The sequence below is a fragment of the Enterobacter genomosp. S genome (assembly GCF_001631805.1).
Classification (GTDB): Bacteria; Pseudomonadota; Gammaproteobacteria; order Enterobacterales; family Enterobacteriaceae; genus Enterobacter; species Enterobacter quasihormaechei.
The window spans coordinates 1-57,671 of record NZ_LVVA01000007.1; the positions used below are offsets into that span (position 1 = coordinate 1).

Annotated in this window: 52 protein-coding genes and 3 pseudogenes (1 of these 55 running past the window's edge); 34 read left to right on the plus strand and 21 right to left on the minus strand. The window is 53.8% G+C overall.

What is annotated here, in order from left to right; genetic code table 11:
- The first annotated feature begins 34 nt into the window (after window positions 1-34).
- The 17 genes and pseudogenes from A3466_RS23865 (at window position 35) to dbpA (ending at window position 18,084) form a co-directional block, all read left to right on the plus strand.
- Window positions 35-445, plus strand: coding sequence for a DUF2931 family protein (locus A3466_RS23865; RefSeq protein ID WP_432416602.1), 411 nt, complete (start codon window positions 35-37; stop codon window positions 443-445).
- 15 nt (window positions 446-460) lie between these two features.
- Window positions 461-652, plus strand: a complete 192-nt coding sequence (locus tag A3466_RS23870; protein WP_414627571.1) for a DUF2931 family protein — start codon at window positions 461-463, stop codon at window positions 650-652.
- 236 nt (window positions 653-888) lie between these two features.
- A complete protein-coding gene (locus A3466_RS22180; RefSeq protein ID WP_074160958.1) occupies window positions 889-1,155 on the plus strand; it encodes a PAAR domain-containing protein in 267 nt (88 codons plus the stop codon).
- A 3-nt stretch (window positions 1,156-1,158) separates the two neighbouring features.
- Window positions 1,159-2,316, plus strand: coding sequence for a hypothetical protein (locus tag A3466_RS06410; protein WP_063449889.1), 1,158 nt, complete (start codon window positions 1,159-1,161; stop codon window positions 2,314-2,316).
- Window positions 2,300-5,689 (plus strand): ImcF-related family protein, encoded by a 3,390-nt coding sequence (locus A3466_RS06415; protein WP_063449890.1) that lies wholly within the window; start codon window positions 2,300-2,302, stop codon window positions 5,687-5,689. The genes A3466_RS06410 and A3466_RS06415 overlap by 17 nt, the downstream gene beginning before the upstream one ends.
- Window positions 5,689-7,263, plus strand: a complete 1,575-nt coding sequence (gene tssA, locus A3466_RS06420) for a type VI secretion system protein TssA (protein WP_063449891.1) — start codon at window positions 5,689-5,691, stop codon at window positions 7,261-7,263. The genes A3466_RS06415 and tssA overlap by 1 nt, the downstream gene beginning before the upstream one ends.
- 41 nt (window positions 7,264-7,304) lie before the next feature.
- A complete protein-coding gene (locus tag A3466_RS06425) occupies window positions 7,305-8,045 on the plus strand; it encodes a hypothetical protein (protein WP_063449892.1) in 741 nt (246 codons plus the stop codon).
- Window positions 8,046-8,058: 13 nt separating this feature from the next.
- Window positions 8,059-9,822 (plus strand): type VI secretion system baseplate subunit TssF, encoded by a 1,764-nt coding sequence (gene tssF, locus A3466_RS06430; protein WP_063449893.1) that lies wholly within the window; start codon window positions 8,059-8,061, stop codon window positions 9,820-9,822.
- Window positions 9,822-10,877: a type VI secretion system baseplate subunit TssG gene (gene tssG, locus A3466_RS06435; protein ID WP_063449894.1), complete on the plus strand. Its 1,056-nt coding sequence runs from the start codon at window positions 9,822-9,824 to the stop codon at window positions 10,875-10,877. The genes tssF and tssG overlap by 1 nt, the downstream gene beginning before the upstream one ends.
- Complete coding sequence (tssJ, locus tag A3466_RS06440) at window positions 10,858-11,394, plus strand: type VI secretion system lipoprotein TssJ (RefSeq protein ID WP_120286583.1); 537 nt, start codon at window positions 10,858-10,860, stop codon at window positions 11,392-11,394. The genes tssG and tssJ overlap by 20 nt, the downstream gene beginning before the upstream one ends.
- A gap of 1 nt (window position 11,395) precedes the next feature.
- On the plus strand, window positions 11,396-11,839 hold the full coding sequence (gene tssE / locus A3466_RS06445) for a type VI secretion system baseplate subunit TssE (RefSeq protein ID WP_063449896.1): 444 nt from the start codon (window positions 11,396-11,398) through the stop codon (window positions 11,837-11,839).
- 21 nt (window positions 11,840-11,860) lie between these two features.
- Window positions 11,861-13,192: pseudogene (locus tag A3466_RS06450) on the plus strand (VasL domain-containing protein).
- A gap of 25 nt (window positions 13,193-13,217) precedes the next feature.
- Window positions 13,218-13,706 (plus strand): hypothetical protein, encoded by a 489-nt coding sequence (locus A3466_RS06455; RefSeq protein WP_063449897.1) that lies wholly within the window; start codon window positions 13,218-13,220, stop codon window positions 13,704-13,706.
- 314 nt (window positions 13,707-14,020) lie between these two features.
- The gene (locus A3466_RS06460) at window positions 14,021-15,151 is read left to right on the plus strand and encodes a methyl-accepting chemotaxis protein (RefSeq protein ID WP_120286582.1); all 1,131 of its coding nucleotides are present in this window, start codon (window positions 14,021-14,023) and stop codon (window positions 15,149-15,151) included.
- A 90-nt stretch (window positions 15,152-15,241) separates the two neighbouring features.
- A complete protein-coding gene (zntB, locus tag A3466_RS06465; protein WP_063449899.1) occupies window positions 15,242-16,225 on the plus strand; it encodes a zinc transporter ZntB in 984 nt (327 codons plus the stop codon).
- A 281-nt stretch (window positions 16,226-16,506) separates the two neighbouring features.
- On the plus strand, window positions 16,507-16,653 hold the full coding sequence (locus tag A3466_RS23425; protein WP_369750614.1) for a hypothetical protein: 147 nt from the start codon (window positions 16,507-16,509) through the stop codon (window positions 16,651-16,653).
- A 57-nt stretch (window positions 16,654-16,710) separates the two neighbouring features.
- On the plus strand, window positions 16,711-18,084 hold the full coding sequence (dbpA, locus tag A3466_RS06470; protein WP_063449900.1) for an ATP-dependent RNA helicase DbpA: 1,374 nt from the start codon (window positions 16,711-16,713) through the stop codon (window positions 18,082-18,084).
- 42 nt (window positions 18,085-18,126) lie between these two features.
- Here dbpA and ttcA read toward each other — a convergent pair whose 3' ends face one another.
- A complete protein-coding gene (gene ttcA, locus A3466_RS06475; RefSeq protein WP_063449901.1) occupies window positions 18,127-19,062 on the minus strand; it encodes a tRNA 2-thiocytidine(32) synthetase TtcA in 936 nt (311 codons plus the stop codon).
- 49 nt (window positions 19,063-19,111) lie between these two features.
- Window positions 19,112-19,357: pseudogene (locus A3466_RS06480) on the minus strand (tyrosine-type recombinase/integrase); the annotation flags it as partial.
- Between the two features lie 33 nt (window positions 19,358-19,390).
- Here A3466_RS06480 and A3466_RS23775 point away from each other — a divergent pair.
- The 3 genes from A3466_RS23775 (at window position 19,391) to A3466_RS06490 (ending at window position 20,220) form a co-directional block, all read left to right on the plus strand.
- Window positions 19,391-19,522: a hypothetical protein gene (locus A3466_RS23775; protein ID WP_258004042.1), complete on the plus strand. Its 132-nt coding sequence runs from the start codon at window positions 19,391-19,393 to the stop codon at window positions 19,520-19,522.
- A 74-nt stretch (window positions 19,523-19,596) separates the two neighbouring features.
- On the plus strand, window positions 19,597-19,794 hold the full coding sequence (locus A3466_RS06485) for a hypothetical protein (RefSeq protein WP_003856931.1): 198 nt from the start codon (window positions 19,597-19,599) through the stop codon (window positions 19,792-19,794).
- A 3-nt stretch (window positions 19,795-19,797) separates the two neighbouring features.
- Window positions 19,798-20,220 carry a GFA family protein gene (locus tag A3466_RS06490; protein WP_063449903.1) on the plus strand — a complete coding sequence of 141 codons (423 nt, stop codon included), beginning with the start codon at window positions 19,798-19,800 and terminating at the stop codon, window positions 20,218-20,220.
- A 34-nt stretch (window positions 20,221-20,254) separates the two neighbouring features.
- Here A3466_RS06490 and ompC read toward each other — a convergent pair whose 3' ends face one another.
- Window positions 20,255-21,364: a porin OmpC gene (ompC, locus tag A3466_RS06495; protein WP_063449904.1), complete on the minus strand. Its 1,110-nt coding sequence runs from the start codon at window positions 21,362-21,364 to the stop codon at window positions 20,255-20,257.
- 384 nt (window positions 21,365-21,748) lie between these two features.
- Window positions 21,749-25,273 (minus strand): pyruvate:ferredoxin (flavodoxin) oxidoreductase, encoded by a 3,525-nt coding sequence (gene nifJ, locus A3466_RS06500; protein WP_063449905.1) that lies wholly within the window; start codon window positions 25,271-25,273, stop codon window positions 21,749-21,751.
- A gap of 270 nt (window positions 25,274-25,543) precedes the next feature.
- On the opposite strand from nifJ, the gene A3466_RS06505 reads away from it, so the two are divergent.
- Window positions 25,544-25,810, plus strand: a complete 267-nt coding sequence (locus A3466_RS06505) for a putative hemolysin (RefSeq protein ID WP_003856935.1) — start codon at window positions 25,544-25,546, stop codon at window positions 25,808-25,810.
- 1 nt (window position 25,811) lies between these two features.
- Here A3466_RS06505 and hslJ read toward each other — a convergent pair whose 3' ends face one another.
- The 6 genes from hslJ to A3466_RS06535 all read right to left on the minus strand — a co-directional run bounded on the left by hslJ (window position 25,812) and on the right by A3466_RS06535 (window position 30,253).
- Window positions 25,812-26,249: a heat shock protein HslJ gene (gene hslJ / locus A3466_RS06510; protein WP_063449906.1), complete on the minus strand. Its 438-nt coding sequence runs from the start codon at window positions 26,247-26,249 to the stop codon at window positions 25,812-25,814.
- Between the two features lie 123 nt (window positions 26,250-26,372).
- Complete coding sequence (locus A3466_RS06515; RefSeq protein WP_017693358.1) at window positions 26,373-26,501, minus strand: DUF2474 domain-containing protein; 129 nt, start codon at window positions 26,499-26,501, stop codon at window positions 26,373-26,375.
- Window positions 26,501-27,511, minus strand: coding sequence for a cytochrome d ubiquinol oxidase subunit II (cydB, locus tag A3466_RS06520; protein WP_063449907.1), 1,011 nt, complete (start codon window positions 27,509-27,511; stop codon window positions 26,501-26,503). The genes A3466_RS06515 and cydB overlap by 1 nt, the downstream gene beginning before the upstream one ends.
- 5 nt (window positions 27,512-27,516) lie before the next feature.
- Window positions 27,517-28,911 carry a cytochrome ubiquinol oxidase subunit I gene (locus A3466_RS06525; RefSeq protein WP_063449908.1) on the minus strand — a complete coding sequence of 465 codons (1,395 nt, stop codon included), beginning with the start codon at window positions 28,909-28,911 and terminating at the stop codon, window positions 27,517-27,519.
- A 383-nt stretch (window positions 28,912-29,294) separates the two neighbouring features.
- Window positions 29,295-29,774 (minus strand): DUF2778 domain-containing protein, encoded by a 480-nt coding sequence (locus tag A3466_RS22190; protein WP_074160961.1) that lies wholly within the window; start codon window positions 29,772-29,774, stop codon window positions 29,295-29,297.
- On the minus strand, window positions 29,771-30,253 hold the full coding sequence (locus A3466_RS06535) for an Hcp family type VI secretion system effector (RefSeq protein WP_063449910.1): 483 nt from the start codon (window positions 30,251-30,253) through the stop codon (window positions 29,771-29,773). Before A3466_RS06535 ends, A3466_RS22190 begins: the two co-directional genes overlap by 4 nt.
- A 416-nt stretch (window positions 30,254-30,669) precedes the next feature.
- On the opposite strand from A3466_RS06535, the gene A3466_RS06540 reads away from it, so the two are divergent.
- From A3466_RS06540 to patD, 3 genes are all read left to right on the plus strand, one after another.
- Window positions 30,670-30,858 (plus strand): hypothetical protein, encoded by a 189-nt coding sequence (locus A3466_RS06540; protein WP_063449911.1) that lies wholly within the window; start codon window positions 30,670-30,672, stop codon window positions 30,856-30,858.
- An 82-nt stretch (window positions 30,859-30,940) separates the two neighbouring features.
- On the plus strand, window positions 30,941-32,365 hold the full coding sequence (locus A3466_RS06545; RefSeq protein ID WP_063449912.1) for a PLP-dependent aminotransferase family protein: 1,425 nt from the start codon (window positions 30,941-30,943) through the stop codon (window positions 32,363-32,365).
- A gap of 139 nt (window positions 32,366-32,504) precedes the next feature.
- Window positions 32,505-33,929: an aminobutyraldehyde dehydrogenase gene (patD, locus tag A3466_RS06550; protein WP_063449913.1), complete on the plus strand. Its 1,425-nt coding sequence runs from the start codon at window positions 32,505-32,507 to the stop codon at window positions 33,927-33,929.
- A gap of 34 nt (window positions 33,930-33,963) precedes the next feature.
- On the opposite strand, the gene A3466_RS06555 is transcribed toward patD, so the two are convergent.
- From A3466_RS06555 to A3466_RS06565, 3 genes are read right to left on the minus strand one after another with little or no spacing between them, the layout of a single operon-like run.
- Window positions 33,964-34,146, minus strand: a complete 183-nt coding sequence (locus tag A3466_RS06555) for a DUF1869 domain-containing protein (RefSeq protein WP_063449914.1) — start codon at window positions 34,144-34,146, stop codon at window positions 33,964-33,966.
- A gap of 3 nt (window positions 34,147-34,149) precedes the next feature.
- Complete coding sequence (locus A3466_RS06560) at window positions 34,150-34,503, minus strand: DUF1971 domain-containing protein (protein ID WP_003856958.1); 354 nt, start codon at window positions 34,501-34,503, stop codon at window positions 34,150-34,152.
- Window positions 34,504-34,530: 27 nt separating this feature from the next.
- The gene (locus tag A3466_RS06565) at window positions 34,531-34,857 is read right to left on the minus strand and encodes a DUF1971 domain-containing protein (protein ID WP_063449915.1); all 327 of its coding nucleotides are present in this window, start codon (window positions 34,855-34,857) and stop codon (window positions 34,531-34,533) included.
- Between the two features lie 243 nt (window positions 34,858-35,100).
- On the opposite strand from A3466_RS06565, the gene A3466_RS06570 reads away from it, so the two are divergent.
- A complete protein-coding gene (locus A3466_RS06570) occupies window positions 35,101-35,274 on the plus strand; it encodes a GhoT/OrtT family toxin (RefSeq protein WP_032670341.1) in 174 nt (57 codons plus the stop codon).
- 85 nt (window positions 35,275-35,359) lie between these two features.
- Window positions 35,360-36,107, plus strand: a pseudogene (locus A3466_RS06575) (alpha/beta fold hydrolase).
- Between the two features lie 33 nt (window positions 36,108-36,140).
- Here the strand turns inward: A3466_RS06575 and A3466_RS06580 are convergent.
- Genes A3466_RS06580 through A3466_RS06590 form a run of 3 tightly spaced genes read right to left on the minus strand, consistent with a single transcriptional unit; the run spans window position 36,141 to window position 42,608 of the window.
- Window positions 36,141-38,312 (minus strand): virulence factor SrfC family protein, encoded by a 2,172-nt coding sequence (locus A3466_RS06580; protein WP_063449916.1) that lies wholly within the window; start codon window positions 38,310-38,312, stop codon window positions 36,141-36,143.
- Window positions 38,309-41,290 carry a virulence factor SrfB gene (locus tag A3466_RS06585; RefSeq protein ID WP_063449917.1) on the minus strand — a complete coding sequence of 994 codons (2,982 nt, stop codon included), beginning with the start codon at window positions 41,288-41,290 and terminating at the stop codon, window positions 38,309-38,311. The genes A3466_RS06580 and A3466_RS06585 overlap by 4 nt, the downstream gene beginning before the upstream one ends.
- 4 nt (window positions 41,291-41,294) lie before the next feature.
- Complete coding sequence (locus A3466_RS06590; RefSeq protein WP_063449918.1) at window positions 41,295-42,608, minus strand: SrfA family protein; 1,314 nt, start codon at window positions 42,606-42,608, stop codon at window positions 41,295-41,297.
- A gap of 282 nt (window positions 42,609-42,890) precedes the next feature.
- Between A3466_RS06590 and A3466_RS06595 the strand changes: the two genes are divergently transcribed.
- Window positions 42,891-44,489 carry an ABC transporter substrate-binding protein gene (locus A3466_RS06595; RefSeq protein ID WP_063449919.1) on the plus strand — a complete coding sequence of 533 codons (1,599 nt, stop codon included), beginning with the start codon at window positions 42,891-42,893 and terminating at the stop codon, window positions 44,487-44,489.
- Window positions 44,490-44,588: 99 nt separating this feature from the next.
- Window positions 44,589-44,822, plus strand: coding sequence for a YdcY family protein (locus A3466_RS06600; protein WP_063449920.1), 234 nt, complete (start codon window positions 44,589-44,591; stop codon window positions 44,820-44,822).
- Between the two features lie 3 nt (window positions 44,823-44,825).
- Here the strand turns inward: A3466_RS06600 and A3466_RS06605 are convergent, their stop codons facing one another.
- Both A3466_RS06605 and A3466_RS06610 read right to left on the minus strand, forming a co-directional pair.
- Window positions 44,826-45,275 (minus strand): DMT family transporter, encoded by a 450-nt coding sequence (locus A3466_RS06605; protein WP_063449921.1) that lies wholly within the window; start codon window positions 45,273-45,275, stop codon window positions 44,826-44,828.
- Window positions 45,272-45,790: a GNAT family N-acetyltransferase gene (locus A3466_RS06610; protein ID WP_063449922.1), complete on the minus strand. Its 519-nt coding sequence runs from the start codon at window positions 45,788-45,790 to the stop codon at window positions 45,272-45,274. The genes A3466_RS06605 and A3466_RS06610 overlap by 4 nt, the downstream gene beginning before the upstream one ends.
- 148 nt (window positions 45,791-45,938) lie before the next feature.
- Between A3466_RS06610 and A3466_RS06615 the strand changes: the two genes are divergently transcribed.
- From A3466_RS06615 to A3466_RS06625, 3 genes are all read left to right on the plus strand, one after another.
- Window positions 45,939-46,514: a helix-turn-helix domain-containing protein gene (locus A3466_RS06615; RefSeq protein WP_063449923.1), complete on the plus strand. Its 576-nt coding sequence runs from the start codon at window positions 45,939-45,941 to the stop codon at window positions 46,512-46,514.
- 66 nt (window positions 46,515-46,580) lie between these two features.
- Window positions 46,581-47,615, plus strand: coding sequence for an NADP-dependent oxidoreductase (locus A3466_RS06620; RefSeq protein ID WP_063449924.1), 1,035 nt, complete (start codon window positions 46,581-46,583; stop codon window positions 47,613-47,615).
- 262 nt (window positions 47,616-47,877) lie between these two features.
- Window positions 47,878-48,546, plus strand: coding sequence for a GntR family transcriptional regulator (locus A3466_RS06625; RefSeq protein ID WP_063449925.1), 669 nt, complete (start codon window positions 47,878-47,880; stop codon window positions 48,544-48,546).
- A 131-nt stretch (window positions 48,547-48,677) separates the two neighbouring features.
- On the opposite strand, the gene pqqU is transcribed toward A3466_RS06625, so the two are convergent.
- Entirely contained in the window at window positions 48,678-50,795 is a 2,118-nt protein-coding gene (gene pqqU, locus A3466_RS06630) for a TonB-dependent receptor PqqU (protein WP_063449926.1), read from the minus strand.
- A 246-nt stretch (window positions 50,796-51,041) separates the two neighbouring features.
- Between pqqU and A3466_RS06635 the strand changes: the two genes are divergently transcribed.
- The 3 genes from A3466_RS06635 to A3466_RS06645 all read left to right on the plus strand — a co-directional run bounded on the left by A3466_RS06635 (window position 51,042) and on the right by A3466_RS06645 (window position 55,170).
- Window positions 51,042-52,103 carry a YncE family protein gene (locus tag A3466_RS06635; RefSeq protein WP_063449927.1) on the plus strand — a complete coding sequence of 354 codons (1,062 nt, stop codon included), beginning with the start codon at window positions 51,042-51,044 and terminating at the stop codon, window positions 52,101-52,103.
- A 666-nt stretch (window positions 52,104-52,769) separates the two neighbouring features.
- On the plus strand, window positions 52,770-54,458 hold the full coding sequence (locus A3466_RS06640) for a T6SS phospholipase effector Tle1-like catalytic domain-containing protein (protein ID WP_063449928.1): 1,689 nt from the start codon (window positions 52,770-52,772) through the stop codon (window positions 54,456-54,458).
- Between the two features lie 10 nt (window positions 54,459-54,468).
- Window positions 54,469-55,170: a DUF2931 family protein gene (locus A3466_RS06645; protein WP_063449950.1), complete on the plus strand. Its 702-nt coding sequence runs from the start codon at window positions 54,469-54,471 to the stop codon at window positions 55,168-55,170.
- Between the two features lie 131 nt (window positions 55,171-55,301).
- Here A3466_RS06645 and ansP read toward each other — a convergent pair whose 3' ends face one another.
- Window positions 55,302-56,798, minus strand: a complete 1,497-nt coding sequence (ansP, locus tag A3466_RS06650; protein ID WP_063449929.1) for an L-asparagine permease — start codon at window positions 56,796-56,798, stop codon at window positions 55,302-55,304.
- Between the two features lie 327 nt (window positions 56,799-57,125).
- On the minus strand, window positions 57,126-57,671 hold the 3' portion of the coding sequence (locus tag A3466_RS06655; protein WP_063449930.1) for a LysR family transcriptional regulator. Its footprint extends 345 nt past the window's final position; the window shows 546 of its 891 coding nt (coding positions 346-891); its start codon lies beyond the right edge, outside the window; it ends in the stop codon at window positions 57,126-57,128.

Consider the following 57,671-nt stretch of genomic DNA (forward strand, 5'->3'; position numbering starts at 1 on the left):
TTATTAAAGGTAAAACCTACCCCTACGGCAACTGGTGAAATCCAGCCGCAGGGACAGCATATTAACGCTACAGGATGTCCATCTGCTGATAATGTCAGTGGCGGGGTGTACCGCAGGACACACTTCGTCTGCTGACCCGGACAAAACTGAGTGGGGTTATAAAAAACTGCCCTACGACGAATGGAAATTTCTGTTTATTTATTCCAATGCACTGCCCGCCCTGGCTACCCGGGCTCTGATGGTGGACGGGGCCGGCTACAAGACTACATACCAGTATGTTGATACTACAAGACCCAGTCGGGTCAGCGTGGGACGCTGGAATGACCATCTTGGGGTAACGCAGTCGTATTATAACAAGGGTAACGCACTGCCGCTGATGCTTCGTTTTTGCAGGGACTCAGTCATTGATAAAAAAAGTTATGAAACACTGATATTGTTCAAATAAGGGACATGGGAGCAGATGACCACGCTTTACACCGACAGCTATCGCCCCGATGAGACCTATTACCGTGACACCATGGTGATTGGTCTGGCCCCCGGCGGCAAGGTTAGCGTCTGGCTGGATAATTTAGGTGATCCAGTAGTCCCGCAGATAGATGCCAAAATTACCACGGTATCAGGTGAGCAGATGTGCATGTGCAGGGGGCACTGACTTCCCTAATGGTTATAGATATACAAAGGGAACAAAAGCTTTTATTGAAGGTAAAAACTACCCCTATGGCAACTGGTAATAATCTGGCCGGATTGATAATGGGGAATAAAAAATAATAGTTTATTTTATTTTCACTGGGTTTTTATTTATACCCTTCTTCATTAATTCTATCTTCTATTTATTCTTTTTTTATTGTCGCATTAAAATTATGCGCGGTTATTATTTGTGAGGTTTTCATGTCTAGAGGTTTCGTTTTACTCAGTGATAAAACAACGCATGGTGGGAAAGTTATTTCTGCAACATCAACCATGATTGTCAATGGAAAAAAAGTCGCCCTGGTTGGTGATATGGTCAGTTGCCCAATCCCAGGGCATGGTACCAATCCTATCGTAGAAGGTTCGCCGGAATGGATATCTGACGGTAAACCTATCGTGATTGACGCATGCAAATGTTTGTGTGGATGCCAGGTGATCTCAAGCGCACCGGATTGTGTAATAGGATAATCAATGGGCTGGAAAAGAGCGATATCATTAACAACGGAGTTGTCCCCGAAACCGTCTTTAATGTGGTGGTTTCTGACCGGTGCGCTGATGGTAATCATCGGGGCGTTATTATTCATGCTCTACGCCTCGGGTATGGTAAAAGGACTGTCGGCACTCAATATCTGGCAGGTATCCCTCACGCCTTCAGGGATTTGGTTGCTTCTTTTATGTCTGAGAGGATGGTTGTGGGGTAAAGAAATTGATAAGCATCATTTTCAAAAAAAAGAAGCTGAGCTTGCTCAAAAACAATGGGAAGCTTGGGCTGAAAGATATCTGGCGATTATAACTAGTTGTATTTTATTACCCGATAAAATCACTGCGGGATGCCTTCATAATAAACTCGAGCAGTATTACGGTCTTACCAGAAGAATAAACTATTTAAGTGACAGTGATCATTTGGCCGATAAGTCCCTGCACATACTACTTAAAAGTACGATGGATGTGTTTCGCCAGTTGCCTGATGATTTTCCTGTAACAGTAACGCTCATCTCCGATCTGCCTACAGCTGGACTGAATGAGTCCTTTAGCTCCGTCTGGAGCTCCCTATTTCCTCAGCGCGCTGTACCTGAAAACATAACCATAACGCCTGCTCTCTCGATGGAAAGGGCCGAAAAGCGTCTGAAGCAACCGTCTCTGACGGTTGACCTCATCCTGGTGATGCAGTTGTTCGGCGGCGATGCGTATTCAGATGGGCTGGCCTCGTTGCTGCTGACCAGTGACGATGTGACACAAAAATACCGACTCCCACATAAGGCCCGCCTGTTGCGGCCAATGCCACTGGAACTGGACAGGTTTGAGGACGATTTCACGCAATTCCTCGTAACTCAGACAGTTGCCAGCCGTGCCGCCCGCGTTCTGGGTGACAGTTGCAGGTGGGAAGAGGTTGCCGCACCGCTGATGACTATCGGAAACGTACACGGAGCTCAGTGGGATCCTGCCGAGCGTATGCTGCTGGAAAAATGGTGCGGTATTCCGGGGCCGGCGGCCCCATGGTTGCTGACCGCTCTGGCGGCCGATCTGGTCACCCTTGGTAATAACTCTCTTTTGACGTTGTTCTCCTCCGGAGAGGAACGCTATATCAGTACCGTCACAACAGGAAGTGAAGATGAATACAACGGGTAATCTGTTTGGCCGTTTTGGGCGGACTGGTATTGTACTTGCCAGCGTGATGGCACTTTGGTGGCTGATAACCCGTTATGGCACACGCCTGGGCCTGGAAACACGCAATGAGAAAATTATCACGCTGGTTATTATTTTACTGATACTGGTTTTTTTTCGCTACCTGCCTGTGATAAAAAAATACTCACAAGAGCTCTCTCATCGCCATAAGTCCCGTCAGGAAAATGGTTTACCCAATGATGAATTCCGTCTGGTACAGACGCCCCCGGGCAACGTTGTCGTCGGGGACATCCGTCAGATTCTTCGCCATCAGTATGGTCGGCGCTGGGGACGCAAGATCCGCATTCTGCTGATCACCGGGAAAGCCAGTGAGGTGGAGCAGTTAACCCCGGGGCTGACGGTACAGCACTGGCAGGAAGATCAGGGAACACTACTTCTATGGGGTGGAGATCCGGCTCAGCCGGAGGACAAGGCCTGGCTCACCTCACTCCGCGGTCTACGCCACCGTCCCGCTGACGGGACGGTCTGGGTGACCAGCGATCTAAGAGAGTGTGAACCCACACCGCTAAACGGAGATATACTTGACAGCCTTACGCGTGCCATCAACGCACGCTATAAATGTCTTGGCTGGCAACTGCCGCTGTATATCTGGTCATTACAGACGATTTCAGATGACAGTTATCGCATCACCCAGCCGGTGGGCTGCCTCCTGCCAGCCAAATGTACCCCACAGGCGCTTGTCGAGCAGCTCGCCAGTCTGGTGCCACAGTTGACCGCACAGGGAATACAGCAGATGTGCGCTAAACCTCAGCATAATTTTCTGCTGAGCCTGGCCGATCTGCTCATCCGAAAACCAGAAACAGTGGCGGAGCCGTTGTCGGCACTGCTTAACCCATACCGCCCGCTGCCGCTGGCAGGCATTCTGTTCAGCCCGCCGTCCCAGGAGGCCGCCCGCAGCGTGAAGCACCACTGGGGAATGGACAACCGCTGGGATAGCATTCCCACGTCGGTACAGGCATTACCAACAGGACTTCGCCCGCGCAGGCCCGGCATCAGTTGGCAACAGATTGCGGTTGTTACAGCTTTTGCGCTGATGTCTCTTTGGGGCGCTTCCATGATTGGCTCCTTTTTCGCCAACCGCCATCTTGTAGCAACGGCGCAGGAGCAGATGCAACTGGCCGCGACAGAGAAACAGTCGCTGTCGGCGCGCCTGCTAGCGCTAGCAGAACTACAGAAGACGCTGTCCCTTCTGGAATATCGTTCACAGCATGGTGCCCCCTGGTTCGCCCGTCTCGGTCTCAGCCAGAACGATGATCTGCTGGAAGCGTTATTCCCGCGCTACGGTGAGCTGGCTCTCCCGCTGCTCCGTGATGCAGCGGCGAAGCATCTCCAGCAGCATCTCTACGCTTTTGTGCAATTATCGCCGGAAAGCCCGTTGCGTGAACGAATGGCAAAGATAGCTTACGACCAGTTAAAACTGTACTTGATGCTCGCCCGGCCGGAAAAAATGAACGCTGCCTGGTTTACGAGCACACTGATGCGTGATTGGCCCCGGCGTGCCGGTATTCCCAACGGTGTCTGGCAGGGGAGTGGTCCATCCTTACTGACGTTCTATGCAGCCAGCCTGACTTCGCACCCTCAGTGGCGCCTGCGTGCAGACGATACACTTGTGAGCCAGGCGCGATCCCTGTTAATTCGCCAGATGGGACGACGCAACAGCGAGTCAACCCTCTACCAGAAGATGCTTACTCAGGTGGCGCACCAGTACGCGGATATGCGCTTGGTTGATATGACCGGAGACACTGAGGTGTCGCGTCTGTTTACTACAGATGAGGTTGTCCCCGGTATGTTCACCCGTCAGGCATGGGAGCAGTCCGTTCAGTCTGCCATTGAAAGGGTAGTGAAAGAACGTCGTGATGAAATGGACTGGGTGCTGAGCGACAGCAAACAATCTGCGGTGCAGCAGACAACACCCGAAGCCCTGCAACAGCGCCTGACGGCTCGATACTTTGCTGACTTCGGCGGCGCCTGGCTGGATTTTCTCAACAGCCTGCGCTGGGAAAAAGCGGCCACATTGTCAGACGCCATTGACCAACTCACCCTGATGGCCGACGTGCGTCAGTCGCCCCTGGTGGCGCTGATGAATACCCTGAACGTGCAGGGACGTACCGGACAGATCGGAGAGGCAATGTCAGACTCGCTGGTAAAATCAGCGAAAAACCTGTTTAACCGTGGTGAACAGCCAGCTATTGACCAGCAGAAGGCTGTGTCCGGTCCGCTGGATGCTACCTTCGGCCCGGTACTGGCGTTGGTGAACGGCCGCGACGGCGGCACACAGGCAAGCCGGCTGAGCCTGCAAACATTCCTGACCCGAGTCACCCAGGTGCGTCTGCGGCTTCAGCAGGTCACGAATGCAACCGATCCGCAGGCTATGACCCAGGCGCTGGCACAGACGGTATTCCAGGGAAAGGCTGTGGATTTAACCGAAACCCGGGATTACGGCAGCCTGGTGGCGGCGGGGTTGGGACAGGAATGGAGTGGTTTTGGGCAGACGCTGTTTGTCCGTCCGATGGAGCAGGCATGGCAGCAGGTGCTGACACCAGCAGCAGAAAGCCTCAATGCGCAGTGGCGTAACGCGGTAGTGAATGACTGGAACAGCGCCTTTGGCGGACGCTATCCGTTTAAGGATGTCAGCAGCGAAGTGTCTCTGCCGTTGCTGGCAAAGTATTTAAATGCCGAATCCGGGCGAATTACGCAATTTTTACAATCACGACTGAACGGCGTCCTTCACCGCGAAGGCAGCCACTGGGTGCCGGACAGCATCAATGCCCAGGGGTTAAGCTTTAATCCCGCGTTTTTACAGGCGGTGGATACGCTGAGCCATATTTCCGATGTGGTATTTACGCGCGGGGAAGCGGGGCTCTCCTTTGAACTTCGCCCAGGCACAGCCGATGGCATCATGCAGACTTCGTTGGTGATTGATAGCCAGAAGCTGACCTATGTGAACCAGATGCCCGTCTGGAAACGGTTTACCTGGCCTGCGGATACGGAAGCGCCGGGTGCGGCACTGAGTTGGATAAGTACGCAGGCGGGCACCCGTCAATATGCCGACATGTCCGGTACCTGGGGATGGATACGCCTGCTTGATAAGGCTGCTATCAGTGCTTATTCCGGTACAGGCAGTAGCTGGAGTCTGCGTTGGCAGGCACAGGACGGCAGACCACTAAATTATACCCTACGCACCGAAGCGGGTGAAGGACCGCTGGCCCTGCTAAAACTGCGCAACTTTACCCTGCCGGAGGCGATATTCAGTGTAAGAGAACCTGTCGCTGAATCGTTGTTTGATGACACTGACACCGCAGAGGAGACGTACTAATGGCATCCATTCATACCTTAATCTCAGTTTGCCAGACGACTCCGGATGCGCTGGTACTTCATGCACAGCAACGACTTTCCCTGTGGCAAAACTGGCTGTTGCCCTTACAAGAAGATAATCCCACCGGCGATGACCCTGGCTACGATGATGACTTCCAGCAGATACGTGAGGAGGTCGGAAAACTCTCAGGTGCAGATACGGATCTAATCTGCCTGCTTGCTGAAAAACTGTTGACGGGCAGAGCCAAAGATATCCGTGTCGCCACGTACTATGCCTGGGCCCGTCTGCACCGGGATGGCGAAGCGGGGCTGGCGGACGGGCTGGAGCTTCTGGCGGGGTTGATACAGCGCTTCGGTGCAGGGTTGCACCCACAGCGAGAACGTAGCCGCCAAGCGGCGCTGGAGTGGCTCGGAAGCAGTCGTATGCTTGACAGTCTGTCGCGTTACCCGGAGGCCGGTAACGCGGAAATGCTGCGTATTGCTGGTGCCTTGCTGCTGACAGAGCAGGGGGAAGGGCATGCGCTACCGGCGGCGCTTTATACCGCGCTGGAAAACCATTTGCTAACCTCCGGCGGTCCGGACGCGGTGGTGCCGCAGAATGTCAGCGACACCAGTAAGTCCATGCCAGCCGGTGACGTTCCTGCGCTCGCCAGCATAGCGTCAGGCCAGGAGCTTCTGGCTCAGGCCCGTGTTCTGGCGGACTACCTAAGAAACCAGACGGATGGCTGGTTATCCGCCCATCGGTTGATAAAGAACCTGCGGCACGACACTCTGCACCAGTTACCACCGCTATCGGCAGACGGTAAAACTCGCATTGAGCCGCCGAAGCCGGATCAGCGGGCACAGCTGAAAAGGCTTTATCTTCAGCAGAGCTGGCGGGAGCTGATGGAAGAGGCGGACAGTATGTTATCACGCGGCGCTAACCACTTGTGGCTGGATGTACAGTGGTATCTGCATCAGGCGCTGGTGAGATTAGGGCGCGATGCAGAAGCAGCCATTATTCAGGCCGATCTGAAAGGACTGCTCTCCCGCCTGACGGGGCTGGAAACCCTGGCGTTTAACGACGGCACGCCGTTCGCCGACGAAGTTACCCTGAGCTGGATACAACAGCAGGTGCTGGACAGCGGCTTACGCTGGCAGGAAGAGCCATCCGTGACGGCGGCAGCAGCTTCCGGGGATGGCGATATTCTGGCACTGGAGCCGGAAGCAATAACCCTTGCCGACAGCGACGGGGCTGATTTTGCCCTTGCATGGTTACAGAGCCGTCCCGGTATTACTACAGAGCGACAGAAATGGCTATTGCGCCTGCTGATGGCACGTATTGCCGAGCAGACCGGGAGGAATGAACTGGCGCTACACCTGCTGAGCGGGCTGGACGGCAGTGCCGTCGTCATCACTCTAACGCAGTGGGAGCCGGAGCTGACTTTTGAAGTTAAGGCCCGTCGACTGAAACTACTGAGAATGAAAGCCGGGCGCAGCGAGGCAGATAAACCGCGCCTGAACTCAGAAATGGAACATCTACTGGCTGGGCTGATCGCGATTGATGCTGCCAGGTCGGCTGTGTTGTGTGGATGATAAAAAACTTAATAACATTTTTTCAGGAAAATATTGCAGTTATGCATTTGCTTAAAAAAATACTGTTCGCGGTAATACTAACTCATCTTTCAGGCTGTACAGCAACTGTTTGGTTAGAGCAAGATGTTATCGAAACAAAAAGAAATGAGCATGTTTTGATTTCAGACGAAGTTACGGGTGTATTTTATTACGAGAATCTGTCTGCGTCAGCTATTCAGGGAGAGACGCGCACAAGGGTGGATATACCTCATGATGGTGTTGCTTTCCATGGTGAGAAAAATATCTACATATTAACGAAAGGCGCGGATGAGTTGCTCGCTTTGGATAAATTATCTACCCAGGTGCCGCTAGTTACCGGCTTTGACAAATTTGATGGTTTGAGGCTTAAACTGGATGTGCCGGATAAAAATGATGTTGTAATGCATTTTTCCGATACGCTGTTATTACAGGTCAATAAAAGAGAGAGCAATCTTTCAGTGCAGGATATTGAGACCCTAAAAAAGACAGGGTTCAGGAGTGATGGTATTTGGTATGTTAAGCAGATACACCTTGAAGGGATAATTATTCCCAAAGATAAGAACGACAGGCTTTTTAATAATAGTGCGCAACTGGATAAAAAACATAATGTGGTATTTTATACGAATGAAGATGAAACCCACTTTCATCCCCTGCGGCTGGCAACTAAAGTTGTATTAACACCGTTCGCGGCCGTTGCTGATATTGTATTTTTCCCTATATCACTGCGCGTATTAGGTCTTATCACTCATCCTCCTGTACATTAATAGCCGGAAATTTATGGAAGATTTAACCCTGCGTTATTTTGACGCCGAAATGCGCTATCTTCGCGAGGCAGCAAAAGAGTTTGCGCAGACTCACCCAGACCGGGCGGCAATGCTCGATCTGAACAAAGCAGGAACCCCTGACCCATATGTTGAACGCCTGTTAGAAGGCTTTGCCTTTTCCGTCGGACGTTTACGCGAAAAAATAGATGATGACCTGCCGGAACTGACCGAAGGGCTGGTTAGCATGTTGTGGCCGCACTACATGCGCACCATCCCGTCCCTGTCCGTGGTGGCGTTTAGCCCTAACGTACCTTCGATGAAAATGGGTGAAATAATACTTGCCGGGCTGGAGGTTACGTCCCGTCCTGTAGGGCCAAAAAACACCGTTTGCCGCTACCGGACCACCCGCGACATAGCGTTAAATCCATTGATGTTGTCAGATGTGACGATGACGACAGAGCCAGACGGGCGTTCAGCCCTGCGGGTGCGTTTTGCCTGTAGTCCGCAGGCAGACTGGTCACAAGTGAACCTGCGGCGTCTGCCACTGTATCTCGGAGAGGACAGTGTCATGGGCCCCGCCTTGCATCTCTGGTTAACAAAGCATCAGGTGGCACTGTATCTGCGTCTGCCAGGACAGACAGACCGAATAACGCTCGACGCCTTTTTCTCTCCTGGCGGTTTTGGTGAAGAAGATAGGCTGTGGCCAAAGGGCGAGGGCGCCTTTAGCGGTTACCAGCTTCTGCTGGAGTATTTCACATTTCGTGAAAAATTTATGTTCGTCCATCTTAACGGACTGGAGAATATCACTATTCCCGCAGGAACGACGCACTTCGATATGGAAGTTGTGTTCAGTAAGGTCTGGCAGAGCGATTTACCTGTGACCAGCGAGGCCTTGCGCTTGCACTGCGTGCCGGTGATAAACCTCTTCACCCTGGAAGCCGATCCGCTGACCATCAGCGGGCTGGAAAGCGAATATCTGCTCCGTCCGAAGCGTCTTCAGGACGGACACACTGAAATTTACTCTGTCGACAGCGTGACCGGATCCGGACGTACCGGGAATGCGCGCTACGTACCTTTCACCAGTTTTCGCCATCAAGGCGGCATGATGCGCCGTCACGCGCCGGAACACTATTACCATACCCGTGTGAAGCGGGGGGTCACCGGAATGCACGACACCTGGCTAATTCTGGGAGGCAAGCAGTGGGAGGCTGACAGGGCGCTGGAGCGGGAAACCGTATCGCTGCGTATCACCGGCACAAATGGTCAGTTGCCGCGCCGGGCGCTACAGAGCACGCTGCTGGACCGCTGCGAACAGGTCACGGAAAATCCGCTCACTGTGCGCAATCTTTGTAAGCCGACGCTACCAGCGTATCCGCCTGCTGAAGATCGCTTTCACTGGCGCGTCATGAGCCATCTTGGTACCCGCTTTATCAATATGATGAGTAGTGCGGAAGTTCTTCGCGGGACGCTGTCACTTTATAACTGGCGTGAAGATGAACTGAATAATCGTCGACTCGATGCCATCGTGGATGTCAGACATCACCGAATTCAGCGCTTCGAAGAGGATTTTCTGATCCGCGGTATAGATATTGAAGTGATACTCGACAGCAGTGGTTTCACCGGCGAGGGGGATATCCATCTCTTTGGGGAGATGCTTAACCGCTTTTTCGCCCTGTATGCCGACATGAATCAGTTTAATCAGCTCACACTGATTGTTCAGCCAGAAGGGAAATGTATCCGGTGGAAAGAGAATCACAATCCGCGTCTGCCAGGATGATGGCGAAAGTACGGTGTCAGTTGCCGTATATGAATTTTTATCGTCTGTGTCAGTTACTGGAGCATAGCCACCCGGAGAAAGTTGTGCCCGGCAGTAACTGGCAGGTGCGTCACGATCCGGTTCGCTTTCGTCCGCATCCGGGTATGGGATTTCCGGCAGGAGAAATCCGTGGTGTAGAAGACCCGCCCCCAGAGCATCCGCATCTACCCATGACGGTGAGGATCACTTTCATGGGGCTATATGGTGTTGAATCTCCGTTGCCCACAGGCTACACCGATGATATTACGCAGCAACGGGACGGATACGAGGCCGTACAGGACTTCCTCGATATCTTCAATCACCGGTTGATCGCCCAGTATTATCGCATCTGGCGTAAATACTCCTATCCGGCCACCTTTCAGCCTGGAGGAACCGACACTACCTCACAGTACCTCCTCGGGCTGGCGGGGCTGGGAATACCTGGCTGTGCAGAAAACACGGCGACGCCTCTCTCGAGATTTCTTGCCCTGCTTCCGGTAATGCTATTGCCGGGTCGGACGGCGGAAGGCATGGAGGCGTTAGTGCAGTTACTGGCTCCTGATACCCGAGCAGTCGTATTCCACCTCGACCCCTGCCGTATTCCGATGAACAACCCGCTTGCAATGAGTGTGCGACAGCCGGTCAGCCTCAAACACAGGCCCGTTATGGGTACGCACGGTACGGATGTAAACAGCCAGGTGTTGTTGCAACTTATGACTGAGGATCCAGACGAGGTCAAGGGCTGGTTGCCTGGCGGCGAACTGCATAACGACTTGATGGCGCTGATGCATGTATATCTGGGTTCACATCTGGATGTACGGTTACAGTTGTGTGTAGCGAGACATCTGCTACCGGATGCGCAATTAACATGCGGCGAAATGCAGGCGGTACAACTCGGACGCACGGCGGTATTACGTCCACTAGGTTCACACAAAACAAGAAATGAAATTATCACCATTAACCTGGGCAAATATCAGCGCGTTCAGGCAAACATTCACCGAAGGGAGAGCGATGAAGATGGCGATTACCACTGGTAACACCAGGATGATGTTGCTGGCATTAACGCTCGCCACAACCTTAACTGGCTGTGGCCTGTCGCAAACCGTCAAAGACGGGACGGTTTCAGTAGCAAAGTCCATTTTTTATAAACAGGTTAAAACCCTGCATCTGGATATACAGGCGCGCTCAGGGGTGAATAACAATGCAAACGGAGCATCCCTCGCGACAGTCGTGCGTGTTTACCAGTTGAAAGATCGTAAGGCTTTCGACAGCACTGACTATCCTTCTCTGTTCGCTGATGACAGCCAGGCCATCAAAGCTGACCTTGTGGCTGAAAAAGATATTCGTCTGCGCCCGGGGGAATCCGTAACGCTGGATATGCCTCTGGATGAAATCGCAGAGTATGTAGCAGTGGCGGCAATGTTTATGGCGCCGGACCAGACGAATGATACCTGGCGCCTGGTCCTCGCTCGTGAAGATCTCGACCCGGATAGTCCTCGCATTATTGAAGCCAGCAATAATCGCCTTACACTGCAAGCCCGTAAGGAGGACTAAGATGCCCCGACCATCTCTGTATGAAACCCTTTTCGGCAACTTTTCCGGTGGGCTTGACCTGCACAGCGTCAGCAATGAGAACCAGCTCATTATGTCAGTACTCGACAATATGCAGCGTATTCTCAACTGTCGCGCCGGGACGCTGGCGCACCTCCCGGATTACGGCCTGCCGGATATGACTAAAATCCTCCAGGGCATGCCCGGGACCGCCCATCAGCTCATGACAACATTGTCAGCCGTGCTGCTAAAATACGAGCCGCGCCTGAGCAAAATTAACGTGGTAATGCAGGAACAGATACAGCCCGGCGAACTCCGCTATGCCATTGACGCGGAGTTAAAGGGCGTCGGTCTTGTTCGATACGGTACGGAATTTATGCCCGAGGCGAGGGTACTAATCCGCCACCTGAAACAGCAGCAGTACCTCGACACTCGCGCCGCAATCTAGCTTTCACATACAGAAATCACCATGACACCACAACCTGAACGCCACCTTAAAACCGGCGGAGACCCGCGCACGCTTGCGGATTACGCCGCCTTGCGCGATCAAATGAACAAGCTCATTCATCCGGCACGCCCGGACGTTAACTGGCAACACGCGGAAACGCTCTGCCTCTCACTGTTCGAGCACAACGGTGTAGAACTGCAAACTGCTGCCTGGTATACGCTCGCCCGTACGCATCTGGCTGGACTGTATGGCATGAATGAGGGGCTGGCGGTACTTGCTGCACTGGTCGCCCGCCAGTGGGGAAACCTCTGGCCACAGCCTGTTCATGCGCGAATCGAAATCCTGAGTGCCCTCAGCAAGCGTCTGCAACAGGTGGTACACACGCTAACGTTGACGTACGCGGACTTGCGGCAGCTGTATCAGGCTGAGGAGCATCTGAACGCGTTAGGGGACGTGTTGCAGCGCCTGGAACTCAGGCATGCTGCTCAGCTTGATGCTCTGCGCACGATGATGCAGAACGCAGCTGTGCGTCTGGAAAACAGCGAAAATACGGGCGTGAGTTTGCCCGGTGACGCGTTGGGTGCTAAGGAAATACAACTCGTCGAACCGACAGAGCGCAGTAAATGGGTATATGTGGTTCACCCCGAGCCGGTGCCGAACGTTCAGGTAGATAAAGAGCCTCTTGTGTCGGTGAAGCCCTGGAAGCCATTTGCTGCTGGTATGTTGTCCATGTTAGTCGCAGCCAGTGTCGTCGTAGGAGGATGGCAAATGTTGCATGCGCCAGATTCGGCACAAACGCAGCTCGCCGTGGCTCTGGCTCCTTTACCTCAAGGACTTTCTACGGCGCAGTTAAAGGCGCTGCAACAAACGTCACCGTCACCGGAAATGGGGATTGGCAGAACACAACAGCTGTTAGCGCAGCTTTTACAGCTGAAACCCGACTGGGCAGTGAGCTACGGCGACAGTCTGGTGCAGCAGGCGCTGACGCTGTGGCCGGCAGAGGCCAAACCCCTGGCGCTGCATTGGCAAAAACAGATGAGTGTTGCTGCGCTAGCAGAGTCAGATCTGAATGGCTGGCATCAGGGTATGGCGCAGTTGCAGCAGCTGACGAACAGGCTGAACGCACTGGATGAACAGAAAGGTAAGTACATGACGGTGAGTGAACTGAAATCAGCCGTGTTTGCCATGTAGCAGTCCTTGAGCCATACCATTCCGCTTGAAGAGCAGCTTCGTCTGCTCGCCGCTTTACCTGCCGGGCAACCCCTGTCAGCAGCGCAGCAAAACAAGATTGAACAACATCTTCAGCAGTTGATTATCAGCTACGCCCTGCTGAAGCACAAAAAAGAACAATGAGACTGGCGAAAAACACGGAGTTGACATGTCAGCAAGAGAGCGTTTTTTTAAGAAAGTGCAGCAGAATAATGTGAATAAACCGATTCATATTAATACGGCTGAAGCCGAAGTCAGGGCATTTTGTCAGCGGATGGATGATCTTGCGCAGCAAATTATCGTTTGGTTTGAGGGTTCTGGTATCGACGTCATGTTATCCCAAAAACATATCACTGATTTAAGCACGGTCGGCTACAGCCTCAGTAGCAGTATATGTCGTTATGCCATCACGACTGTCACTCTGCAAAATGGAGACCGCAGCGTCAGCATTATGCCAGAACAGGTAATCAGGGGGGCCGAGAAGGGGTGTATGACAATGTGCATTAAAGCCCCCGGCAGTATATCGGGGGAGAGGATATACCATTTAAGCCTGGCGCCTGAAACAGGCTGGTATATACGTCGCGAACATCAAAGTGCGAAAGAGAATGTCCTCATGACAGAGGATTATTTTTTCCATGCCGTCGACTGTCTGGCCTGAACGTAAGCCACCCTCGCGGGAGAAGTCACTGAAACGTAGTTAATATATATTAACTACGTTAACTTATTAAGCATGACTAAACACTGTTGCCCAACGGTACTCCTCCTAAAATAGGTAAAGGCTAATATTTAAGGGGAGCGGTAACCAAACTACAAACCGTATATTTACCGTATAGCATGCTTTTTCTCTATCTTAAGTGAAACTGCGCAAATCAAACTGCAAAACAACAAACCAGCGACGAACGTGAGGACAAATTTCTGTTGCGATGCTATAACCCTAAGTGCCCACCAAAATATAAAGCTGTAGGAAAAACCATGCTAAGAAATATTAGTGTCAGAACTTTCATTGCCTATTTCCTTTTATGTGTGTTTTTGGTAAGTGATGGAGTTGTAGCGCTATTTTCAGGGAGTTTTTCGCTTTTTATTGCAGTCGTTATCGTACAATGCATCGCCTTGATTTTACTCTGGGCCTATATGACAAAATATCTTGTGACGCCGATCAATACTGTGAAAAAAAGTATTGAAGAAGTGACGTCAGGTAATCTCGGCGTGTCGATACCTGAATTTGGTAACAACTGTGCTGGACGGCTGATCCCGGGCATTAATAGTCTGTCCAGCAACATTGCAACGCTGGTCCGTGAGATCCGCGCCTCCGCGCAAACCGCGATGACGCTTTCAGATCAGCTCTCTTCACGCAGCGCGCAGCTTTCGGTCAAAACAGAACAGCAATCTGCCTCGCTGGTGGAAACGGCTGCCAGCATGGAACAGATGGCTGCAAGTACAAAAAATAATGCCGACAATACCCGTTTAGCCAGCGAGCAGGCGAATATCGCGACGTTGCAGGCGCGTAAAGGCGGAGAGTTAATGGGTCAGGTCTCAAATAATATGCAATCAATTACAGATTGCGCCCAGCAAATGACGGAGATTATATCCCTGATTGACGGGATCGCTTTCCAGACCAATATTCTGGCGCTTAATGCCGCCGTTGAAGCGGCAAGAGCGGGCGACCATGGTAAAGGATTCTCTGTGGTGGCCGGTGAGGTCAGAAGCCTGGCGCATCGTAGCGCCGAGGCGGCAAAAAATATTAAATCACTGATTGAAGTTACCAGCCATAACGTGACGCAGGGCGTGAACGTGGTTTCTGAGGCCGAAAAAAACATGCACGACATTGTTACCGGTTCTGGCAACGTGAGCCGACTGATGGATGAAATTTTCGCCTCAACGTCAGAACAGGAAAAAGGCATATCACAAATCACGCAGGCATTGTCGGAGCTGGAACGCGTAACGCAAAGCAACGTGTCGATGGTTGAAGAACTTAATGGTTCGTCTGATGTGCTGCGCAATCAGGTGATAGAGTTACAGGCGCGAACACGCAATTTCCGTCTGGAAAATGAGTACGAGACTGACAATGCGTTAACACGCCGCGAGTGGGCGGTGAATTCCTGAGCGTATTCAGGACAATGCCTCACATAATTATTGCTTAACCCTCGACGAAAGCTAGACTGACACCGGAAGAGATAAAACGGTGGAGGCGCTGTGGAGAGCATTAAAGGGTCTGAAGTTAACGTACCTGACGCGGTTTTTGCATGGGTATTTGATGGACGCGGGGGCGCAAGGCCGCTTGAAGATCAGGATCAAATCGACAGCGAACATACATGCTGGCTGCACCTTAACTACACGCATCCGGACAGCGCCGAGTGGCTCGCGTCCACGCCGCTATTGCCCAACAATGTCCGGGATGCGATGGCGGGAGAAAGTCTCCGACCCCGCGTCAGCCGGATGGGGGAGGGAACGTTAATCACGCTGCGTTGCATAAATGGCAGTACGGATGAACGTCCGGATCAGCTGGTGGCAATGCGTGTTTACATGAATGAACAACTGATTGTTTCCACCCGGCAGCGTAAAGTGCTGGCGCTCGATGACGTCATTAACGATCTGAAAGAGGGCACAGGGCCTACAGATTGCGGAAGCTGGCTGGTGGATGTATGTGATGCGCTAACCGATCATGCCAGCGAGTTTATTGAAGAGCTCCACGATAAAATCATCGATCTGGAAGATAACCTGCTCGATCAGCAAATTCCTCCGCGTGGTTTTCTGGCGTTGCTGCGTAAACAGCTCATCGTTATGCGCCGCTATATGACACCGCAGCGCGACGTATATGCGCGTCTGGCCAGCGAACGCATGACCTGGATGAACGACGATCAGCGTCGCAGAATGCAGGATATTGCCGACCGGCTTGGCCGTGGTCTGGACGAGATCGATTCATGTATCGCCAGAACGGCGGTCATGGCGGATGAGATAGCGCAGGTGATGCAGGAGTCCTTAGCCAGGAGAACGTACACCATGTCGCTGATGGCGATGGTCTTTTTACCGAGTACGTTCTTAACCGGGCTATTTGGCGTCAATCTGGGGGGCATACCCGGCGGGGAATACCACTATGGCTTTACCACATTTTGCGTCATGTTAGTGGTTTTGATTGGGGGTGTTGCATGGTGGTTGCATCGCAGTAAATGGTTGTAAATTTACGTTTTTATGATGCTGCGGCTGCTTCAAAACGTCATTTTAATTGAGCGAAGTCAATAAACTCCGACCACGTTAGGTGCAATATTACTCCCGCAGGTGAATGCAACGTCAAGCGATGGGCGTTGCGCTCCATATTGTCTTACTTCCTTTTTTTGAATTACTGCATAGCACAATTGATTCGTACGACGCCGACTTTATAGTCGGCTTTTTTTTTGCCTCCTGTTTAACTGCGTCTACCCTTTAGGGGTCAGCACCCAAATCTGGAGGAAAAGATGAGTATGCTACTTGCCCTGCAACGTCTGACCACCTGGCAGTCCGATCCGGTGCCCACCGATCCGACCCCGATACCCGATCCCATCCCACGTCCGCAGCCGATGCCGGATCCGCCACCGGACGAAGAACCGATTAAATTGTCGCATCGTTAGCGGAGATCTGCGAGGATACGCGCCAACTGACTGCAATCATTACCACGAGAGTATATTGTGACCGCTTTTTCCACGCTGAATGTTCTGCCTGAAGCCCAACTGACTAATCTGAATGAGTTGGGCTACCTCACTATGACCCCCGTCCAGGCCGCCGCCCTGCCGGCTATCCTCGAAGGCCGTGACGTGCGCGTGCAGGCGAAAACCGGCAGTGGAAAAACGGCTGCCTTCGGACTTGGCCTGTTGCAGCACATTGATGCAACCCTGTTTCAGACCCAGTCCTTGATACTCTGCCCGACGCGTGAGCTGGCCGACCAGGTCGCGGGTGAGCTGCGTCGACTGGCGCGTTTTTTGCCAAACACTAAAATTTTAACGCTCTGCGGCGGGCAACCGTTCGGTGCGCAGCGTGATTCTCTTCAGCATGCGCCGCATATCATTGTGGCGACGCCGGGCCGTCTGCTCGATCATCTACAAAAAGGCACCGTTTCACTCGATGCACTGCAAACGCTGGTCATGGACGAAGCTGACCGCATGCTGGATATGGGCTTCAGCGATGCGATTGACGAAGTGATCCGCTTTGCCCCGGCCACGCGTCAGACGCTGCTCTTTTCTGCCACCTGGCCTGAGGCCATTGCGGCCATCAGCGGGCGCGTGCAGAAAAATCCGCTGACTATTGAAATCGATACTGTCGATGCCTTGCCGGCGATAGAGCAGCAGTTCTTTGAAACCTCTCAGCAGGGCAAAATTCCACTGCTGCAAAAATTGTTGAGCCAGCACCAGCCGGCGTCCTGCGTAGTGTTCTGTAATACCAAAAAAGACTGTCAGGCGGTGTGCGATGCCCTGAACGATGCCGGGCAGAGCGCGTTATCGCTGCATGGCGATCTGGAGCAGCGCGATCGCGATCAAACGCTGGTGCGTTTTGCAAACGGCAGCGCTCGCGTGCTGGTTGCAACGGATGTGGCAGCCCGTGGCCTTGATATTAAATCGCTTGAGCTGGTGGTGAATTTCGAACTGGCATGGGATCCGGAAGTGCATGTCCACCGCATCGGACGTACTGCGCGTGCGGGTAACAGCGGTCTCGCTATCAGCTTCTGCGCACCTGAAGAGGCGCAGCGCGCCAATATTCTTGCGGAAATGCTGCAACTGAAACTCAACTGGGTAAATGCCCCGGTGAACACCAGCGTTGCTCCGCTGGCGGCGGAAATGGCCACGCTTTGCATCGACGGCGGTAAAAAAGCCAAAATGCGTCCCGGTGACGTTCTGGGGGCGTTAACAGGAGATATAGGTCTCGACGGGGCAGATATTGGCAAGATCACGGTCCATCCTGCACATGTCTACGTCGCGGTTCGCCAGTCGGTTGCCCACAAGGCCTGGAAACAGTTGCAGGGCGGGAAGATTAAAGGGAAAACCTGCCGCGTTCGGCTGCTGAAGTAAGGAAAAAAGCGTCTCAGAAGCAGTGTCTGAGACGCTGTCAGGTTATTTCACTTCCACCACGTTCAGGCGCAGTTCATCGAACTGTGCCTCTTCTTCCTCCGGCTGCCAGCCGGCAGGCTGCATCGGGATGTCTTCGCGGTCAAAGGCCAGATCCCCGCCATTCACTACTTCTGAACCGTGGTTAATGCCTTTGAAATCGAACAGCTCAACGTCGGCCAGGTGCGAAGGTACCACGTTCTGCATCGCGCTAAACATGGTTTCGATACGGCCAGGATAGCGTTTATCCCAGTCACGAAGCATGTCGCCAATGACCTGACGTTGCAGGTTCGGCTGTGAGCCGCACAGGTTGCATGGAATAATAGGGAAGGCTTTAGCCTGAGAGAAACGCTCAATGTCTTTCTCGCGGCAGTAGGCGAGTGGGCGGATCACAATGTGTTTACCGTCATCGCTCATCAGCTTCGGCGGCATGCCCTTCATTTTGCCACCGTAGAACATGTTCAGAAACAGCGTTTGCAGAATGTCGTCCCGGTGATGACCAAGTGCAATCTTGGTTGCACCCAGTTCTGTTGCGGTGCGGTACAGAATGCCGCGACGCAAACGTGAGCAGAGCGAGCAGGTTGTTTTGCCCTCTGGGATCTTCTCTTTAACAATTCCGTAGGTGTTCTCTTCTACGATTTTGTACTCAACGCCCAGGTTCTCCAGATACTCGGGGAGAATATGCTCCGGGAAGCCCGGCTGTTTCTGATCGAGGTTAACCGCGACCAGGGAAAAGTTCACCGGTGCGCTTTGCTGAAGATTGCGCAGGATCTCCAGCATGGTATAGCTGTCTTTACCGCCCGACAGGCAGACCATGATGCGGTCGCCTTCTTCAATCATGTTGAAGTCTGCAATGGCTTCGCCCACGTTGCGGCGCAGTCGCTTTTGCAGTTTATTCAGGTTGTACTGTTCTTTCTTATTAATTTCTTGATTTTCTAGCATTTATTCGTTACTCAGATCTCAAATGGGGCACAAGGCGAGGAAAACGATTTCAAAGCGTCAGCTTCGTATCCCGCTTTTCCACCTGTTCGCTGTTCATCTCTTCTGTGCATGTAGCATAGATTTCATACACCATCTGCGCATTATCGTGCCCCATCTGGTTAGCAATAAAAGACGGGTTTGCGGCTGCCGGTAAAAACCAACATGCGAAAGTGTGCCGTGTATGGTACGGATTGCAGCGACGAATGCCAGCACGTTTTACAAATGAGTCCCACAAGGCTAATGGGTTGTCTACACTTAAAGCTTACGCAGTAATAAAACGGAGGTGAAAATGACTGACCGACCAGTTAATGGTGACCATCCTGATCTTAACCCCATCCCGGATAATCCGGAAAAGGATGGAAGTAAGTCCAAAGACGATCCTGGCTCAGCGCCTGAATCGGGCGATAAAGATCCAGAGTGATAACAAGCCGCCTTCACGAAGGCGGTTTTAACAAAATGTACAGCACCTCTTAGCTTTCCATTATCTACGATACCATGAAGAATAAAGACGAACAGACAGGATTAGTTGGGCTGGCGATTGGTGCCGCCGTTATTGGGCTGGTTTCATCACAGAAGATCATCAACCGCGAAAGTATTGTCGATGAGCTGGTCAGGCTTGGCAGGCAGAAGGGCGATGGTGTCGAAGATGAAGTCTTTTTAAAAGCAGCTGAGTTAGTGAGAAAAGGGGTTTAAGCGATGGCTGAAATTCGGCAAGCACAGTGCCATTGTGGGGCGGTGCAGTTTACCGTTGAGCTGACAGACGGTCTGAACACCGCACGCCGCTGTAGCTGCTCATTTTGTCGTATGCGTGGGGCGGTAGTCGTATCTGCGCCGTTGACAGGCATTAAGGTGACACAGGGGGAAGACAAGCTCACTGAGTACCGCTTCAACACGGGTACAGCGCGCCATTTCTTCTGCTCGGTCTGCGGTATTTACACGTTCCATCAACGACGCTCCAATCCCAACGAATACGGCGTTAATGTCGCCTGCCTGGAAAATGTCACGCCATTCGACTTCCCGGAAGTGGCGGTGATGGATGGGGTAAATCATCCCATGGATGGTGACAGCGGGGTGGTTGGTTACCTCTCATTCCGTAAAGAAGCATCGGAACATCAATAAACGTTAGCCCGCAGATTACTGCGGGCTGATACCATTAGAACTGATAAACCAGGCCCAATGCGACAACGTCATCTGTACCAATGCCGTTGTTTTTGTAGAATGAATCATCTTCATCCAGCAGGTTGATTTTATAATCAACATAGGTGGACATATTTTTGTTGAAATAGTAGGTAGCACCTACGTCAGCATATTTCACCAGGTCTTTATCGTCCTGGCCATTGCCCAGATCTTTGCCTTTGGATTGTAAATACGAAATAGCCGGACGCAGGCCAAAGTCAAACTGATATTGCGCAGTGACTTCAACGTTCTGCGTTTTATTTGCTACCGCATCCGCATTGTCACCGTACGGCGTCATATTATGGGTTTCGGAATACATTGCCGCCAAATAGATGTTGTTGGCATCGTATTTCAGACCTGCGGTCCATGCATCAGCAGTGTCGCCGCCCGCGTTGGTGTAATTTACCTGATCGTTGGTACGGTCAGAAGAGGCGTATGCCGCGCCGGCACTGAAGCCCATGCCGAAATCATAGGTGGCGGAGATACCGTAACCATCACCGTTTTCATGACGCACATCGCGACCATTGTTGGTGCCTTCCTGATTGTTGCTGGCATCTTCATTATTACCCTGATACTGCACCGCAACGTTCAGGCCCTGTACCAGACCAAATAAGTCGGTGTTACGGTAGGTTGCAACGCCATTGGCACGACCGGTCATAAAGTTGTCGGCATAAGTGTAAGAGTCACCACCAAATTCAGGCAGCATATCGGTCCAGCCTTCCACGTCGTACAGTACGCCATAGTTACGGCCGTAATCGAAGGAGCCGTAGTCGCCCACCTTCACACCCGCGAAGGCCAGACGCGTCCATGACTGATTGTCTGAACCTTCGGTGTTGTTTGCCTGAATGTTATATTCCCACTGCGCGTAGCCGGTCATCATGTCGTTGATTTGGGTTTCACCTTTAAAACCCAGACGCATATAGGTTTGGTCCCCATCTTTCGACGCGTCGTCAGAGAAATAATGCAGACCATCGACTTTGCCATACAGATCCAGTTTATTGCCGTCTTTATTATAAATTTCAGCTGCGTGAGCGGCTCCAGCCATTAACAAAGCGGGGATCATCAGTGCCAGTACTTTTCTTTGCATTTGGATTATTCCTTTGCGGTTATTTTTTATTACTTCGTGAACTTTCCGGTCTGGAAAGGTGTCCCATGCTAGATCACTCTGATGGCGGATGAATAAAATATAATTGTTACGGGTTAAGTAAAATCTCAACCAAATAATGCGACTGAAATAATGATTGGTGTCGTGAATAAATGGCAGTGACAGATACAAAATAAAAATTATTAATTACGGGGTAAACAAGGTAATCTTCCCGGCGTTATATGCCTTTAAGATTTTTTCATCCATAATTCACGTGAATATTGTTCAGAAGATTGAGGCAATTTTCACCGACCTTTGGATTCGCCCGGTGCGCATGCATCGGGCTTTTTTATGGCAAAAAATGCCCGGACAAGCCGGGCATAAAAGTTATTCGCTGGTGGATTTTTCCGCTTTCCCCGCCAGTTGTGCCAGGAAGTCATACCGCTTCTGAAGATCCGCTGCCGCATCCTTCCAGAGCTGCTCTGCTACTTCCGGCTGCTGAGCGTTCAGCCTGCGGAAGCGTTGCTCCTGAAGCAGGGTTTCGGCAAGGGCGTCTGACGGTGGACGCGAATCCAGCGCCAGCGGCAATTTCCCTTCATCGGCACGGCGCGGATCGAAGCGGTACAGCGGCCAGAAGCCGGTTGCGGTAAGCTGACGCATCTGGTCGTGGCTAAGCGCCAGATCGTAGCCATGTTCCTCGCACGGGCTGTAGGCGATGATCAGCGACGGGCCAGGATAAGCTTCCGCTTCCTGAATGGCTTTCACCGTCTGGTTGAGCTGTGCGCCCAGCGAAATCTGCGCGACGTAGACATGGCCATACATCATCATGCTGACGCCGAGATCCTTACGCGCCTTGCGTTTGCCATGCTCACCAAATTTCGTAACCGCCCCCAACGGCGTTGCTTTCGAGGCCTGTCCACCGGTGTTGGAATAGCACTGGGTATCAAGTACCAGAATGTTGACGTTTTCGGTCAGGCTCAGCACGTGATCGAGTCCACCAAATCCAATATCGTAGGCCCATCCGTCACCGCCGATCAGCCAGATAGATTTATCTACCAGCGCATCAGCATCGTTCAGCAGTTGTTCAGCCCCTTCAACACCCTGAAGCGCATTGCGCAGTTCCGCAACCTGGGCGCGACGTACGTCAGGCGTGGCCTCCGCATGCAGCGCGTCATTCAGCTTTGCCGGGATTTTATCGGCAAACTCTTCCAGCAGACGCATTACGCGGGCACGGTGCTGGTCGACCGTCAGACGGAAGCCCAGACCAAATTCTGCGTTATCCTCGAAAAGCGAGTTTGCCCACGCCGGACCGCGGCCGTTCGCGTCGGTGGTATACGGCGTGGACGGCAGGTTACCGCCGTAGATTGACGAGCAGCCAGTCGCGTTGGCAATCAGCATTCGGTCGCCGTAAAGCTGGGTAAGCAGTTTAATGTACGGCGTTTCACCGCAGCCAGAACACGCCCCGGAGTACTCGAAAAGCGGTGTAATGAGCTGTGAGGTACGAATGTCAATGCGTTCCAGCTTGTTGCGGTCGATTTCAGGCAGGTCGAGGAAGAAATCATAATTCACTTTCTCTTCTTCAACATGGTCCAGACGCGACATCATATTGATGGCTTTGATTGTCGGATCCTGACGATCTTTCGCCGGGCACACCTCAACGCACAGGTTACAGCCGGTGCAGTCTTCTGGCGCCACCTGAAGAACATATTTCTGGCCACGCATATCGCGGGATTTTACATCCAGCGAGTGCAGGCTCTCCGGCGCGTCAGCCATCGCTTCCGGCGATACCACCTTGGCGCGAATGGCCGAGTGCGGACAGGCCGCCACGCAGTGGTTGCACTGGGTGCACAGCTCTTCTTTCCAGATGGGGATCGCTTCGGCAATATTGCGTTTTTCCCAGCGGGTCGTGCCCATCGGCCAGGTGCCGTCAGGCGGAAGTGCAGAGACGGGCAGGGTGTCGCCAAGTCCGGCAAGCATCGCCGCCGTTACGGTTTTGACAAAATCCGGTGCGGCGTCAGACACCACCGGCGGTCGGTTCGGGCTGCCGGCATTGACCGGCTGCAACGGCACTTCGAACAGCGACTCGCGGGCCAGCGCCAGCGCCTGCCAGTTGCGTTCAACCAGCTCCTGACCTTTGCTGCTGTAGCTTTTGGCAATCGCCCCCTGAAGTTCCATCAGCGCGCTGTCGCCCGGCAGAATGTTGGTCAGGTGGAAGAACGCCATCTGCATGACCGTATTAATACGCGCAGCCAGGCCGCACTCGCGGGCAATCTTCGCGGCGTTAATGACATACAGGCGCGCCTGTTTCTGGTTCAGCACTGCCTGGACTTCCTGGGGCAGTCGCGCCCAAACCTCATCGGCGCTGTACGGGGTGTTGATCAGAAAAATACCGCCGGGCTTCAGGCGCTCGGCCATCTGGTATTTATCAATGAACTGGAGCTGGTGACAGCCAACAAAATCTGCCTGAGAAATAAGGTACGCCGAGCGGATTGGGTGTTCGCTAACGCGCAGGTGGGAAACGGTCAGCCCGCCTGCTTTTTTGGAATCATAGACGAAATACCCTTGCGCATACCACGGCGTGGAGTTACCGATAATTTTGATGTTGTTCTTGGTCGCCGAGACGCTGCCGTCGCTGCCCAGGCCGTAGAACAGCGCTTCCAGTTTCGCATTCGAGGGCAGGGTGTTTTCCGGCAGCGGGAGAGAAAGGTTAGTCACGTCATCATAAATGCCGACCGTAAAGCGCGGTTTCGGTTTTGCCTCGCGCAGTTCAGTGAATACGGCCAGGACGCATTCTGGCCCGAACTCTTTTGAGGATAAACCATAACGCCCGCCAATGACGCGCGGCAGCGTTTCGCGTTCGCCAGCATTGAACGCCTCAGCCAGCGCCGTCATCACATCAAGATAGAGCGGTTCAGCCTGTGCGCCAGGCTCTTTGGTGCGGTCAAGTACCGCCACAGCACGCGCGCTTTCCGGCAGGGCTGCGAGCAGGTGTTTCGCTGAGAATGGACGATAGAGGCGAACTTTGAGCACGCCCACTTTTTCCCCACGCGTCAGCAGTTCATCGACTACCTCTTCACAGGTGCCGATGGCTGAACCCATCAGGACGATCACGCGCTCGGCCTGCGGATGGCCGTAATATTCAAACGGCTTATACGCGCGACCCGTCGCAGCGGCAAAATCGTCCATCGCCTGTTCGACATGATCGTAAACCGCGTTGTACCACGGGTTTGTCGCCTCGCGGGACTGGAAATAGGTGTCCGGGTTTGCGGACGTTCCCCTAATCACCGGGTGTTCCGGATTGAGGGCACGTGCACGATGAGCATCAATGTCAGCCTGCGGCAGCAGGTTCAGAATAGTGTCGTCCGGCAGCGGAACGATTTTATTGATCTCGTGTGACGTGCGGAAACCATCGAAGAAATGAATAAACGGCACGCGGCTTTTCAGCGTGGCAATATGCGATATCAGCGCGAAGTCCTGTGCCTCCTGCACGCTACCGGCGCAGAGCATGGCGCAGCCGGTCTGACGCACGGCCATCACGTCCGAGTGATCGCCAAAAATAGAGAGCGCGTGAGTGGCCACGGTGCGCGCGGCAACGTGCAGGACAAACGGCGTTAACTGTCCTGCCAGCTTGTAAAGCGTGGGGATCATCAGCAGAAGACCCTGTGACGACGTAAACGAGGTCGACAGGGCTCCGGTCTGCAACGCACCGTGCACGGTGGCAATGGCGCCAGCTTCGGACTGCATCTCAACCACGCGCGGGACGTCGCCCCAGACGTTTTTTAACCCATTCCCGGCCCAGGCGTCTGCCTGTTCAGCCATTGTTGAGCTTGGAGTAATTGGGTAGATGGCGATAACTTCGCTGGTACGAAACGCAACCGACGCGACTGCACCATTGCCGTCAATAGTTTGCATAGGACAACACCCTTACATTGCGCAAAAAGAGGGGCCTGTAAAACGACGACAGACCCTGAATATTATCTGTGTATTTTAGCAAAGCTCAGGGTTTACGATTTTCGCTTTTGTGTCCTCGGTATGCGCTGTATCAATGACTCGATGGCTAGTTGCGTAAAAAAATTGCGAGAAATTGTTACCAGAGCGCATAAATACGCACATCCGCTCTCGACGATGCGGCGCGTGATGCCTATTATGCTTAGGTTTCGCTTTAATTATGGGGAGAAAGGTATGCGTTCAGCATTTTGGGTAGGATGTGCCGCGTTACTGTTGTCGGCATGCAGCAATGAACCAGTACAGCAGGCGACGGCGGCACACGTTACGCCGGGTATGAGAGCGGCTATGTCCAGCTCTGGACAAGCTAACTGCGCAATGATTGGAGGGTCACTTTCCGTTGCCCGCCAGCTCGACGGCTCCGCCATCGGCATGTGCGCATTGCCCAACGGCAAACGCTGTAGTGAGCAGTCGCTTGCCGTAGGGTCGTGCGGAAGCTACTGAGTTATTCTACTCGCTTAAACATCAATGACTTATCGGCTGTCGCCAGCGTTAACTGGTCTTCGGTCAGGTCTACCTGTGCGCCTTTGCTTAGCATATCGGCGATGGTCTGATCCAGTGCATTAAGCTGCGGCTCGGTGCAGAGTTTCCGCGTCATGGCCAGCGTTTTGACGGTCAATTCTCCTTCGGACAATTTCCCCTGTCCGTTAAAGCCGTTGCACATCGTGCCGGAGACGACAATGTTGTTAATCAGGCTGATATTAGGCTGCGCACTGAAGCGAATTTCAGGCTGCGTTTTACCGACTTTCACCGCTTTGCCATCAACGTTTTCCAGCACGAAGCGGTGATTCTCTAGCTGTACGGTCTGAACGGAGGCTTTGCCAGGGTTAACACATCCAGCCAGTGCGAGGCTGATTAAACTTACTGCCGCGAGCTTTTTCATTTTTCTTCTCAAACTATCAATGCTGTAAATATTTTTTCAGTGTAACGATACCCTCCTGGGTGTTAATGGGGTTTATCTGAAAGTGCGAGAAAGGACCGGGCGGCAGCGCACCCGGTGAGATACTTAATGAGATTTAAATCCAGCCGCTGCCATCAGCATTTTGAAGAGCATACTGACGCAGGCCAGCGCCAGTACGCTGCCGCCCCAGATGATGGCAAGCCACATCAAACGTTTCCATACAGGTTGTTGCATCAGTGATAACCCTCCCCATGCTGTACTTTTCCGCGAAAAACGTAATAACTCCAGAAGGTGTAGACCAGAATTACGGGAATGATCAACAGTGCTCCCACCAACATAAAGCCCTGGCTTTGGGGTGGGGCGGCAACCTCCCAGAGAGTTATGTCCGGTGGGATGATGTGCGGCCAGATGCTGATCCCAAGCCCGCTAAAACCAAGGAATACCAGTCCTAATGTCATGATAAACGGCAGGGTATGGCTCGCCGGATTATTCAGACAGCGCCACTGGCACAGGCTCAGGATCACAACCAGCGCAGGGACGGGCAGCAGGTAAAACAGGTTCGGCAGCGTAAACCAGCGTGCAGCAATGGCCGGTTGCGCCAGAGGCGTCCAGATACTGATTACTGCAATGCACCCCAGAAGGAGAAGCAGGAGCACCTTCGATATCTTACGCATCCGCCGTTGCAGGGCATTTTCGCTTTTCATGACCAGCCATGTTGATCCTAACAGCGCGTAAGCCACCACCAGTGCCGTACCGCAAAAAAGAGTAAATGCGGTAAACCAGTCAAATGGACCGCCGCTGTAAGCGCGACCGGTGACGCTGAATCCATGGATCACCGCGCCGACGGTAATGCCCTGGCTGAACGTCGCCACAATCGACCCGCCAATAAAGGCCTTATCCCAGAACGGGCGGTGCGCCGGGGTCGCTTTGAAGCGAAATTCAAAGGCAACTCCGCGAAATATAAGCCCGATCAGCATTATGGTCAGGGGAATGGTGAGCGCGTCTATGATGACCGCATAGGCGAGAGGAAAGGCACCAAACAGAGCCGCACCGCCAAGCACCAACCAGGTTTCGTTTCCGTCCCAGACCGGGGCCACGCTGTTGACCATCACATCGCGATCATCTGCATCCGGCGTTGCCGGGAACAGGATACCTATCCCCAGGTCAAAACCATCCATTACGATATACATCAAGGTGGCGAAAACGATAATAACGAACCAGATAATGGAAAGATCGATACCCATTACGGTTACTCCTTAAATTCAGTGGTGACGGCAGAAAGCGGACGAGCAGGGCGGCCGTCGGATTCGGTCGCAAAGGATCCATGGGGCTGCGGCCCTTTTTTAATCAGACGCACCATATAGCTGTAGCCCACGCCAAACACCGCGGTATAAACCACGAAGAAAGCCAGCAAGCTAATGCTCATGTGCAGATCGCCATGCGCGGAAACCGCATCCTTTGTGCGCTGTAGCCCATAGACGACCCAGGGCTGGCGGCCGACCTCCGTAGTTACCCATCCGGCGAGGATGGCGATCAGCCCGGACGGCCCCATCAGCAGGGCAAACCACAGGAAGGGACGCGAGGTATAGAGGCGGTGTTTGTAACGCAGCCACAGTGCCGCCACGCCCAAAAGCAGCATCAACATTCCTAAACCGGCCATAATGCGGAAAGACCAGAAGACGATCGTGGCGTTCGGACGATCTTCTTTCGGAAACGCCTTCAATGCCGGAACCTGTTTATCAAGACTGTGGGTCAGGATCAGGCTGCCCAACGCGGGTATCGCCAGTGCAAAACGGGTCCGTTCCTGCTCCGTATCCGGCCAGCCAAACAGCAGCAGCGGCGTGGGTTCACCCGGCGGGTTCTCCCAGTGGCCCTCAATAGCGGCTATTTTCGCTGGCTGATGTTTTAAGGTGTTCAGCCCGTGCATATCTCCCACCAGCGCCTGGACAGGGGCTACGATCAACGTCATCCACAACGCCATGGAGAACATGGTGCGAATGGCGGGCGTATTGTTACCACGCAGCAAATGCCACGCCGCAGAGGCACCGACAAACAGCGCGCTGCTGAGGAAAGCCGCTATCGACATGTGGAGAAGGCGATAAGGGAAGGAGGGGTTAAACACCACGGCAAACCAGTCCACAGGAACCACCTGACCGTTTACGATTTCATACCCTTGCGGTGTCTGCATCCAGCTGTTTGACGAGAGGATCCAGAACGTAGAAATGATGGTTCCCAACGCGACCATGCAGGTTGAAAAGAAGTGCAGCCCCGGCCCGACCTTATTCCAGCCAAATAACATCACCCCGAGGAAACCTGCCTCCAGGAAGAACGCGGTGAGCACTTCATAGGTCAGCAGTGGGCCGGTAATACTGCCCGCGAACTGCGAAAACCCGCTCCAGTTGGTGCCAAACTGATAAGCCATCACCAGGCCGGAGACCACGCCCATACCAAAGTTGACGGCGAAGATCTTCGACCAGAAATGGTACAGCGAACGCCAGACGGGATTTTTGGTTTTCAGCCACAACCCTTCCAGCACGGCGAGATAGCTCGCCAGGCCGATGGTGATTGCTGGAAATATAATATGAAAGGATACGGTAAAGGCGAACTGTATTCGCGCAAGATGAAACGCATCTAGACCAAACATGCAAAACTCCGCAGTGCAAAAAATTCGATGCGATTTTAAGCCGTGCCAGGTCTGGGTTGCAGAGACAGACCGATGTTATTTATCTATAACAGTTTTCCTGACCGTCTATGTGAAACTTGTATCTGGCGGTAATATTACCGCCCATGTTAACGCTCACTTTCGTAATGCCCAAAGGTAGATCAATACGGCGTTAAGCAGAAAGGAAAAAATAAAAAGTAATAATGTGTAGTTTTCACTCCATTCAAGTTCAGTTACAAATCCAAAATGTCTGGTGTATAGGTGATAAAGCAAAACATCCGGCATGATGTAGCATACCAGCGAATAAATTATGAAAAGCATCAATGTTTCGACCACCCACGTCAGGGCATGTTTTTTTGCATTCATCAATATACCTGTATGGTGCCGAGTGCATTTAATCCAGCAGCGACTTTTATTGTGCCGGACGCCAGTAGTCCATGCATTAATATTCTGAAGTGAGCATGGTTTGGTAATGTAATACATCCATTACTAATACCAGACTGTCCCGCAGGGTGTAGGCGAAAAGATCCCCGCTCAACTCTGTTGATAAACGTTGTGTCGTCAATGTGATTATCATGACGATAAAGAGCAAACCAAAAATCACGGTTCGATCCGCTTTCAAACTCTTTGATAACATCATGCCAGTGGGTAGCTAACCCACCTCGAGCACGTGTAACGATATAATAGAGTCCGGGCGGTAATGGCCCCACCGCAGGCGTTGCAACGGCATCAGGATTGTTTCTGTTGTGGCCTGCGTTTCCTGAATATGCGGGGAAAAAGCCCAGGCCAGGACAGCTCAGCGTTGAAAGTTGCCCCCCGTTTAAATGAAAAGTACATCTAATCATCTGTCTTTCCATTCATCAGAGAAGAGAATATTCCCGTCGCAATGCTTCCAGGTGATTTTTTCGTAGCGAAGTGCGATACTTTCGAGATGGTTATGTTTTTCAGTCGCGGGATTTTTTATATCATGCATGAGTGGGCAGATAGAGACAACTTTCACGTTCTCCAGCAGCATGTTGAAGTATTCGACCTCCTGGCCTGCATCATTGATATGATACCACTTAAACTCAGCGCTTTTTAAGGTTTGTCCTTTTGCTACTGCTTTGTACAAATAGGGGCTTGAGCTGTCGAACTCTTTTTCAAAATTAAGTGGGCTATGAATACGGGTACCTGTGATCTTTCCGGTCATGTTGTCGGTAGGGAGATACAGGCCGTGCCCAAAACTCAAAATTTCAATACTTCCCTCACGATTCACAACATCGACAGAACCTTTAATGTTCGCGCAGCCGTCATCTTTAAGCCAGAGGTATGCTGGAATTGCCATCCTGTAGATCCTTTTTTTCTGTGTGAATCTGAAAAGTTAATGCCTCTGGCGAACCAACCAGGTAGGCATAAAATGCCATATAAAACAATTATATTTCAATTGGTTATGTGTTGGCGCTTCGAAATCGGTTTCTTGAATAATCAATGATGCTGTAGACAATCTTGAATAAAAAATTCTTTTTATGATTTTTACGCATTAAACAGCTTGCTTTGTCACCAGCAACATGCGTTAATGGATTTCTGGTTTTGAATCCAAATAAATATCTGACGTAGTTTTATAAAGCAGTTCTCATCACGTTGTGCCTCTCCGCAGCCTCTCTTGGGTCTTTATCTACATTCCGATTCGTTTTGTATCGAACCATTTATGCCTGATCGGCTCATGAGTAATTTACGTTTTTACGTTTACAGGAGAATCCTATGACTTCTTATATCCATTTCCGCTGCCCATGCTGTCATGGCTCGCAGTACCGCACCTCAGCTTTTGACGTGTCTGATAAAAACCCGTTCGGCGCGAAATGCATTTTCTGCAAATCGCCGATGATAACGCTCGATCATCTGGCCGCTGCGCATTCTGCTCAGCATCACGTTACCGAGTACCGCAAGTAAGCCACCGCATTTCCCATAACAGTTAGCAAAATCTTCTCTTTTTCTCCTGCTGATATACACTGTCAGCAATAAGGAGAATCTGATGAAAAAATACCAGCGTCTGGCGCAACAAATTATCTCGCAGATTGAGCTTGGCGTATGGTTGCCGGGCGATAAGCTGCCTTCTCTGCGGGAACAGGTGACAAGCAGCGGCATGAGCTTCATGACCGTGGGCCACGCGTATCAGATGCTGGAAAGTCAGGGGCGCATTGTTGCCAGACCGCAGTCGGGTTACTACGTTGCCGCGCGCCCGACCACGCACCAGCCTGCACCGCCCGCGCAGGTGATGCGCGACGAAGTGGTAGACATCAACACCTATATCTTCGACGTGTTACAGGCCAGCCGCGACCCCTCCGTTGTCCCTTTTGCCTCGGCATTTCCCGATCCGCGCCTTTTTCCGCTTCAGCAACTCAACCGCTCGCTGGCTAACGTCAGTAAAACGGCCACGGCCATGAGCGTGATTGAAAACCTGCCGCCGGGTAATGTCGACTTACGTCATGCCATTGCCCGCCGCTACGCTCAGCAAGGGATGAATATCTCCCCGGATGAAATTGTGATCACCGCGGGCGCGCTCGAAGCACTCAATCTCAGTTTGCAGGCCGTCACGGAACCTGGTGACTGGGTTATTGTTGAGAACCCCTGTTTTTATGGCGCACTCCAGGCGCTTGAACGTCTGAAGCTGAAAGCGCTGTCGATTGCCACTGACGTCCGGGAAGGTATCGATCTCAATGCCCTTGAGCAGGCATTAAACGACTACCCGGTGAAAGCCTGCTGGCTGATGACCAACAGTCAGAACCCGCTCGGCTTTACGCTGAGCGCAGAGAAGAAAGCCCAGCTGGTGGCCTTGTTAACCCGGTACAACGTCACGCTGATCGAAGACGATGTTTACAGCGAACTCTATTTTGGCCGTGAAAAGCCGCTTCCGGCAAAAGCCTGGGATAAGCAGGACATGACGTTGCACTGCTCCTCATTTTCCAAATGTCTGGTGGCCGGTTTTCGCATTGGCTGGGTGGCGGCGGGAAAACATGCGCGCCGTATTCAGCAGTTGCAGCTAATGAGTACATTATCGACCAGCTCTCCCATGCAGCTGGCGCTGGTGGATTATCTGGCGACCAAACGTTACGACGCCCACCTTCGTCGCCTGCGGCGTACGCTTGCTGAACGTAAACAGCAGGCCTGGCAATCGCTTCTGCGCCATATGCCTGCCGGCGTCAAAATCCATCATAACGACAGCGGCTACTTTTTATGGCTGGAGCTGCCTGAACAGCTGGATGCGGGGCAGTTGAGTGAAAAGGCATTAACCCATCAAATCAGCATTGCCCCCGGCAAGATGTTTTCCACTTCCGATATCTGGACGCCGTTTTTCCGTTTCAATACCTCATGGGGCTGGAGCGAGCGGGAGGAACAGGCGGTCGTCCAGCTGGCGGCGCTAATTCGCCAAATGATGCTGCCGCCAGTCACACCTTGATGAAAATTCCTGAAGCGGCAGAGCGCGCGGTCTACCTTTAATAAGGGGGTACGGCTTAAAAGCGTGACGTTGTCACGTCTCGATCCGACAAAACGTGTGCTGACAGCGAAAATAATGTCGACTTTAACAGGACGGTGCTATGCAAAATCAATTGCTGATTAATGGTGAACTGGTGGCCGGCGAAGGGGAGATGCAGGCGGTTTTTAATCCTGCCACGGGTGAGGTGCTGCTTGAGATTGCTGAAGCATCGGCTGCACAGGTGGACGCCGCTGTCCAGGCTGCCGATCGCGCGTTCACGGAGTGGGGACAAACGACGCCGAAAACGCGCGCCGACTGTCTGTTAAAGCTGGCTGACGTGATAGAAGCCAACGCCGACGCGTTCGCGCAGCTGGAATCCCTTAACTGCGGAAAGCCGTTCCATTGTGCTCTGGGAGATGAAATTCCTGCCGTGGTTGATGTGTTTCGCTTCTTTGCCGGGGCCGCCCGCTGCCTGAATGGGCTGGCTGCCGGAGAATATCTGGAAGGCCATACCTCGATGATTCGCCGCGATCCGGTTGGCGTTGTCGCCTCTATCGCGCCCTGGAACTATCCTCTGATGATGGCCGCGTGGAAGCTGGCCCCCGCGCTGGCAGCGGGAAACTGTGTCGTCATCAAGCCATCAGAAATCACCCCGTTGACGGCGCTGAAGCTGGCGGAACTGGCGAAAGATATCTTCCCGGCAGGCGTGCTGAACGTGCTGTTTGGTCGCGGCAAGACCGTAGGGGATCCGCTGACCGGTCACGAAAAAGTACGCATGGTTTCCCTCACCGGCTCTATCGCCACCGGGGAGCATATCATTGGTCATACCGCATCCTCTATTAAACGTACCCATATGGAGTTGGGTGGAAAAGCGCCGGTCATTGTCTTTGACGATGCAGATTTGGATGCCGTGGTTGAGGGGGTACGTACGTTTGGCTTCTACAATGCCGGCCAGGACTGTACCGCAGCCTGTCGAATTTATGCCCAGCAGGGAATTTATCCCGCCCTGGTTGAAAAGCTTGGCGCAGCCGTTGCCAGCCTGAAAATGGGCGCCCCGGACGATGCATCAACGGAGCTTGGTCCGCTCAGCTCCGCAGCGCATCTTTCCCGCGTTTGTGCTGCCGTGGATGAAGCCAAAGCCCTCGGACATATCCGCGTCGTCACCGGCGGCAGTAAAGCAGAGGGGGGCGGATATTACTTCCAGCCAACGCTGCTGGCCGGGGCGAAACAGGAAGATGCGATCGTCCAGCGAGAAGTGTTTGGTCCGGTAGTCAGCGTGACGGCGTTTGAGGATGAAGCGCAGGTGCTGGCCTGGGCCAACGATTCGCAATACGGCCTGGCCTCGTCCGTCTGGACAAAAGACGTAGGGCGCGCCCATCGGCTCAGCGCACGGTTGCAGTATGGCTGTACCTGGGTGAATACCCATTTTATGCTGGTGAGTGAAATGCCGCACGGCGGGATGAAGTTATCCGGTTATGGCAAAGATATGTCGGTTTACGGCCTTGAAGATTACACGGTTGTGCGACATGTCATGATCAAACACTAAACCCTCACGCCCGGCGCAGTGCCGGGCGATGTGCTTACCAGCCACACACGTCGTGTTCATTTTCCGTATCGTAGGCGCGAACGGTATTCACCAGATCCTTCACGACATCTGCCGCGACATCCGGGATCAACAGCTCCATGGGCGCCTCTGTCTCATAATCTACCGACACGCCGTTGCTGTTGTTGGTGACGGTCACGGTATAGGTTGCCTTACCCATAACTTACTCCTTATGCGTGTTGACCACTTTACCAATACCCGCGCCGCTGAGCGTGACGGCAGGATCCGCGAAAAAGTCGATATTAAAGTAAGTATCGTCGGTCAATAGCTCAATGCGGTGCCATTTTTGCGGAGGGGAGATGCCAAAAGAACCGGCCTCAATCACCACTTCCAGATCGGGTTCGGTGGCATCGCCATCGGCAAAGCCAAAGTAACGCACCGCACCCTGCATAACGGACAAACGCCCGTACACGCCAGCTTTGGTGTTGTGATGGGTAAAAAGCGCTTTTGGGGCGGTCTCTTTATTCCAGAACGGGGTAGAGCGGGTGTGAACAAAGTTTTCAGGAATACGTAACATAATAGTTTCCTTCATGATATCGGGCGCTTAAAGGGACTTAAGCACCTCAGGTTCAACAAAGAATTCAATATTGAACAGGGTGTCGTCGGTCATCAGTTCAATGTGATGCCATCTTTCTGGCGGGAAAACGCCGAAATGACCCGCCTCAATGACGAGTTCGCTGTCAGGCTCGGGCGTAATTTCATCAGCATAGCCCAGATAACGCACTGCGCCGCGCATCACCGACAGGCGAGGGTAAACGCCCGGACGCGTACCCGTATCAAGATGGCGTTTAAAAATGCCGGCGGGGGCCGTTTCTTTGTTCCAGAAAGGCGTGGAACGGGTGTGTATGCAACTCTGTGGAATGCGTAGCATGTTTCCTCCCTTGAAAGCCTGCTTTTATTAGACTGCTTTCTGAGGGAATGAATTTATCAAAAAGTGCATTTTATATGCATCTTATCAATAATAACCGGTTTGCTTTACCCGGCGTTGTTACACAAGATACTCAGTTGTTATTATCCTTAGCATTTAAGTGGTTATGATGTAATGAAAAAACTTGATCTGTGTCAACATATGACGCATATTGCGTGCGGTTATTTTTTGGCTCAGGTAAACAGAATGACGTTGTATCAAAAGATGTTGGTGTTTTACGCAATCATGGCCTCTGTCTGTGCCTTAATCACCTGGTTCCTGTCTAAAGATCGTAAACGTATTCGCCTGTTGAGCGCATTCCTGGTGGGCTCCACCTGGCCGATGAGCTTTCCTGTTGCCCTGTTGATCTCACTTTTCTGAAGCACGCTTCCAGAATTGTCATCCAGACATAGCATTCCATAAATTGAGCCTGTATAAATATACAGTCATCATACATGGAGTGCTTATGAACAGTTTCTATTCACAGCAAGCAGGCTGTACCGTTCGCTGGCAAGATCTTCCCGGATTCGGTGACCCGGTTGTGTTTATCCACGGGTTGGGCTGTGCATCGTCGTATGAATATCCTCGTATTGTCTGTGATACCCGTTTCGGCGGGCGCAGAGCCATTCTGATTGATCTTCCCGGTAGCGGTTACAGTGACAAACCTGGCAACTACCGTTATCGCACAAGCGAACAGGCGCAGGTGGTGGTTGAACTGTTAAACCATCTCGGTCTGGATAGGCTATGGCTCTATGGTCATAGCATGGGCGGGAGTATCGCGATCGAAACGGCAACGCTATTGAAGTCGCGCGTGAAGGGCCTGATCGTGTCTGAACCCAATTTTCGTGCAGGTGGCGGGATGTTCAGCCGATCTATTGCGGCCCAAACCGAACAAGATTTTCTGGAGCAGGGATATGATGACCTGCTGCGGGCGGAAACGTCGGCGTGGGCGGGAAGCCTTCAAAGCAATGCCCCCTGGGCCGTCTGGCGCGGCGCAACGAGCCTCGTCGAGTGACTGGGAACACCTGTTCTTGTCATTGAACTGCCCGATAAGGTTAATTTTTGGTGAGCGGTCTCTGCCTGATGAAGATTTTAATCGCCTGCAACAAAAAGGCGTTCCGGTAAAAATTATCCCCGATGCGGGCCATTCAATGTCCTGGGAAAATCCCTCCGCGTTGGCTCAGGCTTTGTCTGACTTTCTGAGCGGAGCATGAATGGGCAGCCCGCACTTAAGCGGGCTGCAATGATTAAGACAACAGGGCAGACAGTGCTTTGCGCGCGTCAGGCTGAACGTCATACGGACATTGATAATCCACGTTTTCAATGGCGCGGGTGTAGAGCGCAACCAGCCAGTCATAAACGTAAGCTGTCGCCGCATGAACAGGCTGCTCACCCAACCGGGTGAGGCGGGGTAAGGCGCTGCTCACAACCGGCGTCACGAAAATGGCCTGACCTTTACGGATCCGGCTTGCAGGCCGTTCAGCGACGGGAGTCAGTTCATATCCAAGCCAGCCAATGAAATTGCCTATCGCGGCGTGCAGCTGTGCGGCACTACTTTTATCTGTTTCTACAATGCGTTGCAGTTGCTGCGGCAGGTTAAGCCGGTAGCTGGTGACGATCAGCACGTCGGCAATCTGCTGTAATACGCCTGCGTCCAGGCCCAGCCGGGCAGCCGCCGCGTCGTTGCGACTCCACTGACGAAGATGGTTAACCCATACGCTATGGGCCATTCGCGCCTTATCCTTGGTCTGCAACACGCCAGGATTTTCCTGCGCATCTTCCGCAAACAGATCGATAACGTCGTTAAACAGGCCGTTGACCTGTTCCTCACGAGGCTGGTGAACCGTCAGCAGCGTCTCAAACGCTTTTAACGGCGGCAGAAGTCCTTCAAGCAGTTCACCGTGACGAGCGGCGCTGCCTTGCAGCGTTCGAACCATTTTTTCGGCCTGAGCCCGCTCAGCTATTGGGTCGCGGGTAAGAGGGCCGATATACGGGCGCATCAGTGCCGACAGCGACTGTTGCAACACGCTTTTAAGCGTTTGAAGACGCTGCTGGCGCTGGGCCGGCAGGGTAGCCTGCGACAGCCATTCGATCACCCGCTGCATGCTGTGGGAATCAAGCGCCTGGAGCGTGCCCCAGCGCAGACCCGGCTGGCCCAGCAACTGTTGCACTGCTTCGTCAAGGTTCTGCTTCGTGGTGAACCGCGCATCATGAGGGGTAATGGCCCAGACCAGCCCCGGCAATGCGGACTCTTCTACCGGCTGCGTCTCTTTGACCCAGTTTTGCAGGAGCCTGGCCGTTTTTGCCGTTTGCTGGTGGTGCGCTGTTGCGTTGCAGATAACGAGCACATCCGGCTGAATTTGCTGACGATAATGCTCAAGCAACCACTGGCATTTAGCCTGCGTCATCAGCGGCGTGTTTTCCTCAGTAATGGCCGGAATATCAACAATATCGACGTTATCGAGGGCGCAGCTCTCAACGGGCAGCACCAGTTCGCGTGACAAACATGCCAGTACATCGACGGGCAGGCTAATGGCATTAAGCAGCTCGCCGTTATTAATCGGGTGAAGCAGGGTTTCCTGCGCTTCTGGGACAAATGCCCCATGAGTCAGGAAACCTTCACACGGCAGGCCAAAGCTGTCCACCAGAAGACTCAACGGCGCGGCAAGCGCGCTGGCATGGCCGGTTTGATGCAGTACATGGGCGAGTTTAAGCCACTGCTGGGTTAACTCCTGTTGCTCACCCCACAGCAGGGACCAGACGCTGGCGCGCGTGCTGAGATCCAGCGACGGTATCAGCAGGGCAAACTGATGCCACAGGGCATCGTCAATCTGCTGCTTAGCAGCCGGGACCCTGCTCTGCCAGAAACGGGCAATAGTCGCCACTTCCTGTTCGGTCATTCCCGGCACGCTCTGCGGTTGACGCAGCGCACGCCATTTTTCAAGCCGGGCTTCAATCACGGACTTATCCACCGCGCGGATCTGCGGATCCAACGTGGTGCGCGCGATAAACAACTGCACCAGCTCGGCCTCCGTCACCAGGCGCAGGCGCAGCGGAAACGCCTCATCGGCAATCTCGCCGGACGACCTGCTGAAACGAACGGCCATGTTGGTTGGCGCATGTCCCGGATTGATATGCGAGAAATAATCGAACGTGCGTTGACCCGGCGTGACGTTCAGCCGTTCGTCGCCGCTGCCGCACAGGGAGGCCAGCAGGTGTGCTTTCGCCGTCTGCGAGTGGCCGTATAAGCCAATGCTGCTCCGGCTGACAAGGGCGCGATCGAGCGCCTCTTCGCGCGCGCGGGCTGCGTTAAGGCGGGCAAGCAGGGCGTCGGCGTCGTTATCCAGCATCGGGGCGTGCTGTCGCGTCTCGTTGATCCACCCGATTAAGGCCTGGGTGGTGGCAGTCGTCCCGGTCATTTGAGGTATACGCTCCCGCTGTCGATCCAGTAATGGCTGCCGCTGTGTCGGCGATCGGCCAGAGTATTCAGTTTAAACGTCAGGGCATCCGGCGGCACGGGCGTGCCGTCCTGGAGCCAGGCGTCGCTCAGCTCGAACGATTCCGGGCCTTCCTGCCTGTTGCCGCCACGCAGCTTCAGGCGCACGTTCAGCACGCCGTCGCCCGCGATGGCTTTCGCCAGCTCGGCAGAGTTGATGCTCAGGGTGTAAAGCGGCGTTGCAGGCCAGCGGGCGTTGGCCAGCTGCCGGAAGCCGAGCGTGACGTTACCGCGCAGCGGAAAGTGCAGACGGGCGTCCAGTTTCGCGCCGGGTTTATCGAGGTCGATGTCGTGATACCAGACGTTCTCGTCCCGCAGGGTATTGATCGTGTTATCCAGCACCCCCAGATAACGCACCGTAGAGTACGCGCCAATGTCCGCCGCTTTGAAGTTAAAGCGCGGCAGACGAAGATCCAGCGCCAGGCTACAGAGCATCGCACCCACGGCGGCGGTGGATTTCGGGTTGCCAATCCGTCCCTGCTGGCTGAACGGATACCATTCATGAACCTGGTATTTATCCAGCCAGACGATACGGTTGACGGGCACCGGTTGCAGGTGGCGAATCAGGGCCTGAACGCCCGGCAGGCAGCCCGGCCGTCCCGTGATCAGCAAAATATCGCAGCTGTAGTGAGAGATTGCTTCGCATACCGAATGAAGCGGGGCGGCGAGCGTGAACTGCCCCGCCAGCATGGCATCCTGCATCTCCCGGAAATTGACGTGCAGCGGCACGCTGAACAGATCAAAGTGCTCTGAGCCAGCAGGCAACGCATGGTCGATCGCCTGCTGAAGATAATTCATCACGTTACGCGTCGGTTTTTGGGTCAGCAGGTCGCCAAAGGTGGCGTGCAGCCCGGCCAGCGGATCGTCAATATCGCTCGATTCCCACGCCGCCAGGATCGCGTGACCGATCGGCATAAACAGCTGAAGCGCAGTTTGCTGGCGCAGGACCGCCTGGGTATCAATCCGCCCGGAGTCGCCGAACAGGGACGCCATCAGCAGGGAGGCATCGGCTATGCCGGATTTCTGAAGTTGGGTTTGCAGCGCGGGTAGTACGTAGCGCTGGATCACGTCCAGCAGCGTATCATCGCCGGCTACCTTGAATCCTTCGCGGAACAACAGCTGCGGGGTAATTTTGACGTTATTACCGGAGCCATCATCGAGTTGATAGTGCGTGATGGCCATATCCGTCGTGCCGCCGCCTATATCGATAGAGGCAACGCGCAGCGCACGCCCCGGCTGGACGCCCGGCTCAGGTGCCCGATCCGGACGGGCGAGGGAGGCGAAAAACGCTTCGGTCTGGCCGCCGAAGTGGGAAATGGCTTCGTTATAGAGCCACACCAGCTGGCCGCAGCTGGCTTCGTCCCACTCCATCTGGATCTCAGGAACCGGAACCACGCTTTTTTCCTGCTGCTTCCGGCTGGCAAAATCTTCATCCTGCGGATGCCAGCCCATCGCTTTCCAGACGATGGCAATGGCTTCGAACATGCGGCGACGGAAGATCTCGCGCTCCTGTTTCGGCATCGCCGAAGGCAGGGTGAGGATCAGCGTACGCAGCTGGCGCGGAGAGGCCGGGAAGCCGAGCCGCAGGCGCGTGGCAACGCTGTTAATCTGGCCAAGCGCCTGAGCCAACAGCTCACAGAGCATATGCGTCATCAGGGTGCTGCGGCTGTACTGCGGAGAGAAGACCGGCAGGCGTTCATCCTGCGGTAGCGTGAAGAGCGGTTCTCCGTCGTCGTTCATCAGGTTCATCAGCGGAAACGCGGTCGCCAGCGGTTCGCGTTGAGTTTTGCTGTTCATCTGGCTGAAGCGCCAGTCCTGCAAAACCGGCGTTTCGTCCCACAGGTAGCGACGGGGGCTGGAGATCCCGCTATTGCCTTCAGTACCCTGACGCTGCATCGCCAGCTTACGCGCTTCATCACCCACGCGCACAATAGATGGCCAGACGAACGCATCCTCACGGCCGCTTTCCACCGAGAAGTGTTGCTTGCCAAAGCGCGCTTCGGAAAATTCGAGACGGCTGGTAAACAGCGGTTCATTCAGGAATTGCGGCTCGCTCAGAGAGCGCACCTGGAGTTCAGCCGTCTGGCGCAGGCCGTCATTGGCATCACCATGATCTTCAATAATCACGCCGCAGGTGTGGGTGTTACCAACGTCAAGGATCAGATCGACAGGAATGGCAGGGGTGCTCAGGGTGTGGGTAACAAACTTTACTACCGGCACGGTCAGTTGTTCACCGAGCATGGAGAGCAGGTTGAGCCAGTGTGCCTGATACTCAAAGCTGCGCATGGCCTGATGCAGCTCGCGTTCAGATCGTTTTTCAACCCCGTCGGCAAACTGTGTGAAGGCTTCGCGCAGCCAGCCGTCAATCCAGGTCTGGTCGAGAAAACTCTCAACTTCATTGTCGCGCCAGGCGAGTGCAAAACGCGTCCCGTTCAGGATATCGTTTTCAATCGGCGACAGTGCGGACGTTGCATGCTCTGCAATCTGGCTGTCGAGGGCGATGGTGACGCGGTGCGTGTTGCCAGCCGCGTCGGGTGTGGAAAGCTTTCGCACCTGGACGCGGGCCCAGTTGTCCGGGCCATCAACAAACGTCCGCGGCGGATTAAAGCGCAGGAAAGGGAGCGGCAGCCAGACGCCGTCCAGCACGGTCAAAGAGTCGTGCAGCGGTATAGTGCTTTCAGGCTTGACCACTTCCGGCTGCCCGCCATCGGCGGCAGGCAGCGTGTACCGACCGTTAACCAGATCAAAATCCAGACGCAGCAGCGGGCCATTAGCCGTTTTACGCACGAAACGCCCGTTGCTGGCGGTGTCCTGCGGCGTCAGGCCAAAATCGAGGAACTGTACGCCACTGTTAGCAATCAGCGTAACGCTCTTTTTATAGTCGCAAAGATTAACCAGCATAGGATCAGACACCTGCTTTCTTGAACGTCAAAGGAACGACGGTGTTAGCATCGTAACGTGCGGTGCATTCCGCCACATCGCTGGCACCCGCCTTACAGGTCACTTCCGGCATCGGATACCGTGAGCCGTCGGTGCAACGTGCGTTGCCGCGCGTTTTGATCAACAGCTCGCCGTTGCTGTGTAATCCGGAAAAGACGTCTACGCGGCAAACAATGTTGTCGCCATGCACGACCCGGGCGAAACCTTTGTTGTTCTGGATCTGATAGCGCAGCGATGGCGGTTTGCCCGTGAGTGGGTCCTGCACATCGAGAAACGCGCGCCAGGTACCGTTCAGGAAGCGCGTTAACCCGGCCTTGACCTGGTTTGCCTCCATCACCATTGCATCTTTCGGTATCGCGGTAATGACCACAGGCTCGGCCGCCGGAGCAGGCGCTTTTACCTTCGGCTCTACCACTTCGGCCTGGTGTAGCGGGAGTTTTAACTCAAGCGGCTCCACCGTCTTAACGGGGGCCGGCGCAATCGCCACGGGGACTGGTGCTGGCGTGGCGGCCTGTTTTGGCCACAGCAGCGGGGTGGCAATGGCCGCAACGATGACCGCGGCAACCGGCAGTAGCCACAGAGGGAAGCGACGCTTTTTCTGTACGACCGTCGGTGCGGGCTCTGGCGGCTCGACGTTCATGCGCACCGGCTCTGGCGTATAGAGTTCATCTTCGGTGATACGGACGGTAGCCGCAGGCGTGATAAGCGGGGCATCGGCCTGCTCAAAGGTCACCGCCGGGGCGGGTTCTGGCTCCGGTTCAGGTTCGACAATCACCTCTGGCTCAGGCTCAGGGATTAACGATTCGCGCAGGCAGTCCAGCACGTCATCGCGCGCATTCTCGTTAAGATTGACGAAACCCCAGAAGCAGATCACCGGCATGCCATCGACGAGATAGACAAAGTTTTCCCCGGGAAACTGGAAGGCTTTTGAAAGCAGAGAGCCAAACAGCTGTTGCGCCGTTTTCGGTGACTGAAGGCATTTTTTACTCAGCGACTCCACGCTGGCGAGCGTGTTTTCCAGGTAGCGCAGGGCACGAAAGCGATCGTCTTCGTCCGCCGCCTTCCAGCTGGAGACCGTGCCCTCTACCGGGGAGTACCAGTCAACGCGGTCGGCGCCGTCATTGACCTGAGGAATGGCCAGACAATCGACGATAGCCTGCTGTTTGCGCAACCGAAGCGCTTCCCGAATTTGCAGGGCTGATTCAAAAACGGCCTGTCCGCCGCCGCCAACGGCCTGAAAATCATCCAGATTGCCGCTGCGTAAAAGTGTTTTTGCCACGATTTGGTCCTGTAGACTTTTTCACGCCGTTACTTTAGCTAAACGCGATTGCAAACAAACGGCTGAGGAGACGGCAAAAGGGACGATTTCTTGCGGCATTGATCGGGACGGTTGTGCTTGACGACTAACGCACCTTAAGGCAAATCGTTTTTCGTGGGCTGCTGCTTAAACCAGCGAAAAGTGCGGCTTTAGAATAACCTGATAGTGATTCGTTATTTGTCAGGTTATATCGCCTGTGCTGTTATTACTGTCCACTATAATAAAACCGAAAGGGTAATAACCATGTCTACAGGGAAAACCGTGCTCGCCCTCGCGCTGAGCGCGCTGCTGCCGACAAGTGCCGTATGGGCGGCAAACAAAGACACCATTATCTACTGCTCCGAAGCGTCACCGGAGTCGTTTAACCCGCAAATCGCCAGTTCTGGACCCTCGTTTGTCGCCAGTTCGCAAACGCTGTATAACCGACTGATTAACTTCGATCCGGTGAAAAATACCCCTGTGCCTTCGCTCGCCGAGTCGTGGACCATTTCACCGGATGGCAAAACCTATACCTTTACCCTGCGAAAAGGGGTGAAGTTCAACAGCAATAAATTCTTTAAACCGACGCGCGACTTCAATGCCGATGACGTTATTTTCTCGGTCATGCGTCAGAAAGACCCTAAGCATCCGTATCACAACGTTTCCCAGGGTAATTACGAATACTTTAATGACGTGGGCCTCGACAAGCTCATTCAGGATGTGAAAAAGATCGACGATTACCACGTTCAGTTCACGCTGAGTGAACCCAACGCAGCATTTCTGGCCGACTGGGGAATGGACTTTGCCTCAATCCTCTCCGCCGAGTACGCGGATGCGATGCTGAAAAAAGGCACGCCTGAAAATGTGGACACCTGGCCAATCGGCACCGGGCCCTATGTGCTTCAGCAGTACAAAGTGGACTCGCTGATCCGCTACGTCGCCAACCCAAACTACTGGGACGGTGAAGTCCCAACCAAACATCTGATCTTCTCCATCACGCCAAACGTGGAAACCCGTCTGGCGAAGCTGCAAACCAACGAGTGCCAGATCGTTCCTGCTCCGTCGCCGGTGCAGTTTGAAGTGATTAAGAAAAACAAAGACCTGACGCTGCACTCGGTGGACGCGCTGAACGTGGGGTATCTGGCATTTAACACAGAGAAAAAACCGTTTGATAATGTGCTGGTACGCCAGGCCCTGAACTATGCGACGGACAAAAAGGCCATCGTGAGCGCGGTCTTTATGGGATCTGGCACGGTAGCCAAATCGCCGATCCCGCCGAACATGCTCGGCTTTAATAAAGACCTGAAGGATTACGACTACGATCCGAAAAAAGCAAAAGCCCTGCTTAAGCAGGCGGGTCTGGAGAAGGGCGCGGAGGTCACGCTCTGGTCGATGCCGGTTCAGCGTCCGTACAACCCGAACTCCCGGCGTATAGCGGAGATGATCCAGGCCGACTGGGCGAAAGTGGGCGTGAAGGCAAAAATTGTGTCTTACGAGTGGGGTGAGTACCTCTCCGGCATGCGTAAAGGCGAGCATGATTCCGCGCTGTTCGGCTGGATGTCCGACAACGGCGATCCGGATAACTTCGCTGACGTACTGCTGGGTTGTAACAGCATTAAAACCGGATCCAACGCCGCGCGCTGGTGTGATAAGGGGTATGATGAGCTTGTGCAAAAGGCTAAGCTGACCAGCACCCCGGAAGAACGCGCGAAGCTGTACGGCCAGGCGCAGGAGATTTTCTACCAGCAGGCGCCGTGGATTGCGTTAGCTAACGGCAAAACGTTCTACGCGACCCGCAGCAACGTGACGGGTTACAGCGTGAGTCTGATGGGCAGTGATTTTTCGAAAGCGAAGCTGAACTGATCGTATTATTGCCGGGTGGCGCCAGGCTTACCCGGTCTACACTCAGCACCCGCAGGCCCGGTACGCCTGGCGCCACCGGGTACGTTAAAAGGAGTGACAATGTCACATTTAAACGATGTTATCGCCCGCGTTGATGCCGCCATCGAAGAGAGCGTTATTACCCACATGAATGAACTGCTGATCGCATTAAGCGATGATGCAGAGCTGAGCCGTGAAGATCGCTATACCCAGCAGCAGCGCCTGCGCACCGCGATTTCACATCACGGTAAGCAACATAAAGAAGAAGCGGAGACGCGCCATGCTCACCTTACGCAGGGCGGGACTATTCTGTAAGGGTTAAAACTGGCGCCGCGCCACCAGCCAGGCGCCGACCACCAGCAACACTGCGCCGCAGACCGGGCCAATCAGCGCGCGCAGCGGGACGCCGTGGCTTTTAAGGATGTCCATCACCAGGCCGCCAATCAGCTGGCTTGCCACCAGTACGGCAATCGTCGTTGCCGCGCCCACGTTCTGATACCCGCTTATACTGGCAAAGACAAAAAACGAGCCCAGCAGCCCGGGGATCAACGTCCACCAACGCACCGTTGACGCCAGTTCGCTAACCCCCGCCAGGCCATTTTTCATCAGCAGGATGCTGACAAACAGCACGATCCCCACCAGCGAATTGAGCAGCATGGCGATAAGAATGGTGGAGGAGGATTGCGTAATGCGCACCATCAGGGTGTTCTGCACCACCAGCCCAATCCCGGCGGCTACCAGAAACGCTAACGTCAACGATTGATTCATGGAAGAGCATCCGGATCGCTGCGCTCATCGAGCTGGAGCTGCATAAAGGTTAAATCCAGCCAGCGGCCAAATTTGGTTCCCACCTGCGGCATATTTCCAGTAGTAATAAAGCCCAGAGTGTTGTGCAGATGAATGGACGCCCGGTTCTGGGCCTCAATGCCAGCAACCATCACATGCTTACCGATCCGGCGGGCTTCATTGATTAATTCTTTCATCAGCAGCCGACCAATGCCTTTGCCCTGATGATCAGGATGAACGTACACCGAGTGCTCCACCGTATGGCGAAAACCGTCGAATGCCCGCCAGTCGCCGAATGAGGCGTATCCCGTCACCACACCGTCTTCTTCACTGACCAGTACCGGATAACCCACCATCGTACGCGCCTCAAACCATGCGATACGGTTATCGGTGTCGACGATTTTATCGTTCCAGATGGCGGGGGTGTGCAGAACCGCATGGTTATAAATTTCAGCGATAGCGGCACAATCTTCTTTGCAGGCATGACGAACAATCATGGTTAACCTCTGGCTGTGTTGTTCACTATAGTAGTACGATCTGCTCACAATATTACACAGTTCTTGTATTGCACCGCTACGACAAAATCCCTATTTTTTTACCGCCAGACCGCCCAGAGAGAGCATCCATACACTATAGTATGACGTCATGAACACAATAACAGACAATATGAATCAACGGATTAGCGCCCGTATCCGCCTTGAACGTGAGTCTCGGGGCTGGTCTATAAGCGAACTGGCCGAACGGGCGGGGATTTCGCGCGCCATGATCCACAAGATTGAGCGGGGCGACAGTAGCCCAACGGCGACGCTGCTTGCCCGTCTTTCCGGTGCCTTTGGTATCAGCATGTCAACGCTCATCGCGCGGGCGGAAATGCAGGAGGGCAAGCTGTTACGTCTGGCGAACCAGCCCGTGTGGCGCGATCCGCAAACCCACTATGTGCGTCGCCACGTGTCGCCGCGTACCGATCTGCCTATCGATCTCGTCCAGGTCGAACTGCCCGCGGGCAGCGATGTGCCAATGCCTGCCTCCTCCTATGCGCTGGCGCGACAGCTGATCTGGTTGCAGGCCGGTGAGCTGGTCTTTCTGGAGGGGGACACCCGCCATGAAATGAAGGCCGGAGATTGTCTGGAACTCGGGCCGCCGAACGACTGCCGGTTTATCAACGAAACGGATGAAGCGTGCCTTTATCTGGTCGTGCGGCTTAATCAGTCCGGCTCATAATGCAAAAGCGATCCGCAGCATAACGTGCCAGGCTTGAATGACATTTTTAGCAGTAAGGAGAGATGAATGAGTCAATCTACTACGCAAAACCGACGCTGGGTACTGGCCTCCCGTCCGCACGGCGCGCCGGTCGCCGATAACTTCCGCTTAGAAGAACAGCCTATCCCCACGCCCGCAGAGGGCCAGGTATTGTTACGCACCGTATGGCTCTCGCTGGATCCGTATATGCGAGGCCGCATGAGCGATGCGCCATCCTATTCACCTCCGGTCGAGATTGGTGCCGTGATGGTGGGCGGTACGGTAAGCCGCGTCGAGACGTCCCGCCATCCTGATTATAAAGAAGGTGAATGGGTTCTGGGTTACAGCGGCTGGCAGGACTATGAACTGTCGGACGGGAAGGGGCTGGTGAAACTGGGCGAAAACCCGTCGCGCCCTTCGTGGTCACTCGGCGTGCTGGGGATGCCGGGTTTCACCGCGTATATGGGGCTGCTTGATATCGGCCAGCCTCAGGCGGGGGAAACGCTTGTCGTGGCCGCAGCCACGGGGCCGGTAGGCGCAACGGTGGGGCAGATCGGTAAAATAAAAGGGTGCCGGGTCATCGGCGTGGCCGGCGGTGAGGAAAAATGCCGTCATGCGGTTGATGTGCTCGGTTTCGACGCCTGTCTGGATCACCGTGCGGACGATTTTGCTGAACAACTGGCGAAAGCCTGCCCGCAGGGCATTGACGTTTATTACGAAAACGTCGGCGGTAAAGTCTTTGACGCCGTGCTGCCGCTACTGAATACCTCCGCGCGCGTACCGGTTTGTGGACTGGTCAGCGGCTACAACGCGACCAACCTGCCGGAGGGTCCGGACCGGTTACCGCTGCTGATGGGAACCATCCTGAAAAAACGCATCCGCATGCAGGGCTTTATTATCGCTCAGGACTATGGTCATCGTATCGACGAGTTCCAGCAAGAAATGGGCCGCTGGGTGCAGGAAGGCAAAATTCACTATCGCGAGCAGGTTACGGAAGGGCTGGAAGCGGCCCCTGACGCGCTGATTGGGCTGCTTGAAGGGAAAAACTTCGGCAAAGTCGTGATCCGCGTGGCGGCAGACTAATCAGGGCATCGGTTATGGCGGACGGGGTCCGCCATAATTATTTGTGCAGATACGATATATTGTCTTTAATTAACCCATAAGCTTTGCGCGCCTTCGGCCCAGCTGAGCCATAAGTGGGAAACGCACTATTATTTGAACGATTTTTTATTTTAACGCGCGCCCAACTTACCAGGCATGACGATACAGGATTATATCGAACCGGCGATCTTTTTTTTAAACAGTCGCCGAAAATGGCATTTTGTTTTGGCTACGGGAATTTGACATGCTTGATTTGGATAATTTGGAAAAAGCACAAAGAATCAGTCTGACTATGCAAGTTGAGAACAGTTTAAAGGGAGCGTTAATTACGGGCTCATTAAAACCTGGGGCTCGACTCATCACCAAAGAGATTGCGGATAAATTAGGCACCAGCATCACGCCGGTGCGCGAGGCCCTGCTGCGCCTGGTGTCGGCGGGCGCCTTACAGGCCACGCCTGCGCAGGCGTTTTTGGTCCCGGAAGTCACGCTGGAACGGTATAACGAAATTAACGCCATCAGAAAGCAGCTTGAGCCGATGGCCGTTGCGGCGGCGTGCCAGAATATGACCGACACCAAACTGGATGCACTACGTGCGCTGGCTGATAATTTCAGCACCGCCATGCATCAGGGCGATGTGCAGAAAGCGATTCAGGCCAACCGCGTATTCCGGTTTACGCTCTATCAATATGCCGAGATGCCGACCCTGAACTCGCTGATTGAGCAGTTGTGGGTACGGATAGGGCCGTGTATCAACTACCTGCATGAAGAGCTGAGTGACGTGCCCGCAGAGACCTATCATTATGACGATCTGCTTTCTGCGCTTGAGAAAAGGGATGTGGCGGCCAGCCGGGAAGCGATTGATAAAGCTATCGACGAAGCCAATATTCTTCTGCAACGGCAGTACTACAGTTAAGGCGCTTTCTGGCAGACTTATCTGTTTATACCTGTTTAACATTTCCTGAATGAATTCCCGGCGCATCAGGCAACCGGGAATAATGTTACTTTTTTAATTTTCACCGGCAACGTGCGCTGCCGGAGACTGTTTTATTCAAAACGATACGAGACCGACAGGCCCACGCCATAGTTACGACCAGGGGCAGGTTCGTAATATCGGTTGTAGCCAGCGTTAACAATCTCTGAACCGGCGTACTCTTTATCGAACAGGTTATCGACGCGACCAAAGATGTCCATTCCCCATTTGCCGTAATTGAGCTTATACCCGGTATTCAGACCGACCACGGTATAAGAGGGCGCTTTGGCGGTATTAGTATCGTTTGCCATAACGTCGCTCATGTAGCGTGCATCTGCACCCGCGTACCAGCCTTCCTCCGGCTCCCAGCCAAACGATGCATACCCCATGTTACGGGCAATACCCGGCATACGATTGCCGCTACAGTCTGCATTGTTACAGACGTTAGTACGGTAGGTGGCATCAAGATAGGTCCACGCCATTTTCAGCTTCCAGTTCTCGGCAAACTGCTGATCGAGCGCAATTTCCACACCCTGTCGGCGCGTTTTTCCCGCATTTTTGTAGGTAGTGCGGCCATCTTTGCTTTCGTCGACCACGATCTCATCGTCGGTGTCCGTGCGGAACAGCGCTGCCGTCAGGATGCCATTGCCGATGCGGGTTTTGCTGCCAACCTCGTAGGTATTGTTGGTTGACGGTTGCAGGTTGATATTGAGGCCACCTTTCCCATCAGAGCGATAGGAGAGTTCGTTGATGGTTGGGGTCTCAAATCCACGTCCCGCTGCGGCATACAGGTTCCATGCGTCGGTCACGGCGTATTTCACTGCACCTGCCGGAAGCCATTTATGGTAGCTGGCGTCGCCGCTGTCATCGCCGTTCTGCGGGGTGATGTAACGATCGTTGGAGTCAAACCAGACCGAACTGTACCGCACGCCCGCCTCAACGGACAGTTTTTGCGTTAGCTGCCACTGGGTTTGCAGATAGGGATCGAGGTTCCACATCAGGTTACGTTCGTCCCGGCGTTTGTTGCCCTTCACGCCAAGTTCCGGCACGCCGTTGTTCATCACGAAGTTTTCATACCCGCGACGATTTTCACTCATGTTTTCGTAGTTCAGGCCGGTAGTAAAGGTCACCGGCACCAGCAGCTCGCCCCGGTGTGTCCAGCGCGTATCAATACCCTGATAGTGACGCTGCATATCAATCACGCCGCCCGCATGCGCAGGGTTTGCTGTCTGCGTGGTAGCAGGAATGGACTGGTACTGGGTCATTTCACGCTCACCGGCATACATCATCACGCTGAGGTCGTCCTGCTCGCTCAGCTGACGGTCGTAGCGGAGCCCGGCCTGGGTCTGCTTAATGGTCTTCCGCGTGTTGTACTGATCGCCGCGGGGTGACTGACGCGGGTTGTTCTGCCATTCCTGATAGCTCAGTCCGCCCGGATCGTTGGCTTTCATGTCCACGCTGTTAAAAATCAGCGTCAGCTTGCTGACGTCATCAATGCGGACACCCAGTTTCGCGTTGGCGAGGTTTTTTCGTGCGCCGCTGTGATCGCGATAGCCATGGGTGGTGAAACGGGTGGTGGATACGGCGTAGTCCACGTCTCCCGCCTGCGTACCGTCGCCCACCGCGCCGGTGGCCTTCAAGCCGTAACGCCAGGTGCCGTAGCTGCCGTAATAGCTGCTGGCTTCAACGGTGGCAGGCTGTTGTCCGGTCTGGGTATTGATGTTGATCACGCCGCCGGAGGCATTCCCGTACAGGGCGGAGAAGGGGCCGCGCAGCACGTCGATGCTCTCTACGCTGCTGAGATCGATGTTTGACGTTTGCCCCTGGCCGTCGGGCATGGTCGCCGGAATGCCGTCCACGTACATGCGGATCCCACGTACGCCAAAGGTTGAGCGCGCGCCAAATCCGCGGACTGAAAGTTGCAGATCCTGGGCATAGTTCTGGCGATTCTGGATTTGCAGGCCAGGGACGCTCCCCAGAGATTCAGAGAGATTAATGCGTGGGGCGGCATGGCGCATGTCTTCACCCTGTACCACGCTGACTGCGGCTGGCGTATCAAGCTCGGAGACGGTTTGCGGCGTAGCGCTCACAATCAGGGTTTGTTCTTCTGCGGCCAACGCATTCAGCGGGCCAAAAACGACGGGAACGAAAAGCAATGGTAGCGATGCCCTGCGGGCAGAAATGATTTTCATGGAATAAACCGTTTAAGAAAAATTCGAACCAAATCAACTGGAACCTGTATATATATGTTAAATCCTTTGTAAATCTTATGAAAACTATAACCGCACATTTCGTGAATGTAATGGAATGAGGGAAAGAAATACTCCACATTCAACTCATTAATGATTACTATTCTCATTAAAATAGCGGCAAAGCGATGACTTTGCCCCCCGGAAGCGATGTCAGCGGTATATCTCCTCATTTAAAAAGGAATTGTTATGTCTTTACGTCATCTGTGCTCGCCGCGCCTGCGTGGGTCTCTGCTGTTGGGTTCTTTACTGATCGCCGGTACGTTCCAGGCTCATGCTGCTGAAGAGATGCTGCGCAAAGCGGTAGGCAAGGGCGCGTATGAAATGGCCGTTAGCCAGCAGGAAAACGCGCTGTGGGTTGCGACGACTCAAAGCCGCAAAACCGATAAAGGCGGCGTGGTTTATCGCCTGGATCCGGTCACGCTGGAAGTGACGCAGGCGATTCATAACGATCTCAAGCCGTTTGGCGCCACGATCGATAAAGCCGCTCAGACCCTGTGGTTCGGAAACACCGTCAACAGCGCCGTAACGGCCATTGACGCCAAAACGGGCGAGGTGAAAGGGCGCCTGGTGCTGGACGATCGCAAGCGTAGCGACACGGTGAAGCCTCTTCAGCCGCGCCAGCTGGTGGCCGATGACGCGACCAATACGGTGTACATTACCGGTATCGGTAAAGAAAGCGTGATTTGGGTGGTGGACGGCGCAACGCTGAAGCTGAAAGACACCATCACGAACACCGGCACGTTCAGCACCGGCCTGGCGCTGGATGCGCAGGCAAAACGTCTGTACACCACCAATGCGGACGGCGAGCTGGTCACCATTGATACCACGACCAACAAAATCCTCAGCCGTAAGAAGGTGCAGGACGACGGTAAAGAGCACTTCTACCTGAACCTGAGCCTGGACACTGCTGGTCAGCGCGCGTTCCTGACGGATTCTAAACAGCCAGAAGTGCTGGTGGTGAGCCTGAAAGATGGCAGCGTGATGCAGAAAATCGCCGCGCCAGAATCGCTGGCCGTACTGTTTAACCCGGCACGCAATGAAGCCTACGTGACGCACCGCGAGGCAGGTAAGGTGAGCGTGATTGACGCTAAAACTTACAAAGTGACCAAAACCTACGATACGCCGGTTTACCCGAACAGCCTGGCGCTGTCAGCGGATGGCAAGACGCTGTACGTGACTGTGAAACAGAAGTCTACCCGTCAGCAGGAAGCAACCCAGCCTGACGATGTGATTCGTATTGCGTTATAACTACGGATTTAGGCCAGGTTAAGCGTGGCCGTTTTCCGGCAAAAATATAAAGGGAAGGCAGATGCCTTCCTTTTTTTAGCGCCCTGGTCGATGAATTCAAAACGCTGGGTTCAATACCCAACAGGAAGTATATGAAACTGAATCACCCTGGACGAAATGTTTTAAAGTCGGGTAAACACTAGAACACCTGTCTGCATTGTGTATCAGGGCGCAATGCCCGTCGCTCGAAGGTGTTGGTATGAGTAGTCTGGCGGGGAAAAGAATCATGAGATTATCCTGCCTGTCGCTAAGTTTGAGCAGGATCTGCTAATCGAGCACGCAAACGTCGATACTGGACGGGCCATGGCATTAGGAAAACCGTTTAAACACCCCTCCGCGCATAAAAGGTACTGGCACGACTCAGCATGGCGATGACTGTAAATGCTTTAGTCGAGAATTCAGCACTACACGACAACTTGCCTTCAGGATAAAGACCACCAAACAGGCGAATTAAACTGCCAGACTTGCCGGTATAAAACCGCTCTTCACAAAAAAGTATTTACGGACGGGTACGATTCTCTTCATATGTTTAAGGGAGCAATTGCATCATATACTGAAGATAGAGCGTTGGTTTTGGTTAGGGTATGATGGGCCATTAATCAACCATGCAAACTATAAGGATATTCTATGGGCGCAGACGGAAAGGCCGCACCAGAAGATACTGGCTATTACCTGTATGAAGTTATTGGGGACAATACCTACCAGACAAGCATTCACAACAGCTTTAAAACCGTCTGTTGCCGGCGGGTGCGTGTCAGGGGGATCACGCTGACCGTGGGAGTATTTTTTGACGGTACAGGAAATAATCGGTCGAACTCAAACGATCTGAAGCTGGCTTATACCCACTGCGCCGGTCTGGTTGGCGAGGAGCGAGCCCAGGCATGCGCGAAGTATGAAGAGCATGCCAGAGCGGACCTTGGTAACGGCAGCTGGCAGGGGGGAATCACAAATATTTCTCGGCTCTATGACCTATACAAATCTGACACTGTCCTTGATGAAGATCAGATGGAGGCGCAGGTCAAAGCCTATGTCAGCGGCATCGGGACGGCGGATGGAGAAAGCGATTCGATGCTGGGTAAAGCGCTGGGAAGCAGCCTTATTCAGCAGTTTGAGGGGGTGGTGACGAAGACTGATGTAGCTCTTGAAAAAATTGCTTCAGCACTAAACGTTTTCATCGATCGTAATCGTGACAAAGTGGCGATCGCCAGGGTGCAGTTTGACGTGTTCGGTTTCAGCCGTGGGGCGGCGGCGGCACGGCACTTTGCCAACCGTGTGATGAATCAGGACGCGGAGATAGCGGCTGCAATTGATAAAGGGTTAGACCTGACCGGGCACTACGGAAAAGCAGCGGGAGAGGTGCGCTTTCTGGGGCTGTTTGATACGGTGGCGGCCATCGGGAGCCTGCTGAACTTCTACGACATCAACGGGCCCAGTAACCCCGGCGTCAACCTTGAGCTGCGACCCTCCGTAGCGCAGAAGGTGTTTCAGATAAGCGCGATGCACGAATGCCGGTACAACTTCAGCCTGAACAGCATTTCGGGGATGTGGCCGGAGCTGGCGCTACCAGGTGCGCACTCGGACATCGGCGGGGGCTACAACGCAGGGGAGGATGAGATATCCCTTCTCACAATGCCGGACTTTGAAGTGATAAGCGATAGCGCGGACGAGATGCAGACAGAGGTGTATCGTAAGGCGGAGAAGATGCGTCGGGTCCTGTATTCGCTGCCGGCGCTGAAATACCTGATGCCGCACGGTGAGGTGGAAACGAAAATGATCTCTTGGCCGCTGGTTAACCGGGACAAGGCGCGTGCGTTTATTTTTGAGAAAAAAGTCGGCGCGGCGGTGTTTATGACGCGCAGGGCGGTGCCGAACGACTGGGAAAAGGTATGCATGAGGGTAATGCTGGATGCGGCGCAGGACGCCGGGGTTATCTTTGCACCGATACTCAGCAGTAACAAAGAGCTGTCACTACCGTCAGAACTGCTTCCCTTGTGTGATAAAGCTATAGCGCAGGGCCGCGCAATTCGGCGCTGCGCGGTACCTGAGAGCTTCACGGCGCAGGAGATGCAGACTATCGGGCGTTATCTGCATTGTTCAGCGAACTGGAACATCGACTCGGACCTGAGCCTGTGGGTGAGTCCGTCTTCAGGAGAGGTTTTTCTGCGAAACCACTATGCACCAACGGACGAGCGCTCCTTCGTGTGGCCGATGGTACCGGGAAAGGGGTGGGTGCGGACGGTGTGGCGGATGGATGACCAGCAGCAGTGGGAAGACAGGGCGCGGGCGAATGCAGATGCTCTGGACGGACTTTTCTGAGGAGGCAGGGATGAAACGATTATCGGTGATAGTGGCCGTGTTGGGTGTCATTTTACTTACCGGCTGCCATGATCGCAGGGAAGGTATGAAGTCATTGTTAGGGGATGGCGTGGAAAAGTGGGGGAAAAGGCTACCTTACGATAGCTGGAATTTTAGTTTTATATACCCTAAGGAGCTGCCGGCACTGGTGACGATGGTATACCTGGAAGACGGTGATATACGGGAAAACATTTTCCGCCGGTTAGATCCTATGGATATCAGCGATCTGAGTGTCGGTCGCTGGCATGATTTGATGGGGGGAAATGGCGGAAATTTTAATCGGGTGAAAGCGCTGCCAGTAAGGATGACGGTGTGCTGGGAGTCGGTTATCGACAAGAAAGCGTATGAAACGGAGATCTGGTTTGGGCAAGAGACATGGCAGCAGATGCTCACTGCTTATCCTGATACCTATCATCCTGGTAAATCTTACTACCGAAACCGAATGGCAGTTGGTCTGGCACCCGGCGGAGTTGTACGGGTCTGGCTTGAGGATCACGGGAATCCATCCGTACTCCAGGCCCCTGCCCGGCAGTTCACCCTGATGGGGGATGATATGATGATATGCAAAAATGTTCCCAATCGGATTGATTTTAATTACATCGAGGCTAACGGTTACGATCCCTTTATTCGCGACTTTATCAAAGGAAAGCACTATCCGTATGGTAACTGGTAGTGCATAACGATCAGCAAAATCAAAAGGATCTCCTTGAGATCCTTTTGAGCATCAATCTGATTGATTTGATGGGTCAAACTTTATTATTTATTCAATGTCTCATTTTACAGCTACGCTCCCAATAGGCCGAATTAACGCGACGTCTCTTCCACCAGCGGACGGTCCTGTTTGCCCTCTTCAGGATGAACTGGTGCGGTACTGTGAATTTCGTTCACGCGTTTACGCACGCCAAACCAGCCGGCAATCAGCAACACCGCCAGCAGCGGGATGGTCGCGATGGTGTAAGTACCGTTCGGGTAGTCGAACGCCATCAGCACCAGCACACTCAGCAGGAACAGCAGGGTAAGCCAGGAGGTCACCGGCGCGCCCGGCAACTTGAAGCTGACGTCAGCCGCTTTCCCTTCTTTGATCGCCTTACGCAGACGCATCTGACACACCACGATAAAGGCCCAGGAGGCGATGATGCCCAGCGCGGCGACGTTCAGTACGATCTCAAACACCTGAGACGGAACCAGATAGTTCAGGAACACACCGAAGACGTACACCACCAGCGTGGCCAGAATACCCGCGTAAGGTACCTGCTGCTTGCTCATCTTCGACATAAACTTCGGCGCAGATCCGCCCATCGACATGGAGCGCAGAATACGGCCTGTTGAATAGAGGCCGGAGTTCAGGCTGGAGAGCGCAGCGGTCAATACCACGATGTTCATGATGCTGCCCACGTACGGCACGCCCAGCTTAGAGAAGAAGGTCACAAACGGGCTTTGTCCCGCCTGGTATGCGTTCCACGGCAGCAGCAGTACAAGCAGCACCACGGAGCCAACGTAGAACAAGCCGATACGCCAGATTACGCTGTTAATCGCTTTTGGCACCATCGTCTGCGGATCTTTACATTCACCTGCCGCCGTACCTACCAGCTCAATGGAGGCAAAGGCGAACACCACGCCCTGCACCAGAACCAGGGCTGGCAGCAGGCCGTGCGGGAAGAAACCGCCGTTATCGGTTATCAGGTGGAAGCCGGTCGCGTTGCCGTCCAGCGGTTTACCGGTGCCGAGGAATACGGTACCGACCACCAGGAAGATCACGATGGCCAACACCTTCACCAGCGCGAACCAGAACTCCATCTCGGCGAACCACTTCACGCCGATCATGTTCATGGTCCCGACAATCGCCAGCGCGCCCAGAGCGAACACCCACTGTGGCACATCGCCAAACGCGCCCCAGTAGTGCATGTACAGCGCGACGGCGGTGATATCGACGATGCCTGTCATGGCCCAGTTTACAAAGTACATCCAGCCTGCGACATACGCGGCTTTTTCACCGAGAAACTCACGGGCGTAAGAGACAAAGCTGCCGCTGGAAGGGCGGTGAAGCACCAGCTCGCCGAGGGCACGAAGAATGAAGAAAGAGAAGATCCCGCACACCAGATAGACCAGGGCGAGAGCGGGGCCGGCCATTTGCAGACGTGCGCCTGCACCTAAAAACAGACCCGTACCGATAGCGCCGCCGATGGCGATCATCTGCACCTGACGGTTGCCCATCGCCTTGTGATAGCCCTCTTCGTGAGAGTTCAACCAGCGACGTTTCGCAGCATGATGATCGGCTGCGCTTTTATTGCTTGTTTTCATTGAGTTACCTGTTTGCCTGTCTGAACCATTAACGTGATAGTCCTGCCTGGCAGAGGCCGAAACAAACGATTGCTTCTGCGCAGACACATGCTGCCTTTCCAGTCATTCTGTGTATGGATAAGGCAAAACATGGCGAGGCATCCTACCCGCAATTGATAAGCGACGCAAAATATAACCGTGTCGAAAGTGATGCATGTCGAAGGAAATCGTGTGGTCAGAGCAGACGGGGATCGCAATGCGCTGAATCGTGGCGCTTTTTTAGGCAAAAAGGCCGGTAAACGCTGATTAATCCATCAGGTTTACTTGATAATTACTGCCAGGTAGAGATTATGAATGCCGCAGGGCTTCAATGAGCAACGCAAAGGCAGTTGTGTGCTGGCGGCGGCTCGGATAATACAGATGGTAACCCGTAAATACCGGGCACCAGTCCTCAAGGACACGCACTAACCGTCCTTCAGCAAGCGCGTCGAGTATCGCATCTTCTGGTACATACGCCAGGCCCAGCCCGTTTACGGCGGCATCGATGCGTTGCGGCAGGCTGTTAAGGATCAGCTGACCGTCAACCCGCACGCGTATCTCACGACCGTCTTGCTCAAATTCCCAGGCGTATAATCCCCCGTGAGTAGGCAAACGCATATTCATGCAGCGGTGCTGTTCAAGCTGCTCTGGCGTTTCCGGTACGCCGAAACGGTGCAGATAATCTGCCGATCCGACGACCGCCATCCGCATGTCCGGCGCAATACGTACCGCAATCATATCTTTCGCCACCTGCTCTCCCAGACGCACGCCCGCGTCAAAGCGGCCATCGACAATATCTGTCAGGCCATTGTCCACCGTGACTTCAACGTTGATGTCAGGATACTGCGCCATAAA

What these genes read in the sequence shown, in the direction of transcription:
- A3466_RS23870 (WP_414627571.1), top strand. Translation starts at nt 461, where the DNA reads ATGACCACGCTTTACACCGACAGCTATCGCCCCGATGAGACCTATTAC.
- A3466_RS22180 (WP_074160958.1), top strand. Translation starts at nt 889, where the DNA reads ATGTCTAGAGGTTTCGTTTTACTCAGTGATAAAACAACGCATGGTGGG.
- A3466_RS06410 (WP_063449889.1), top strand. Translation starts at nt 1,159, where the DNA reads ATGGGCTGGAAAAGAGCGATATCATTAACAACGGAGTTGTCCCCGAAA.
- A3466_RS06415 (WP_063449890.1), top strand. Translation starts at nt 2,300, where the DNA reads ATGAATACAACGGGTAATCTGTTTGGCCGTTTTGGGCGGACTGGTATT.
- tssA (WP_063449891.1), top strand. Translation starts at nt 5,689, where the DNA reads ATGGCATCCATTCATACCTTAATCTCAGTTTGCCAGACGACTCCGGAT.
- A3466_RS06425 (WP_063449892.1), top strand. Translation starts at nt 7,305, where the DNA reads ATGCATTTGCTTAAAAAAATACTGTTCGCGGTAATACTAACTCATCTT.
- tssF (WP_063449893.1), top strand. Translation starts at nt 8,059, where the DNA reads ATGGAAGATTTAACCCTGCGTTATTTTGACGCCGAAATGCGCTATCTT.
- tssG (WP_063449894.1), top strand. Translation starts at nt 9,822, where the DNA reads ATGGCGAAAGTACGGTGTCAGTTGCCGTATATGAATTTTTATCGTCTG.
- tssJ (WP_120286583.1), top strand. Translation starts at nt 10,858, where the DNA reads ATGGCGATTACCACTGGTAACACCAGGATGATGTTGCTGGCATTAACG.
- tssE (WP_063449896.1), top strand. Translation starts at nt 11,396, where the DNA reads ATGCCCCGACCATCTCTGTATGAAACCCTTTTCGGCAACTTTTCCGGT.
- A3466_RS06455 (WP_063449897.1), top strand. Translation starts at nt 13,218, where the DNA reads ATGTCAGCAAGAGAGCGTTTTTTTAAGAAAGTGCAGCAGAATAATGTG.
- A3466_RS06460 (WP_120286582.1), top strand. Translation starts at nt 14,021, where the DNA reads ATGCTAAGAAATATTAGTGTCAGAACTTTCATTGCCTATTTCCTTTTA.
- A3466_RS23425 (WP_369750614.1), top strand. Translation starts at nt 16,507, where the DNA reads ATGCTACTTGCCCTGCAACGTCTGACCACCTGGCAGTCCGATCCGGTG.
- ttcA (WP_063449901.1), bottom strand. Translation starts at nt 19,062, where the DNA reads ATGCTAGAAAATCAAGAAATTAATAAGAAAGAACAGTACAACCTGAAT.
- A3466_RS23775 (WP_258004042.1), top strand. Translation starts at nt 19,391, where the DNA reads ATGACTGACCGACCAGTTAATGGTGACCATCCTGATCTTAACCCCATC.
- A3466_RS06485 (WP_003856931.1), top strand. Translation starts at nt 19,597, where the DNA reads ATGAAGAATAAAGACGAACAGACAGGATTAGTTGGGCTGGCGATTGGT.
- A3466_RS06490 (WP_063449903.1), top strand. Translation starts at nt 19,798, where the DNA reads ATGGCTGAAATTCGGCAAGCACAGTGCCATTGTGGGGCGGTGCAGTTT.
- ompC (WP_063449904.1), bottom strand. Translation starts at nt 21,364, where the DNA reads ATGCAAAGAAAAGTACTGGCACTGATGATCCCCGCTTTGTTAATGGCT.
- nifJ (WP_063449905.1), bottom strand. Translation starts at nt 25,273, where the DNA reads ATGCAAACTATTGACGGCAATGGTGCAGTCGCGTCGGTTGCGTTTCGT.
- A3466_RS06505 (WP_003856935.1), top strand. Translation starts at nt 25,544, where the DNA reads ATGCGTTCAGCATTTTGGGTAGGATGTGCCGCGTTACTGTTGTCGGCA.
- hslJ (WP_063449906.1), bottom strand. Translation starts at nt 26,249, where the DNA reads ATGAAAAAGCTCGCGGCAGTAAGTTTAATCAGCCTCGCACTGGCTGGA.
- A3466_RS06515 (WP_017693358.1), bottom strand. Translation starts at nt 26,501, where the DNA reads ATGCAACAACCTGTATGGAAACGTTTGATGTGGCTTGCCATCATCTGG.
- cydB (WP_063449907.1), bottom strand. Translation starts at nt 27,511, where the DNA reads ATGGGTATCGATCTTTCCATTATCTGGTTCGTTATTATCGTTTTCGCC.
- A3466_RS06525 (WP_063449908.1), bottom strand. Translation starts at nt 28,911, where the DNA reads ATGTTTGGTCTAGATGCGTTTCATCTTGCGCGAATACAGTTCGCCTTT.
- A3466_RS22190 (WP_074160961.1), bottom strand. Translation starts at nt 29,774, where the DNA reads ATGATTAGATGTACTTTTCATTTAAACGGGGGGCAACTTTCAACGCTG.
- A3466_RS06535 (WP_063449910.1), bottom strand. Translation starts at nt 30,253, where the DNA reads ATGGCAATTCCAGCATACCTCTGGCTTAAAGATGACGGCTGCGCGAAC.
- A3466_RS06540 (WP_063449911.1), top strand. Translation starts at nt 30,670, where the DNA reads ATGACTTCTTATATCCATTTCCGCTGCCCATGCTGTCATGGCTCGCAG.
- A3466_RS06545 (WP_063449912.1), top strand. Translation starts at nt 30,941, where the DNA reads ATGAAAAAATACCAGCGTCTGGCGCAACAAATTATCTCGCAGATTGAG.
- patD (WP_063449913.1), top strand. Translation starts at nt 32,505, where the DNA reads ATGCAAAATCAATTGCTGATTAATGGTGAACTGGTGGCCGGCGAAGGG.
- A3466_RS06555 (WP_063449914.1), bottom strand. Translation starts at nt 34,146, where the DNA reads ATGGGTAAGGCAACCTATACCGTGACCGTCACCAACAACAGCAACGGC.
- A3466_RS06560 (WP_003856958.1), bottom strand. Translation starts at nt 34,503, where the DNA reads ATGTTACGTATTCCTGAAAACTTTGTTCACACCCGCTCTACCCCGTTC.
- A3466_RS06565 (WP_063449915.1), bottom strand. Translation starts at nt 34,857, where the DNA reads ATGCTACGCATTCCACAGAGTTGCATACACACCCGTTCCACGCCTTTC.
- A3466_RS06570 (WP_032670341.1), top strand. Translation starts at nt 35,101, where the DNA reads ATGACGTTGTATCAAAAGATGTTGGTGTTTTACGCAATCATGGCCTCT.
- A3466_RS06580 (WP_063449916.1), bottom strand. Translation starts at nt 38,312, where the DNA reads ATGACCGGGACGACTGCCACCACCCAGGCCTTAATCGGGTGGATCAAC.
- A3466_RS06585 (WP_063449917.1), bottom strand. Translation starts at nt 41,290, where the DNA reads ATGCTGGTTAATCTTTGCGACTATAAAAAGAGCGTTACGCTGATTGCT.
- A3466_RS06595 (WP_063449919.1), top strand. Translation starts at nt 42,891, where the DNA reads ATGTCTACAGGGAAAACCGTGCTCGCCCTCGCGCTGAGCGCGCTGCTG.
- A3466_RS06600 (WP_063449920.1), top strand. Translation starts at nt 44,589, where the DNA reads ATGTCACATTTAAACGATGTTATCGCCCGCGTTGATGCCGCCATCGAA.
- A3466_RS06605 (WP_063449921.1), bottom strand. Translation starts at nt 45,275, where the DNA reads ATGAATCAATCGTTGACGTTAGCGTTTCTGGTAGCCGCCGGGATTGGG.
- A3466_RS06610 (WP_063449922.1), bottom strand. Translation starts at nt 45,790, where the DNA reads ATGATTGTTCGTCATGCCTGCAAAGAAGATTGTGCCGCTATCGCTGAA.
- A3466_RS06615 (WP_063449923.1), top strand. Translation starts at nt 45,939, where the DNA reads ATGAACACAATAACAGACAATATGAATCAACGGATTAGCGCCCGTATC.
- A3466_RS06620 (WP_063449924.1), top strand. Translation starts at nt 46,581, where the DNA reads ATGAGTCAATCTACTACGCAAAACCGACGCTGGGTACTGGCCTCCCGT.
- A3466_RS06625 (WP_063449925.1), top strand. Translation starts at nt 47,878, where the DNA reads ATGCTTGATTTGGATAATTTGGAAAAAGCACAAAGAATCAGTCTGACT.
- pqqU (WP_063449926.1), bottom strand. Translation starts at nt 50,795, where the DNA reads ATGAAAATCATTTCTGCCCGCAGGGCATCGCTACCATTGCTTTTCGTT.
- A3466_RS06635 (WP_063449927.1), top strand. Translation starts at nt 51,042, where the DNA reads ATGTCTTTACGTCATCTGTGCTCGCCGCGCCTGCGTGGGTCTCTGCTG.
- A3466_RS06640 (WP_063449928.1), top strand. Translation starts at nt 52,770, where the DNA reads ATGGGCGCAGACGGAAAGGCCGCACCAGAAGATACTGGCTATTACCTG.
- A3466_RS06645 (WP_063449950.1), top strand. Translation starts at nt 54,469, where the DNA reads ATGAAACGATTATCGGTGATAGTGGCCGTGTTGGGTGTCATTTTACTT.
- ansP (WP_063449929.1), bottom strand. Translation starts at nt 56,798, where the DNA reads ATGAAAACAAGCAATAAAAGCGCAGCCGATCATCATGCTGCGAAACGT.